The 57,671-nt window shown below is 39.7% G+C and carries 47 protein-coding genes, 1 pseudogene, 2 riboswitches and 3 other annotated features (1 of these 53 running past the window's edge); of the genes and pseudogenes, 5 read left to right on the forward strand and 43 right to left on the reverse strand.

The features are described 5' to 3' along the window. Positions 1-108: 108 nt before the first annotated feature. The 6 genes from metG to BANVL01_RS18130 form a co-directional block, all read right to left on the reverse strand. A complete protein-coding gene (metG, locus tag BANVL01_RS18110) occupies positions 109-1,746 on the reverse strand; it encodes a methionine--tRNA ligase (protein ID WP_066095086.1) in 1,638 nt (545 codons plus the stop codon). Positions 1,747-1,793: 47 nt separating this feature from the next. Continuing rightward, positions 1,794-2,048, reverse strand: a binding site (T-box leader). A 114-nt stretch (positions 2,049-2,162) separates the two neighbouring features. After that, complete coding sequence (locus tag BANVL01_RS18115) at positions 2,163-2,549, reverse strand: FxsA family protein (RefSeq protein ID WP_066095082.1); 387 nt, start codon at positions 2,547-2,549, stop codon at positions 2,163-2,165. A gap of 114 nt (positions 2,550-2,663) precedes the next feature. Continuing rightward, positions 2,664-2,837 carry a DUF4017 family protein gene (locus BANVL01_RS27415; RefSeq protein WP_156482357.1) on the reverse strand — a complete coding sequence of 58 codons (174 nt, stop codon included), beginning with the start codon at positions 2,835-2,837 and terminating at the stop codon, positions 2,664-2,666. After that, positions 2,830-3,534 carry an ABC transporter ATP-binding protein gene (locus BANVL01_RS18120; protein WP_066148029.1) on the reverse strand — a complete coding sequence of 235 codons (705 nt, stop codon included), beginning with the start codon at positions 3,532-3,534 and terminating at the stop codon, positions 2,830-2,832. Before BANVL01_RS18120 ends, BANVL01_RS27415 begins: the two co-directional genes overlap by 8 nt. Before the next feature lie 9 nt (positions 3,535-3,543). Beyond that, a complete protein-coding gene (locus BANVL01_RS18125) occupies positions 3,544-3,906 on the reverse strand; it encodes a GntR family transcriptional regulator (RefSeq protein WP_066095077.1) in 363 nt (120 codons plus the stop codon). After that, complete coding sequence (locus BANVL01_RS18130) at positions 3,907-4,650, reverse strand: hypothetical protein (RefSeq protein ID WP_066095074.1); 744 nt, start codon at positions 4,648-4,650, stop codon at positions 3,907-3,909. Positions 4,651-4,822: 172 nt separating this feature from the next. Between BANVL01_RS18130 and BANVL01_RS18135 the strand changes: the two genes are divergently transcribed. After that, positions 4,823-5,572: a glucose 1-dehydrogenase gene (locus tag BANVL01_RS18135; protein ID WP_066095071.1), complete on the forward strand. Its 750-nt coding sequence runs from the start codon at positions 4,823-4,825 to the stop codon at positions 5,570-5,572. Between the two features lie 109 nt (positions 5,573-5,681). Here the strand turns inward: BANVL01_RS18135 and BANVL01_RS18140 are convergent, their stop codons facing one another. The 4 genes and pseudogenes from BANVL01_RS18140 to BANVL01_RS28315 form a co-directional block, all read right to left on the reverse strand. Beyond that, a complete protein-coding gene (locus tag BANVL01_RS18140) occupies positions 5,682-6,608 on the reverse strand; it encodes a D-alanine--D-alanine ligase (protein ID WP_066095068.1) in 927 nt (308 codons plus the stop codon). 4 nt (positions 6,609-6,612) lie between these two features. Beyond that, a complete protein-coding gene (gene pdxR, locus BANVL01_RS18145; protein WP_066095066.1) occupies positions 6,613-8,061 on the reverse strand; it encodes a MocR-like pyridoxine biosynthesis transcription factor PdxR in 1,449 nt (482 codons plus the stop codon). Between the two features lie 273 nt (positions 8,062-8,334). Continuing rightward, positions 8,335-8,573: a binding site (T-box leader), on the forward strand. A 585-nt stretch (positions 8,574-9,158) separates the two neighbouring features. Beyond that, positions 9,159-9,629 carry a hypothetical protein gene (locus BANVL01_RS18150; protein WP_066095063.1) on the reverse strand — a complete coding sequence of 157 codons (471 nt, stop codon included), beginning with the start codon at positions 9,627-9,629 and terminating at the stop codon, positions 9,159-9,161. 151 nt (positions 9,630-9,780) lie between these two features. Then, positions 9,781-9,897 (reverse strand): annotated as a pseudogene (locus tag BANVL01_RS28315) (glutaminase); the annotation flags it as partial. Positions 9,898-10,000: 103 nt separating this feature from the next. Further along, positions 10,001-10,240, forward strand: a binding site (T-box leader). A gap of 57 nt (positions 10,241-10,297) precedes the next feature. Between BANVL01_RS28315 and ileS the strand changes: the two are divergent. Continuing rightward, the gene (gene ileS / locus BANVL01_RS18160) at positions 10,298-13,393 is read left to right on the forward strand and encodes an isoleucine--tRNA ligase (RefSeq protein ID WP_066095059.1); all 3,096 of its coding nucleotides are present in this window, start codon (positions 10,298-10,300) and stop codon (positions 13,391-13,393) included. A gap of 885 nt (positions 13,394-14,278) precedes the next feature. On the opposite strand, the gene BANVL01_RS18165 is transcribed toward ileS, so the two are convergent. After that, on the reverse strand, positions 14,279-14,758 hold the full coding sequence (locus tag BANVL01_RS18165; protein ID WP_066095056.1) for an SRPBCC family protein: 480 nt from the start codon (positions 14,756-14,758) through the stop codon (positions 14,279-14,281). Between the two features lie 141 nt (positions 14,759-14,899). Beyond that, entirely contained in the window at positions 14,900-16,105 is a 1,206-nt protein-coding gene (locus BANVL01_RS18170; RefSeq protein ID WP_066095053.1) for an ornithine--oxo-acid transaminase, read from the reverse strand. A gap of 255 nt (positions 16,106-16,360) precedes the next feature. On the opposite strand from BANVL01_RS18170, the gene BANVL01_RS18175 reads away from it, so the two are divergent. Then, positions 16,361-17,761 carry a sigma-54 interaction domain-containing protein gene (locus BANVL01_RS18175; RefSeq protein ID WP_066095050.1) on the forward strand — a complete coding sequence of 467 codons (1,401 nt, stop codon included), beginning with the start codon at positions 16,361-16,363 and terminating at the stop codon, positions 17,759-17,761. A gap of 160 nt (positions 17,762-17,921) precedes the next feature. Here BANVL01_RS18175 and BANVL01_RS18180 read toward each other — a convergent pair whose 3' ends face one another. The 9 genes from BANVL01_RS18180 to BANVL01_RS18220 form a co-directional block, all read right to left on the reverse strand. Beyond that, entirely contained in the window at positions 17,922-19,658 is a 1,737-nt protein-coding gene (locus BANVL01_RS18180) for an ABC transporter ATP-binding protein (protein WP_066095047.1), read from the reverse strand. Continuing rightward, positions 19,655-21,397 (reverse strand): ABC transporter ATP-binding protein, encoded by a 1,743-nt coding sequence (locus tag BANVL01_RS18185; protein ID WP_066095044.1) that lies wholly within the window; start codon positions 21,395-21,397, stop codon positions 19,655-19,657. The genes BANVL01_RS18180 and BANVL01_RS18185 overlap by 4 nt, the downstream gene beginning before the upstream one ends. A gap of 485 nt (positions 21,398-21,882) precedes the next feature. Beyond that, positions 21,883-22,557, reverse strand: coding sequence for a GntR family transcriptional regulator (locus tag BANVL01_RS18190; RefSeq protein ID WP_066095041.1), 675 nt, complete (start codon positions 22,555-22,557; stop codon positions 21,883-21,885). A 90-nt stretch (positions 22,558-22,647) separates the two neighbouring features. Beyond that, positions 22,648-23,703: a M42 family metallopeptidase gene (locus tag BANVL01_RS18195; protein WP_066097187.1), complete on the reverse strand. Its 1,056-nt coding sequence runs from the start codon at positions 23,701-23,703 to the stop codon at positions 22,648-22,650. A 66-nt stretch (positions 23,704-23,769) separates the two neighbouring features. Next, positions 23,770-25,422, reverse strand: coding sequence for an ABC transporter substrate-binding protein (locus BANVL01_RS18200; protein WP_066095038.1), 1,653 nt, complete (start codon positions 25,420-25,422; stop codon positions 23,770-23,772). Between the two features lie 102 nt (positions 25,423-25,524). Further along, on the reverse strand, positions 25,525-26,445 hold the full coding sequence (locus tag BANVL01_RS18205) for an ABC transporter permease (RefSeq protein ID WP_066095035.1): 921 nt from the start codon (positions 26,443-26,445) through the stop codon (positions 25,525-25,527). Between the two features lie 24 nt (positions 26,446-26,469). Beyond that, entirely contained in the window at positions 26,470-27,381 is a 912-nt protein-coding gene (locus tag BANVL01_RS18210; protein WP_218010676.1) for an ABC transporter permease, read from the reverse strand. Positions 27,382-27,412: 31 nt separating this feature from the next. Continuing rightward, the gene (locus BANVL01_RS18215; RefSeq protein WP_066095032.1) at positions 27,413-28,378 is read right to left on the reverse strand and encodes an ABC transporter ATP-binding protein; all 966 of its coding nucleotides are present in this window, start codon (positions 28,376-28,378) and stop codon (positions 27,413-27,415) included. After that, entirely contained in the window at positions 28,353-29,348 is a 996-nt protein-coding gene (locus tag BANVL01_RS18220; RefSeq protein WP_066095029.1) for an ABC transporter ATP-binding protein, read from the reverse strand. Before BANVL01_RS18220 ends, BANVL01_RS18215 begins: the two co-directional genes overlap by 26 nt. Positions 29,349-29,650: 302 nt before the next feature. On the opposite strand from BANVL01_RS18220, the gene BANVL01_RS18225 reads away from it, so the two are divergent. After that, positions 29,651-30,403, forward strand: coding sequence for a CPBP family intramembrane glutamic endopeptidase (locus tag BANVL01_RS18225; protein ID WP_066095027.1), 753 nt, complete (start codon positions 29,651-29,653; stop codon positions 30,401-30,403). A gap of 114 nt (positions 30,404-30,517) precedes the next feature. Here the strand turns inward: BANVL01_RS18225 and BANVL01_RS18230 are convergent, their stop codons facing one another. From BANVL01_RS18230 to BANVL01_RS18255, 6 genes are all read right to left on the reverse strand, one after another. After that, complete coding sequence (locus tag BANVL01_RS18230; RefSeq protein WP_066095024.1) at positions 30,518-31,084, reverse strand: NADPH-dependent FMN reductase; 567 nt, start codon at positions 31,082-31,084, stop codon at positions 30,518-30,520. 12 nt (positions 31,085-31,096) lie between these two features. Further along, positions 31,097-32,155, reverse strand: a complete 1,059-nt coding sequence (locus BANVL01_RS18235) for an LLM class flavin-dependent oxidoreductase (protein WP_066095021.1) — start codon at positions 32,153-32,155, stop codon at positions 31,097-31,099. A gap of 15 nt (positions 32,156-32,170) precedes the next feature. Then, entirely contained in the window at positions 32,171-33,112 is a 942-nt protein-coding gene (locus BANVL01_RS18240; protein WP_066095019.1) for a ring-cleaving dioxygenase, read from the reverse strand. A 52-nt stretch (positions 33,113-33,164) separates the two neighbouring features. Then, entirely contained in the window at positions 33,165-33,608 is a 444-nt protein-coding gene (locus tag BANVL01_RS18245; protein WP_066095013.1) for a MarR family winged helix-turn-helix transcriptional regulator, read from the reverse strand. Positions 33,609-33,786: 178 nt separating this feature from the next. After that, positions 33,787-34,662, reverse strand: a complete 876-nt coding sequence (locus BANVL01_RS18250) for an alkaline phosphatase family protein (protein WP_066095010.1) — start codon at positions 34,660-34,662, stop codon at positions 33,787-33,789. Between the two features lie 54 nt (positions 34,663-34,716). Further along, the gene (locus BANVL01_RS18255; protein ID WP_066095008.1) at positions 34,717-35,727 is read right to left on the reverse strand and encodes a serine hydrolase domain-containing protein; all 1,011 of its coding nucleotides are present in this window, start codon (positions 35,725-35,727) and stop codon (positions 34,717-34,719) included. A gap of 261 nt (positions 35,728-35,988) precedes the next feature. Here BANVL01_RS18255 and BANVL01_RS18260 point away from each other — a divergent pair, with 261 nt between their 5' ends. Next, positions 35,989-36,870 (forward strand): pentapeptide repeat-containing protein, encoded by an 882-nt coding sequence (locus tag BANVL01_RS18260; RefSeq protein WP_066095006.1) that lies wholly within the window; start codon positions 35,989-35,991, stop codon positions 36,868-36,870. Between the two features lie 109 nt (positions 36,871-36,979). Here the strand turns inward: BANVL01_RS18260 and ribH are convergent, their stop codons facing one another. The 16 genes from ribH to tkt form a co-directional block, all read right to left on the reverse strand. Next, positions 36,980-37,444, reverse strand: coding sequence for a 6,7-dimethyl-8-ribityllumazine synthase (gene ribH, locus BANVL01_RS18265; RefSeq protein ID WP_066095003.1), 465 nt, complete (start codon positions 37,442-37,444; stop codon positions 36,980-36,982). A 12-nt stretch (positions 37,445-37,456) separates the two neighbouring features. Next, on the reverse strand, positions 37,457-38,647 hold the full coding sequence (locus BANVL01_RS18270; protein WP_066095000.1) for a bifunctional 3,4-dihydroxy-2-butanone-4-phosphate synthase/GTP cyclohydrolase II: 1,191 nt from the start codon (positions 38,645-38,647) through the stop codon (positions 37,457-37,459). A 20-nt stretch (positions 38,648-38,667) separates the two neighbouring features. Next, positions 38,668-39,306 carry a riboflavin synthase gene (ribE, locus tag BANVL01_RS18275; RefSeq protein WP_066094997.1) on the reverse strand — a complete coding sequence of 213 codons (639 nt, stop codon included), beginning with the start codon at positions 39,304-39,306 and terminating at the stop codon, positions 38,668-38,670. A 10-nt stretch (positions 39,307-39,316) separates the two neighbouring features. Next, positions 39,317-40,399, reverse strand: coding sequence for a bifunctional diaminohydroxyphosphoribosylaminopyrimidine deaminase/5-amino-6-(5-phosphoribosylamino)uracil reductase RibD (gene ribD, locus BANVL01_RS18280; RefSeq protein ID WP_066094994.1), 1,083 nt, complete (start codon positions 40,397-40,399; stop codon positions 39,317-39,319). Positions 40,400-40,549: 150 nt separating this feature from the next. After that, positions 40,550-40,683: riboswitch (FMN riboswitch) on the reverse strand. Positions 40,684-40,829: 146 nt separating this feature from the next. Beyond that, a riboswitch (FMN riboswitch) is annotated at positions 40,830-40,961 on the reverse strand. Positions 40,962-41,623: 662 nt separating this feature from the next. Further along, complete coding sequence (locus BANVL01_RS18285) at positions 41,624-41,869, reverse strand: LapA family protein (protein ID WP_066094991.1); 246 nt, start codon at positions 41,867-41,869, stop codon at positions 41,624-41,626. Positions 41,870-42,063: 194 nt separating this feature from the next. Beyond that, on the reverse strand, positions 42,064-43,209 hold the full coding sequence (locus tag BANVL01_RS18290; RefSeq protein WP_066094988.1) for a mannitol-1-phosphate 5-dehydrogenase: 1,146 nt from the start codon (positions 43,207-43,209) through the stop codon (positions 42,064-42,066). A 1-nt stretch (position 43,210) separates the two neighbouring features. Further along, complete coding sequence (locus BANVL01_RS18295) at positions 43,211-43,648, reverse strand: PTS mannitol transporter subunit IIA (RefSeq protein WP_066094985.1); 438 nt, start codon at positions 43,646-43,648, stop codon at positions 43,211-43,213. Beyond that, the gene (locus BANVL01_RS18300) at positions 43,645-45,774 is read right to left on the reverse strand and encodes a BglG family transcription antiterminator (protein ID WP_066094982.1); all 2,130 of its coding nucleotides are present in this window, start codon (positions 45,772-45,774) and stop codon (positions 43,645-43,647) included. Before BANVL01_RS18300 ends, BANVL01_RS18295 begins: the two co-directional genes overlap by 4 nt. A gap of 198 nt (positions 45,775-45,972) precedes the next feature. Further along, positions 45,973-47,403 carry a PTS mannitol transporter subunit IIBC gene (locus BANVL01_RS18305; RefSeq protein WP_066094980.1) on the reverse strand — a complete coding sequence of 477 codons (1,431 nt, stop codon included), beginning with the start codon at positions 47,401-47,403 and terminating at the stop codon, positions 45,973-45,975. A 208-nt stretch (positions 47,404-47,611) separates the two neighbouring features. Then, complete coding sequence (locus BANVL01_RS18310; protein WP_066094977.1) at positions 47,612-48,754, reverse strand: mannitol-1-phosphate 5-dehydrogenase; 1,143 nt, start codon at positions 48,752-48,754, stop codon at positions 47,612-47,614. A gap of 5 nt (positions 48,755-48,759) precedes the next feature. Next, entirely contained in the window at positions 48,760-50,850 is a 2,091-nt protein-coding gene (locus BANVL01_RS18315) for a BglG family transcription antiterminator (protein ID WP_066094974.1), read from the reverse strand. An 85-nt stretch (positions 50,851-50,935) separates the two neighbouring features. Beyond that, complete coding sequence (locus tag BANVL01_RS18320) at positions 50,936-52,840, reverse strand: PTS mannitol transporter subunit IICBA (RefSeq protein WP_066094971.1); 1,905 nt, start codon at positions 52,838-52,840, stop codon at positions 50,936-50,938. Between the two features lie 668 nt (positions 52,841-53,508). Then, positions 53,509-54,846 (reverse strand): glucose-6-phosphate isomerase, encoded by a 1,338-nt coding sequence (locus BANVL01_RS18325; RefSeq protein WP_066094969.1) that lies wholly within the window; start codon positions 54,844-54,846, stop codon positions 53,509-53,511. A 75-nt stretch (positions 54,847-54,921) separates the two neighbouring features. Next, positions 54,922-55,590, reverse strand: coding sequence for a fructose-6-phosphate aldolase (fsa, locus tag BANVL01_RS18330; RefSeq protein ID WP_066094965.1), 669 nt, complete (start codon positions 55,588-55,590; stop codon positions 54,922-54,924). A 30-nt stretch (positions 55,591-55,620) separates the two neighbouring features. Beyond that, a complete protein-coding gene (gene gnd / locus BANVL01_RS18335; RefSeq protein WP_066094962.1) occupies positions 55,621-56,514 on the reverse strand; it encodes a phosphogluconate dehydrogenase (NAD(+)-dependent, decarboxylating) in 894 nt (297 codons plus the stop codon). Positions 56,515-56,543: 29 nt separating this feature from the next. Beyond that, positions 56,544-57,671 carry the 3' portion of a transketolase gene (tkt, locus tag BANVL01_RS18340; protein WP_066094959.1) on the reverse strand. Its footprint extends 867 nt past the window's final position, so only the last 1,128 of its 1,995 coding nucleotides appear in the window; the start codon falls outside the window, past its right edge; its stop codon occupies positions 56,544-56,546.

A 57,671-nucleotide genomic window follows, 5' to 3' on the forward strand; every position in this document is an offset into this window, starting at 1 on the left:
TAACGACCGTCTGGACTGAAAACCGCAGGGCTCGGGCTTTATGAACCGGTTATAACGACCGTCTGGACTGAAAGTTGGTTGAATTGGTCAAAAAGAATCGTTTAGCTTTTATCGCGTAGATGATTGAACCAAATAATTATATTCTTCTTCAATTAACTGAATATCTAAGCGTCCGAACAATGGTAATACAGATTCTACTTTACATGGCAGTTGTGATTGTTCATGCCATTCAACTGTTGAGACACCTAACATTTTTCGAATTTTTTCTGAAGAAAAAGGCAAAAACGGCTGCAGTAATTGAGCTAAATTCGCAATGATATACGTACAGGTTGCTAACGTAATATCGCCTTTAATAGGATTATCCTTTACTTGAATCCATGGCTGTTGTTCATCAAAATAACGGTTCGCACCACGAATATATTGAAAAATCCCCTCTAGCGCTTGTTTAAAATGACCTTCTTCAATTAACGTACCAGTAGTGTTGAAAAGTTCAATCGTATTTTTCTTAATCTCCGTTTCAACTTCAACTTGCGGTATGTTGCCCCCAAACGATTTTTCAATAAACTTTAACGTCCGATTAACAAAATTCCCAAAGGCTCCAAGCAATTCGCCGTTGTGGCTATAGATGAATTCACGCCATGAGAAATCGGTATCGCGATTTTCCGGAGCATTGATCGTTAAGAAGTAGCGGATGGAATCGGGATCATATTTGTTTAAAATGTACGGAACCCAAACCGCCCAATTTTGGCTCGTTGATAACTTTCTTTTCTCCAATGTCAAATATTCATTCGAAATAATATGTGTCGGCAATGCTTTGCTCTTAACCCCCATTAGGATAGCAGGCCAAATAACCGTATGGAATGGAATATTATCCTTCCCATGGACGTAATAAGAAATTGTGTCTTCGTTCCATATTTGCTCAATACTTTCTCCATTTTGTTTAGCCCATTCTATACTGGCCGTTAAATATCCCGCAACGGCTTCAATCCAGACATATATTTTCTTCCCTTCAAATCCTGCGACGGGAACATCCACACCATTAGGTAAGTCTCGCGTAACAGCTCTATCTGGAACGCCTTCTTGCAAGTATCTTTTCGTTAACGCCAGAGCATTTTCCCGCCAGCGGTGATCCGCGTCTGCTTTGCCGACGAAGTCCTCTAACTCTTGTTGAAATTGACTAAAGGCAAAATAAAAATGCTCCGTTTCTTTAATAACTGGCTCATTCCCGCAAATTTTACAGCGCTTTTCAAGTAAATCCAGTGGATCGAGAATTTTTGAACAATTATCACATTGATCACCTCTCGCCTTGGCCCCACAATTAGGACAAATCCCCTCGACAAAACGATCGGGTAAAAACTGCTTGTCATGCTCACAATACGCTTGTTCTATCTTTTTTGTATATAAATAGCCATTTTCCAACAGATTTAAAAATATCCTTTGAACGGATTCATGGTGATGTTTTGCATCTGTTCTTGTGTAAAGATCATAGGTAAAACCTAGTTTCTTAAAACACTCATCAAACTCTTCATGATATCGGTTAGCAATTACATCTGTTGTCGTATGTTCTTGATTAGCCCGAATCGAGATTGGTGTGCCATTACAATCACTTCCTGAAACGTAAACGACTTTTTCTCCTTTTTGCCTGTAATACCTTGCTAAAATATCTCCTGGCAATAATGCCGCAATATGGCCTAGATGTAACGATCCATTCGCATATGGCCATGCTCCTCCAATTACAATTGTCATTTACAATTCCTCCTAAAAAAAGATAAAAAAAACGCCCTAATCATTACGATTAGGACGAGTTTACCCGTGTTACCACCTACATTTACAAATAGCTCACACTATTTGCCTCCATCAGTACGTCTTTTAAAAGAGATACTGCCGCTGTAATAACGAGTGCCATTCCCGTCGCAGCCTACTAGCTCATAAGCGTTCGGTGCGAAGCTCAAAGGTCATTTTCAAAAGGGTTCATTTGCTTCATTTCCACCATCAGAAGCTCTCTATCAAATACTGCCCTATTTACTTTTCCTTCTCAAAGCCTTTAGTTTCCAGAATATATGAATAATTATATTATTTTTTACAAAAAAAGCAATTGAATATCAGAAAAAAAACTGGTTCAATTTTTCTACAAACTCCTGAATATAGAAAATCGACGTTAGTTATCTGATTATTTTTATATTCCCTCTTTGAATCTTTTTCCGTAGGGAATTAATCATTAGGAATTTAAAGACGCGCCTTGTTGGCGGGAAAAGCATTAAAAAGCCGCTAATGTCTGTAATGAAGCCCGGTAATAGCAGAAGTATTCCGCCTGCTAATATACAAATTCCATCTAATACCGCCTCACCTGGCATTTGACCGAATCGCAGCTGCTCCTGGGCTTTCCGAATCGTTTGCAAACCTTCTCTTTTTGCTAAATACGCACCAATTACGCTGGTCAACATAATGAGAAGCAATGTTGGCCATACACCAATTGTTTTTCCGGCAAAGAGGAGTAACCCTATTTCAGCTGCAGGAATCGCAATGATTAAGATAAACAAATAACGCATTTTAAGGGTCTCCTTCCAAACGATTTGATTCTATTATACAGGAATGACTTTTTAATTGAAAATTCCCGGATTATTTGTTTGGAGAGGATATCTGGGACAAGGAACAGTCCCTGTTTATCTGCTTCTAAAGTGGAGCGTTGTAAATACGATTAACGTAATTGGGATGGCAAATACTTGCCCGATAAACAGCTTCCAGCTCCAGACATCATATCCTTCACTTGACTTGCTTAATACCGCAATTACGCACACAATTACATAGACAGCCAATGAAATTGTCCATTTATTCATCCTCGGTTCTCCCCTTACTTTTATAAAATGATCTAAACCATTCCTTTGCTTCCATTCCATGAACACTGCGAACATCATCTACATTTTCATGAGCGATGATCTTTCCGTCCTTCAAAACCATGATTTCGTCTATGATTCTTGATACATCGTCAATTTCATGCGTACTCATCAGTATTGTCGCCTTTTCTAAATCAACAAATTGAATCAAGCTTTTTACTACATCCTCGCGAACGAGTGGATCGAGTCCTGAAAACGGCTCATCAAGCAGATAGTAGCTCGCATCTCTTCCAAAGGTGGCTGCGAGTTTTAAGCGGCTTATGTTCCCCTTACTCATCTTCGAAATTTTTTTTGTTAAATCAATCCGCAAGTAATTGGCCATTTCCCGTGCTTTTGCCTTCTGAAAATCATGAAATTGTGTTTCAAAAAAGGTAAACAGCTGATCCCCGGTAAGATACGGATAAAAGCGTTGATCATCAGACATAAACGCTATCGTTGCTAGTGATCCCCTTGTCGTTTCTGAACCGTTCAGTAAGATTTGGCCGCTTGATGGCTGTAACAAGTTTGCCAGCAGCTTTAGAAATGTTGATTTTCCACTGCCGTTTTCGCCGACAAGGGCAATGATTTTCCCTAGTTCAATTTGAACATTGACGTTTTGAAGCACAGGTTGCTTATGATAGTGGAATTGGAGATTTTTCATCTCTAGCACTCATCTTTCACTCCTTTCTTTTATCGTCTGCAGTACTTCATCCTGGGTAAATCCCATCATTTCCACATTGTTCAAAAAACGGTCAACCAGCTGCTCCTTTAACTCTTCCCGCATGGAGCTTATTTTTGAAGAATCAGGTGTAATAAAAGTGCCCTGACCTCGCTTCGTTTCCGTTAACTCCATTTGTTCAAGCTGCTTGTAGACATTTTGCACCGTATTCGTATTGACGCCAACTTCCAGCGCGAATTCACGGACGGATGGCAGTTTATCCCCCGGCTTCCGGGCGCCGCTCACAAGCTCGCCACAAATTCTTTCTACCAATTGCAGATAAATTGGCCGGTCTTTTTCAAAATCGATGCCCATTTAATCACCGACCTTCTTTTTTAAAAGACTGGCGGGCAGGAATAAACTTAGGGCAATGATGAACACCCCTGCAAACATTTCACCCATGTAAATGTCCTCTAACAAATATAATGACAGCGAATTACTTTGCATGATGATGCCACTAATGTGAAGAGGCACTGCTCCCACTTGAAGTAAATCAAAAAAATCCGAATAGACGACGATCATCGTGAGCACATACATGACCGGGTTAACAAATAGCGCTAAGAATTGCGAATAAACTGTAACCGCTTGAGAAAGACTCCAAATGAGTAAAAATAAAAGCTGCATAACGACTACTTTAAAAAGTGCGGTGATGCTGAGCATGACATACGGCAGTAGCATCGATTGAAGGCTCGCGTTTTGAACGATTAATTCACAACTCACTCCAACCATACTCAGGAAAACAATGAATACCGTACAGACAAGAACAAGAAACAGTACTTTTACATGTAAGAGCTGCCGAAGCGAAGCTTGTGTGTAAAGCCAATTATGCCGATCTTTCAAGTCCTTCTCTAGCATGATAAACAGTGGAAGGACAACTAGAACTGGCAATACATTGAGCCAAAAATAAATATATATCCTAACAAAATCACTAACGGACCTAACCTCTGCCACAAAGCTAACCACAGATAGCCCGATTCCAAACAATACAAAGATGAAAAAGGTTGTAAAGATTCTTCTGCGGTGTTTCAGCCATTCCAGATACAATTGTCCTTTGATCAAAATATCCTCCTCCTTTATTATTAGTGTATTACCTTGATGGTACACTGGTACAAATAAAAATGCAACTATTTTTTTCCATAAATATTCTTATCCCTTCCCCTCCCGTTCCTCTTTTGTGTTATTTTTATAAATAGGAAGATGTAATGTATTTTATAAAGGATGTGTAAATACAATGGATTTTTCTAATAAAACAGTAATCATAACAGGTGCTGGAAATGGAATTGGAAGAGGAATTGCTTTTCTTTATGCAGAAAAAGGGGCTAATGTCGTTTTAGCAGATATAGATGAAAAAGCAGGTACTCAAACAGTAGGGATGATAAAAGAACAGGGTGGCGAAGCACTTTTTATACAAACAGATGTAAAACTGGAAACAGATATTGAGCGATTAATGGAAGTAACCAATCAAACATACGGTCAAATAGATATTTTAATCAATAATGCAGGGAAAGGGTTATTCAAGTCTCCCTATGAAGTATCAATTGATGAATGGGATGACGTCATTAACACAAACTTAAGAAGTGTGTTCCTGGGGTCACGTGAAGCAGCAAAATATATGCGACATAACAAGGAAGGCGGTTCGATTGTTAATATTGCCTCCACAAGAGCCATCATGTCTGAGCCTAATTCAGAATCTTATGCTGCTACAAAAGGCGGAATCGTGGCCATTACACATGCCCTTGCCTCCTCGTTTAGCAAAGATCGGATTACAGTTAACGCCATTTCTCCAGGTTGGATTGAAACAGGTGATTATACAAAATTAAGCCAACTGGATCATGAACAGCATCTATCAAAGCGTGTTGGAAAACCTGATGATATCGCGCGGGCCTGTCTTTATTTAACTGCCAAAGAAAATGATTTTGTTACCGGGATTAACCTTGTCGTAGACGGCGGAATGACGAGGAAGATGATTTATGAGGAATAGGAAGGAATCTTTTCAATTAATAAAAGAAGGACAAAATACTTGAACCTAAACAATAGACTCCAGCCCCATGCTGGAGTCTAAATGCGCCTTTTCATTAGTCTCGCATTCTTTATAATCTATTGTTCATCCCTTCAATTGCTCTCACTTTTAGGGAGTTTTCTATAATCAATTCAAGTAATTCACTATAAGGGATACCAGCTGATGCAGCACTTTTTGGCAGCAGGCTATTCTTCGTCATCCCAGGTAATGAATTAACCTCTATGACATAAGGGTTACCGTTTTGAATCATCATATCAATGCGGGCATAAACGCTGCATTTCAATGCTTTATAGGAGGTTAATGCAGCATAAGCAACTTTTTCATATGTTTCAGACGAAAGTTCGACCACCTCTTCAATTGTCGCGGCATCATCATATTTGGAAGTATAATCAAAAAACTCCGCTTTATGACGAATAGAAACAATAGGCAAGAGCTCTCCATCTAGCATAGAACAAGTGATTTCTTCCCCTTTTACATACTTTTCAATGATCACTTCAGCATCCTCTTCGAATACTTCAGCAATTGAAGACTTAATCGTGTCTGGATCATAAACAATTTTTACTCCTACACTCGAACCGCCCGAATTAGGTTTCACCACTACTGGGTACCCCATCTTGTCTAATTCATCCAAATTAAGTTCTTCTCTATTCGTAAGGTGAATCCAATCCGGAGTCTGCACGCCTTCATAACGGATGATTTTTTTGGAGATATTCTTATCCATACATAAGCTGCTGGACAGTACTCCGCTCCCTGTATAAGGAATACCAAGGGTTTCAAGAGTACCTTGAACGGTGCCATCTTCACCGTACTTCCCATGAAGTGCAAGTAATGCAACATCGAGATTTTTGACCTTATCTGTCAACTCTTCCTTGTTATCTATTTGGATTGGGACAATTTCATATTTACTTTTATTTAGATTCGCAATCATCTCTTCGCCCGTCATGAGCGAAACCTGTCTTTCGGAGGAAACGCCTCCCATAATTACGCCAACTTTCATTTTCTTAGCCTCCAAAATCAATTCTTAATGTGTCACCTATAATGTTAATTCCCTGAGTAATCTCTTTTTCCGTCAGCCTTGAAAATCCTAACCGTAATGTGTCCTTTCCACTATCGTCCGTGTAAAAGACATCACCTGGCAAAAAAACAACACCCTTTTTATAGCATTTTTCTAAAAGACTTCGTGAATTGATATTATTTTCTAATTCTAAAAAAAGATGGAGTCCGCCGTCCCCAGTCATTCGTTTATAAGGAATGGCTTGTTGGCAAGAATTAACAGATAATTCATATTTTTTCTTATAAACTGATTTAGCTTTTTTTAGATATTTCTCAAAGCAGCCGTCATTTAAATATTGGAATAACACTGCTTGATCTAAGGTAGACGTATGAATAGTACGAGCTCTTTTCATACTTTCCAAGTAATAAATCAAATCCTTGTCTGCTAAAATCCACCCAACTCGTAAGCCTGGAAAAAGAATCTTAGAGAAGCTGCTAATATAAATGACATTGTTACCGGCTCCTGCAAAGGCAGCCAACGGCGCCAGATGTGATCCTGAATACCTTAATTCTTCGTTAAATCCATCTTCAATGATAGGTAGTTGATAGGCAGAAAAAAGCTCCATAATCTCCTTTCTTTTCTCTGAGGACGTAACGATTCCAGTTGGATTATGATAAGACGGGATTAAGTAGGCAAAATCGTATTCCTTTTTTGATAAAAACGATTCAAGCTTTGAAACATCGATACCATCATCATCCATATCAATACCCTCGATCTCAAAGCCATGTAATCGAAACAGTTTTAGAGCCGTATGATGGGTTGGATTTTCACAAAGAATACGTCCGTTCTTTTTATGAAGGGAGGATAATAGGAGATCTAAGCCTTCTGTGAATCCATTGGTAATCAAAATATCTTTATCCCTAATGCGAATACCTTTAATTTCCATATAATGAAGCAAGTAGTCGATCAGTGGTTTATAGCCTTTGGCATAACCATAATTAAGAACGATGTTTCCTTCAATGGCCATCCGATTTAAGAAAGCTCTTTTAAAATTTTCTACATCAAAAAGCTTTTCATCGGGGGCGATACTATTAAAGGAGATCATATCATGATTCCAGTGTACTTCATGCTTCATTAGGTCCAATTCATCTGCCAAATACGTCTGCTCATTGATTTTATCTTTCCAATTCAATTGGATCGACGGGGCGTTGAAGGTCTCCACTTGACTAACAAAGTTTCCTTTTCCTTTTACCGCATAGATAAGACCTTCTCGTTCCAAATCGGCATAAGCTGTTAAAACGGTATTTCGGCTTACTGATAGTAATGAGCTAAGTTCCCGAGTGGATGGAAGCTTTTGGTTCTCAAGTAAGTGTCCGTTAGTAATCATTCTTTTCAAATATTCTTTCAGTTGAATATAGACAGGACGGCCTTCTATAACCTTAAAATCGTTAAACACTACTGTTACCCCTCTCTTACATTTTTACACGTTTGGAACGATTCCAAAAGGTCCACACAATATGTAATTTTACGGTCTTGTGGTATGGTGCCGCAAACAATGATATTCTTTGAATAATGGAAAATTAAAAATATTAATATTGATTGAAAGATAAATTTATAAAGAAGTAGTGGTCCTATTTTATTTTACGCAGCTGGGTCCAATGACACTAATTCTTTAATAATACTTTGACATCATTTATATGTTTGTTACATTAAATCCCAATAAAAGCATACAAATTCGTTGATGAGAAAACGTAGCTTCCCGCCTTGATCCACAGAGAGATGACATTTTGGTGCAAGTCAGTGTTTGAGTGTTACCTGAAAATCCTCTCTGAGAAGTTAGGCTGAAACCTATAGTAAGTTTAACCGGGCGTCTACCGTTAAAAGGAACACGTATGATTGTACGTTGCTAAGTGCAATTGAGCGGATCAATAGAATTAGGGTCGTATCGCGGTTAACCCCGTCCCTTTCATGGGACGGGGTTATTTGTATGTTTTTTTACCATTTTTGAAAAGGAGCGATATCGATGAAGGCAAATGAAAGGAAGGAATCTGTCGTCCAGCGTGAGGAGAATATCCTTCATTATTGGACAGGAGGAAATACTTTTAAGCAATGATGCTTATTTCCTTCATCATCTATTCCTTCATAAAACTCCAGAGATTTAATCAATCGTTTGATTAGTTACGGAATACTAGAAATACCAACGTTTTCAGCAATTTAATTAAACGTTTGATTGGTTATTTGGAGTGGTTCAACCAATGGGAGAGTTCCTCTTTTACCAATGCTTAGTACATTTCTGTCTATTCTTTTTACGCTAATCCCATACTATTTAATCCTTTTTAACTTCGTTATTCCAAATACTATTGGAATTCCTGTACCAATAATCGTTATCGGTAAAAACCATATACCAACACTGTACCCCCGGCTAAAGCTATGGAAATAGATTCAAATAAGAAGAGTGCAAAGATTATTATGTAGTTTAGTCCTCACCCAAGAATTTGACATACTAACACTTCCTTTAAAGATTTTACAAACTAATCACTAGCTGAGGATTTTTTAAAACATTCCCGCTTCAGTGGTTAAGCCCTCCACCGTAACTGTGATTTTTCCCAATTTGTATTTCTTTAAAGCCTTCTCATCATACGGTAATACCACTGTTTTCCAAAATGAATCGTTTTTTGATAACCGTATCCACTCATCTTGAATGCAAGTATGATCAGGGTCCTCCACTTTCTTTTCTCCGTAATACTGGGAAAATTGCAATATTGGCTTACACTTTTTTGAACTCAAATCAATATCTTGGTTTGATTTATTTGTAACTGTTGCTTTCACCTGAACAACTTTTCCTTTGAATGTTTGGATTGGAGTTGAAACAAACAGGGTTACATTCAGCTTATCATTTTCATTAGAAGAAGTTGCGCCGCTTGGTCCTGAAGTGGGGTGAAATTTTCCATATTCTTTATTTGCTAATATCCCTACGCCAATGCCTATTAAAAAAGATATAAAAATAAAGATTGCCTTTTTCATATTTACCTCCTTTTTACTTTTTCGATAAACTCTCATTTTGTAATGATACCTCTTTTTCAAAAAAGAAGAATTATATCCATTCTAGCATAATATTCCATTTGTCTTTGTGAAAAATTACTAAATATTTCCAAAAATCGATAATCATTATTGATGCAAGGACTAAGCCGATTAATGCAATATCTTCGGTATTTACTTCGATTGAACAATGCTTCAAATACACCTCTAATGCTAGTTCAACATCCCCTTCTAACAAACCTATCTCTTTCAAATTCATTTTAGCTACCAAAGACCGTTCATTTCATTACTTATTTTCCCAAAAATATTTTGACAACCATTTTTATATCTGTTACAATATAACCCAATAAAAGCATACAAATTCGTTGATGAGAAAAAGTAGCGTTTCGTCTTGATCCACAGAGAGCCGACATTTTGGTGCAAGTCGGTGTTCGAGTGTTACGTGAAAATCCTCTCTGAGAAGTTAGGCTGAAACTTGTAGTAAGTCTAATCGGGCGTCTACCGTTACAAGGAACACGTATGATTGTACGTTGCTAAGTGCTATTGGATCGGTTCAATAGAATTAGGGTGGTATCGCGGTTAACCCCGTCCCTTTACATGGGACGGGGTTTTTTGTATGTTTTTTTAATCATTTTAGAATAGGGGCGATATCGATGAATGTGAATGAAGGGAAGGAAACTGTTGTACAGCGTGAGGAGAATATCCGTCATTTTTGGGCTGAGAAAAATACGTTTAAGCAATCTGTTCAATTACGAAAGGAAAAAACACCTTTTGTTTTCTATGAAGGACCGCCAACTGCCAATGGTCTCCCCCATGTAGGTCATGCCTTTGGAAGAACGATCAAAGATGTGGTCGCACGTTATAAAACCATGCAAGGATTTCATGTCGAACGGAAGGCCGGCTGGGATACACATGGTCTGCCAGTCGAACTGGGTGTTGAAAAACAGCTTGGAATCTCAGGGAAACAAGAGATCGAACGTTATGGTGTCGAGCCTTTTATCAATAAATGCAAAGAAAGTGTATTCACATATGAGAAGAAATGGCGCTCCTTTACAGAAGAGCTAGGTTATTGGGTAGATATGGACAGTCCTTATATGACGTTAAGCAATGAGTATATCGAAAGCGTATGGAACATATTAAGCAAAGTTCATCAAGATGGTTTGTTGTATAAGGGCCATCGTGTATCACCGTACTGCCCGAGCTGCCAAACCTCTTTAAGTTCCCACGAGGTGGCACAAGGCTATAAAGATGTGAAGGATTTATCGGCTACTGTAAAATTTAAACGGCTTGATGCGGAAGATGAATATTTCTTAGGCTGGACAACAACACCTTGGACATTGCCGGCAAACGTTGCCCTTGCGATGAATCCAACCTTAACCTATGTCCGTGCCCAAAAAGACAATGTAGTATATATTGTTGCCAAATCATTAGTCGAAAAAGTCCTTGGTGAACAGTTCATGGTGTTAAGTGAACATAGCGGCAGCGACTTCGCAGGAATACGGTATGCTCCACCATTCGATTATGTGGCTATCGAAAAAGGACATCATGTCGTTTTAGCCGATTACGTTACTGAAGCAAGTGGAACAGGAATTGTCCACATTGCTCCCGCTTACGGTGAAGATGATTATAAAACCGTTCAGCAACAAGGGTTATCGTTTATTAATGTCGTCGATCAACAAGGACGTTACACAGCTGATGTTGTCGAGCTTGCGGGAAGATTCGTGAAGGACTGTGACGTGGATATTATTAAAATGCTTTCGGAAAAAGGCACCCTTTTTCATAAAGAAAAGTATGAGCACAGCTACCCGCATTGCTGGAGATGTGACTCTCCATTACTTTACTACGCAACAGATAGCTGGTTTATCAGGATGTCGGCATTAAAGGAGAAAATGCTTGCGAACAATGCGACCGTTACGTGGTATCCTGACCACATTAAAGACGGACGCTTTGGGAATTTTCTTGAAAACCTCGTTGATTGGAATATTAGTAGAAATCGTTACTGGGGTACACCGTTAAATGTTTGGGTATGTTCTGATTGCCAGTTTGAAGTGTCACCTGGCAGTATTGAGGAACTTCAAAAACTAGCAACCACTCCAGTACCAAATAATATCGAACTGCATAAGCCCTATATCGATGAGGTCACATGTACCTGTCCAAAATGTAATGGAGTCATGGAGCGTACGTCTGAAGTCATTGATGTATGGTTTGATAGCGGCTCGATGCCATTTGCACAGCACCACTATCCGTTTGGAAATAAAGAAAAATTCCAATCACAATTCCCCGCCGATGTCGTTATCGAAGGAATTGACCAGACAAGAGGATTCTTTTACAGTCTACTTGCTGTTTCCACCCTATTCACAGGAAAAGCATCGTACAAAAACGTCTTGTCACTTGGGCACGTACTTGATGAACACGGTCAAAAAATGTCTAAGAGCAAAGGTAATGCATTAGATCCTGTTGAACTCATTAGGGATTACGGTGCGGATGCCCTGCGCTGGGCCTTCTTAGTCGATAGCTCGCCTTGGAATCCAAAACGTTTTTCGAGTAAGATTGTCCAGGACGCAAAATCAAAATTGGTGGATACGCTGGATAATACGTACAAGTTTTATGCCATGTACGCAAAAATAGATGGTTTTGTCTACGACCCAAGGCAGACAGGTACGAAAACAATCCTAGATGAGTGGATTCTCTCACGCCTAAATAGTACAGTTAAACTCGTTGTGAGTTATATGGATCGCTATCAATTTACGCAAGCAACACGCGAGATTGCCGGATTGGTCGATGAATTGAGCAATTGGTATGTTCGACGCTCAAGAAATCGCTTTTGGGCTTCCGGATTTTCAGAAGATAAACGAGCTGCTTATTCAACACTATTTGAAACTCTTACAACCATCAGTCGTTTGTTGGCTCCATTTGTACCATATGTGGCAGAAGATATCCATTTGAAGCTGCATCAAGATAGTGTTCATTTACAAGACTATCCGAAAGCTAATGATTCCATGATTCATCCTAATTTAGAGGCTGACATGCAAACAATCCTAAAAATAGTGGAGTTCGGCCGCAGTATTCGCAATGCGACAAACATGAAGGTGAAGCAGCCTTTACAGCAATTGATTGTATGGCAGCAAGAAGGCAGCCGTCTTTTACACGCCTACGAAAATGTCATTAAAGATGAGTTAAATGTTAAAGAGGTTGTTTTTACAGAAGATTTATCTCAATATGAATCGCTTGTTTTTAAATTAAATTTTAAAACAGCGGGTTCGGCTTTCGGTAAACTGGTAAACGCGGTCAAGGGTTACGTCGAACAAATGCCAGATCATGAGAAAAAATCATTATTAGAAAATGGTCAACTTGAAATCGATGTTAACGGACAAACGGTAACATTACTGAACGAACATATTACTGTCGAATATTTGGTTTCATCTGGATTTGAGATGGCAGGCGATCAGCAGTTAAAGGTATTGTTAGATGTTAAACTCACACCTCAATTAGTGAACGAAGGCCAAGTGAGAGAACTAATCAGAGCCATTCAAGATAAACGAAAAAAATTAGATTTACCTGTGGAAATGTATATATCGCTCGATATTTCAGCAACGGAGAATGGTAAAAACATCATTCAACACTTTGAGGGACTGATAACGGAGAATGTCCTTGTCCACCAGATAAGCTTTGATAGGGTAAATGAATGCGAACAGGCTATTGAAGTGAAATTTGGCGATGAGATAGTAAAGGTCTCATTGAGATCTTAGATTATCGTATCAAAAAGACGGCGCGTTTGTCGTCTTTTCTTTGTTAAACGGCATAGTTGAAGTCTCAGAGTGCCTGTTATTGGCTTTTTCCCATGGTCACGGGCACTGTGGGCCTTTCAGAGTGCCCATTCTTGGCTTTTTCCCATGGTCATGGGCACTGTGAACCTTTCAGAGTGCCCATTCTTGGCTTTTTCCCATGGTCATGGGCACTGTGGACCTCTCAGAGTGCCCATTCTTGGCTTTTTTCTGTGGTCATGGGCACTGTGGACCTCTTAGAGTGCCCGTTCCTGACTTTTTCCCATGTTCATGGGCACTGTGGACCTCTTAGAGTGCCCGTTCTTGGCTTTTCCCCATGTTCACGGGCACTCTGGACCTCTTAGAGTGCCCTTATTCGGTTTTTTGTCTTTCGGGCGCATTGACGGGGATCCTTTTTTCGATTACACCTGCATAATTAATTTTTTGTGACCGTTAGAACCCCTTTTTTCGCTTTCTCGGGCACAATTAATTTTTTTTATGACCATTAGCACCCCTTTTTTCGGATCTCGGGCACAATTAATTTTTTTGAAATAGAAGGTCGCTAAGAAAATACAAGGTGCTAGAGATGACAAGTCTTAAAGTCCAAATTTTATACATTCTGTTCTTTTAATCAAATCGAGTAAAACTGAGTACATGATTAGGTACATCTTCATTGGCACTAGAAAGTTAATCAATCATTTGATTAACTCTAGCAAGGCAGATACACCAACACTTCCAGCTTTTCAATCAATCGTTTAATTAGTTTTTTCAAATCGATGCTTCATTGGCTCAAGAAAGTTAAACAAACGTTTGATTAACTCTGAAACGCCAGACATACCAACGCTTCTAGCAATTCAATCAATCGTTTGATTATCTTTGAATCACTTCTCCAATAACCTGTTTATATTCTTCAAACCATTTTTTCCATTCTTCCATCCTGGCGATGGTTCTGCCGTCCATTAGGGCCACAATCACATCGAGACATACGTGCCAGCCTGCAAGGTCCTTTGGAGTATGATCTGTTATTTTCTCGATCCGTTCAATTAGGACTAATTTACAGCCGTTTGATTCTGGGGCCAACTCAAAACGGACACTGTCTGCCCACCAGGAGAATTCAAATACTGCATGCCTTTTGAGCTCAGTAATTTCTAATTCTTCAACTGTTCCATCCGGCATATTAAACTTCATGAACCCGCCTTCACGAAGCTCGCCGACTCGAAGTTCGTTAAACCATTTTGCTAACTTTTCGTTTTCAGTCAACCATGACAAAACCGCTTCCACGGAATGCTCTAAGTGGCGTTCGAAACGAGCGATGCAACCACTATCCTTTTTTTCAATTTTTGCTATCACGATTTTCCCCTGCCTTTCGAGAATTTATATACTAACAGCCTACTAGTTTGGTGTTAAATTCGCAATAATAAAAACAAAGGGAACGGCACTTACACTTCCATTTTGGAAGCATAATAACCGTCCCTCTGCTATACTTCGTGTTTATTTTGATAAGACGTTTTGGATTTTCTCAAACGCCCAATCAATTTCTTCTTTTGTAATAATTAACGGTGGTGCAAAGCGAATGACCGTATCATGTGTTTCTTTGCATAATAAGCCTGCTTCTTTAAATTGTTCACAATAAGGTCTTGCGGCTTCGGTTAGTTCAACCCCGATAAACAAACCCCTGCCTCGGATATCTTTAATCATTGGATTATTAATGGTTTTTAACTGTTCAAGGAAGTACTTTCCTAATTCAAGCGACCGTTCCGCTAACTTTTCTTCCTCGATCACATCTAAAGAAGCAAGAGAAACGGCACAGGCAAGCGGGTTTCCTCCAAACGTGGAGCCATGTGAGCCTGGATTAAAGACGCCAAGAACATCAGAATTTGCAACAACACAGGAAATTGGGAATACTCCGCCGCCAAGGGCCTTTCCTAAGATTAACATATCAGGTTCTACTTCTTCCCAGTCACAGGCAAACATTTTTCCAGTCCGGGCTAAACCAACCTGAATTTCATCGGCAACAAACAGAACATTTTGTTCTTTACAAAGTTCGGACGCCTTCTTTAAGAATCCTTCAGGAGGTAAAATAATCCCCGCTTCGCCCTGAATTGGTTCTATTAAGAATGCCGCCGTATTCGGTGTAATTGCCGCCTTTAATGCTTCCAAATCACCATAAGGAATTAATTTAATGCCCGGCAGCATCGGGCCAAAACCGCGTTTGTATTCCGGATCAGAGGATAACGATACCGCTCCCATTGTCCGACCATGGAAGTTCCCTGTGCATGCGATGATTTCTGCCTGATTTTCAGTAATTCCTTTGACATCATAACCCCAGCGGCGGGCAGCTTTTAGAGCGGTTTCCACTGCTTCTGCTCCTGTATTCATCGGCAACGCCATGTTTTTATTTGTTACCCGACAGATCTTTTCGTACCAAGGCCCGAGCTGGTCATTATGAAATGCACGTGATGTTAGGGTGACTTTGTCTGCTTGGTCCTTTAATGCTTGAATGATTTTTGGATGACGGTGCCCTTGGTTGACAGCGGAATAGGCACTTAGCATATCCATGTAGCGATCTCCCTCTGGACTTTCCACCCATACGCCTTCTGCTTTGGCGATTACGATTGGCAGCGGATGATAATTATTGGCACCAAATTTTGTTGTTTGTTCTATAATTTCTGTTGTTTTCGTGATTAATTCTGTCATTAAAATTTCCTCCTTTATTTGTGGAGCTTCCCCGTTGTTCACCTTATTTTTGTTCGATTAGCAGGATTACCATTATTTATTGCAAGTTTCATGCCAATAATTTTTTTGCCGTTTTATTAAGGTTTTCCGAAATTTAGTGCCACAAAATTTTGCAGGAAACCTTCCCTTTTAAAAAGTAGTGCCAATATATTTTGCATTATTACGTTTTTTTTGATTAAATAGGGGCATAAGTGAAAAATAAGGGAATGAGCCGTTATGATAAAATCACAAACTGATTTGTACTATTTGACACGGATGTATGAACGGATTTTGGACGAAGTAGACGTTGGAATTCATGCGGTGGACGAAACGGGCAAAACGATTATTTATAATAAAAAAATGATGCAAATGGAGTCGATGGACATCCATGATGTTATTGATAAAAATCTTCTAGATGTGTTTATGTTTAAAGACGACCAATCTAGTACCCTTGTAAAGGCATTGCAGGAAGGGAAAATAACGACGAACGTTAAGCAAACCTATTTTAATAATAAGGGGCACGAAATTACAACAATCAACAATACCATCCCTATCTATACAGATGAAAAACTCGAGGGTGCTGTTGAAATTGCCAATGACGTCACAAAACTTGAACGGCTCATAAAAGGCAATATGAACAAGGGGGCCACGAAATATACCTTTGATAAAATAATTGGGGTGAGCCCTGCTATTAAAGAAGTGATTGAAGCGGCTAAACGGGCAACGCGAACCTCTTCCTACGTGTTGATCGTCGGCGATACAGGGACTGGGAAGGAGCTGTTTGCCCAAAGCATCCACAACGGGAGCGCGCGTTTATCCGCTCCATTTATCTCGCAAAATTGTGCGGCATTGCCTGATAATTTAATTGAGAGTCTTCTATTTGGCACGAAGCGCGGTGCCTTCACGGGCGCCGTTGATACCCCGGGATTATTTGAACAGGCAAACGGCGGCACCTTGCTGCTTGATGAAATTAACTCATTGAATCTAAATCTTCAGGCAAAATTGCTCCGCGTCCTTCAGGAAAAAACAATCAGACGCATTGGTGATACGAAAGATACGCCAGTTGATGTAAGGGTCATTGCCAATATGAATGAGGATCCTATTGATGCCATTGCCCATCAGCGGCTGCGCAAAGATTTATATTACCGGCTTGGAGTCGTAACGATCTTTGTTCCACCACTAAAGGACCGCAAAGAAGACATACCATTATTGGTTGAAAATTTTATTGAAAAATACAATGAGCGTTTTCAAATGAATGTAAAAGGGTTGTCGGAGGAGGTCAAATCGTCTTTCCTTGAGTATGATTGGCATGGGAATGTCCGTGAACTTGAGCATATTATTGAAGCAGCCATGAACATCATGATGGATGAGGAATATATTATGTATTCCCACTTACCTTATCAATATCGAAGCAAAATGCAATTGAAGGAGAGATTGATGCCTCTCTCCACGGTAGACACCTTCATGAAAGGCAATTCAGATATTACGGTGCCACTAAAGAACCAAATGGAGTTATTTGAAAAAACCTATATCGAACACGTTTTATCGAAACATGATTTCAATATTTCAAGAGCAGCTAGATCACTCGGCCTAAGCCGCCAAAGCCTGCAGTACCGGATGAAGAAATTAGGCATATAGGGACATGGGGACAGTAAACCCCACCCTGTCCCAAATTTCATTGAATTTTGTATGGTGGCGAATATCCTAAACCACATCAAAAAGAACCACCAAGGGCATCGGTGGTTCTTCCTTTTGGCACTTCATTCCTTACACTGCGCAAAGGAAACTAGTGCTCTCTTTATACTTGAAGTGATTTTGCCTGCATTTGATACATTTGCTCATAGATGCCGCCTTGGGCCAGTAATTCATCGTGAGTGCCTTGTTCTTTAATCACGCCTCGTTCTAATACAAGAATACGATCAGCATTTTTGATGGTCGAAAGACGGTGAGCAATAATAAAAGTTGTCCGTCCCTTCTTAAGAACATCCATCGCATGCTGAATCATTTCTTCCGTCTCTGTATCAATATTGGAGGTTGCTTCGTCCAAAATTAATATTGCAGGGTCAAAAGCGAGCGCTCTTGCGAATGAAATAAGTTGTCGCTGGCCTGAAGAAAGTGTGCTGCCTTTTTCAATGACGGGTTCATCAATCCCTTTTTCCAGATTCCTGAAGACACTTTCTGCCCCAACCGCTTTCAAGGCTGCTTCTACCTTTTCTCGTGAGATGCTTGGGTCATTCAAACTCACATTCGAGGCAATCGTTCCGGTAAATAAATAAGGATCTTGTAACACAATGCCCATATGTTTGCGCATTGTCTGCCTTGGCACAGAAGTAACGTCAATCCCATCAATATAAATCTTCCCCTTAGATGGATCGTAGAAACGGAAGAGCAAGTTCATAATCGAACTCTTCCCAGAACCCGTATGACCAACAAGCGCCACAGTCTCGCCGCGATTCGCTTCAAAGGATAAATTCTTCAACACATAATCATTGTTTTTGTAAGCAAATGACACATCTTCAAATAGGACATGCCCATCGTATCTAGGCATCATTTCTTGTGATACATTTTCACCAGTGGTATCTAACACTTCAAACACTCGTTTCCCGGCAACGAGTGAGCGTTCCAGCTGTGAAAACTGATTGACCACATTCGTAATTGGATTGAATAATCTCGTTAAGTAATCAACAAACGCATAGAGTGTACCCGAAGAGACCATTTGTGTTGTCGTTAACGATTGTGTCCCAAAATAAACAATGAAAATGGTAAACAGGATGAGACGTAACGAATTCACTAAATTAAATGACGTTGCCGAATCTAAAAACAATAGCTTGCGCTGATAGGCATAATGTTCTTCATTCATCTCATCAAATTCCTTCGTCATTTGCTTCTCACGACGAAAGGCTTGAATAATCGTCATGCCTTGAATTGATTCATTAATCATCGCGTTAATATCGGCAATTTTTGTGCGAATCACATCATTGTATTGCGCCGCATACTTTCGATATAAAATCATCCAAAGATAGACGATTGGCATCATGATTAAGGCAATCAGCGCCATTTTCCAATTTAAAATAAACAGGGCGATATAGACACCCGCTATCGAGATGAAACTTGTGGCAAAGTTAGAAAGTACTTGCACATATAAATTTCTTAATGCTTCGGTATCATTTGTGACCCGTGCGACAATTTTTCCTGCCGGCAATTGATCAAAATACTGAATCGGCAATCTTTGAATATGTCCAAATACGTCTTGCCTTAATCTTTGGACCACACGATTTGCTCCCATTTGCAAATAAATATACATAAAGTAACGTAAAATGGCGGTTGCCACCGCTAAGATAAAATATAAACAAAGGAGCCAGGTAATCGGCTCAATATTAATTTTTCCAATGGTCATATGTTCATCGATAATATTTTTTGCAATAAATGGACCTGCAAGTTCCGTAAATACAGCAGCCGTTAAGAATAATAGCCCAAGAAAAATCGTCCGCTTAAAATACATCGCATATTTCGTTAATCGTTTACCCGTACTCATGACCCGCCCCCTTCCAGCTGTTGACGGTCAAATTGTTCTTTATACCAGCCGTTTTGTCCAATAAGTTCTTCATGTGTTCCTTGCTCGGTAATTTGCCCCTCATCGAGCACGATAATTTGATCGGCATGCTGTACACCAGATAAACGATGGGTAGTAATAATCGTTGTCTTACCACTTCGCTCATTCTGAATGTTTCGGAGTATTCTAGACTCCGTTTTTGCATCGACTGCTGATAATGAGTCATCAAGGATTAATATTTCCGGATTTTTAATAAGCGCCCGTGCAATCGATACCCGCTGCTTTTGTCCGCCTGATAAAGAAACTCCTTTTTCCCCGACAAGTGTTTCGAGCCCCATCGGTAAGTTTTCTAAATCCTTTTTAAAGTAGGCAAGGTGAATGGCTTCCTGTAAATCCGCTTCTGTTGCATCTTCTTTACCAAATAAAATATTTTCAGCTATCGTACGTGAAAATAATACATGATCCTGTGGTACATACCCGATCCAATCCAGAATCTGTTCTTTTGTTTGCGCGGCGATATCGACTCCGGCAATTGTTAACTGTCCCTCATCAAGTGGATATTCACGCAATAATTGTCTTAGGAAAGTTGTTTTTCCTGCACCCGTTTTTCCAACAATCCCAAGCGTCTCTCCCCTTTTTAGCGACAAGGAAATTTGCTGTAAATTTTTCACCTGACTCGTTGGATATTGAAACATCAAGTCATCAAATCCAATGGCACTCGGTGTCGTGAGTGCAACCGGATTTTTCGTGTTTTGAACGTCTGCTACACTGTTAAGGGTTTCTTGTACCCGATCAAGCGAGGCATTCCCTTGCTGCATGACATTTATTAACTCGCCAATAGCGAAAATAGGCCACACCGCAATCCCTAAATAGACATTAAAGGTGACAAGCTGACCGACTGACATTTCACCATTTGATACAAGGTAGGCACCGTAGCCAAGTGCGACCACATAGCTGATACCGGTTCCGACTTTTGTTATCGGTCCGAACAAGGCATTTATTTTTGCCGTATACATATTTTTTGCGTATACTTCTTCACTCATATCAGCAAAATTCTTTTCATCCTTTTTCTCCTGCACGTAGGCACGAATCACCCTCACACCGGCGACAGATTCTAAAACACTATCATTCAGTTCTCCAAACGCATCCTGCGCCTTCATATATCGCTCATGCACCAGTTTGCCAAGATACTGAATTAACACAGCCATAATCGGCACTGGCAGCATCGCAAAAAACGTTAATTTCCAAGAAATCATAAACCCCATCGCACAGATAATGGCACCCATATATAACGTGGAATCAATCAGCGTCATAATCCCAAATCCCGCTGTAATCGAAACGGAATTTAAATCATTGGTTGCACGTGCCATTAAATCACCCGTACGATTCTTTTCATAAAATGTTGGCGTCATTTTTAAAAATTGCCGCATTAATTTCCGGCGCATGATCCTCTCAAGATTAATAGCCCCTTCAAATAAACGATATTGCCAAACAAAATTTAAAAAGTAGCCAAATGTTATTATCGCAACAAATATTAGTACATATTTAACTAATATTTCTTTTGACATTTCACCAGCAGTTAATACATCGATAATGGAGCCAAGTAAATATGGTGGAACCACTTCCAGCACACTGGCAACCATTAATAAGGAAATAGCAATTGTATATTGCTTCCAATACTGTTTAAAAAACCAGCCTAATTTACCTAGTACATCAAACATGCAGCATCCCTACTTTCCTGAACATCTGTGAACCATAGCTACCCAGAATCTAGCAGCTCCTTATTGAAAATCAATCTTCTTTGTTTGTTCCACATCTTCATCTACTCCTTCTTAACAATTCACAAAATATTCCGCAACACAAAAAAGAGAAGCATACCCTAAAAAGAGCATGCATCTCTGGAAAAGGTATCGAAGCCGTGCCGATACCTTTCATCATGTTAGGAATTCACCAATTTACAGATTACAGGTATGGACAATATATGAAATTAGCAGTTAAGTAGTGTACATGAAGATCTCGCATTGTCCATTCCTCCTTTGTAAAAAAATGTTTAGTGTCCTTGAAGATTATCATTCTTTTCGTACAATTGTCAACAGTCAGATGATTAGGACTAGGGACAGGCTCCTTGTCCCAAAAAAGGAAAACCTCTTTCGTTAGGTAATAATCACTCAAAATAGCACCCTAATATAAAATCAATCCATCATACTTACCTTTTCAGTTTTTTGTTGGTTGATTTACTTTGGAGTAAGTCACTTAATGCCTGGGTATAATGGTTCGAGAATTCATGTTTAACTCTTTCTTTATCTTTGGATCTAAGTACATCCACAAGTAATTGATGATTTTTAACAACAGAATTGACCCTAATCGGCACACTATTCGCCATTGTAAAAAACATAGCCCCTAATTGGATGTCTAGTTGCTGGTGCATGTGTTGTAAGCGCTTATGTTTTGAGGCGGCAACAATAATTTGATGAAAATCCCGATCGGTATTTTCCATAGACTCTATATCTTTCTGGATAATTGCTTGATGAAAGTTTTCTATTAATCTTTCCAGTTGATGGAGTTCCTTTTCCGAAATATGATCAATTGATAGCTGAGCTGCTTCACCTTCCAGTAAAGCCCTTAGCGTATAAATCTCCCAAGCGTCTTTTGTGGATAACGTTGAAACGAACGTTCCTTTATTTGTTTCATGTTTAACAAGTCCTTCATTTTGCAGCATACGCAATCCTTCCCTTAAAGGACCTCTTGAAATATTCATTTGTTCTGCAATCCTAACTTCGTTAATTCGTTCCCCCGGTTGGAGAGTACCATTTAGAATCATTTTCCGAACTTCCTTCGCCACACGATCTGATAACGTGGTATGGTTTAAGGGTATGTTCACGTTCATGCATCTCCTTTCCGATGAGATTTGGACAATTTGGAAGATTAATAGATCGCCTCTAGTAGAATAAAAGGCAATCCATTATTATTCTTATAACTTGTTGCTTAAACCTTCAATAAATTTAACAATTAAATTTACCGAATGCTCTACATCATCTAAATGTACACACCCAACTCCTGAATGGATATAACGGGATGGTACGGAAACGGTTCCTGTTAGAACACCATGTCCACTTAGGCTAATTGCTTTTCCGTCCGTCGCACCTTTAAGGAGAACATCTCTTTGATATGGAATATTATGTTCTTCAGCGACCTTCTCTAAATGTTTAGCTAACTTTTTTGGAACTGCTAAACCACCATCATAGAAAGTAATGGACGTTCCCTTACCCATTTTTACTGGAATGGCTTTATCTTCGATTCCAGGAGTACCCCCTGAAAGCGTTACATCAATAGCGAGTGCTACATCAGGTTGTACAGTGAAGCCCGCTGGTCCGGCACCTCGAATGCCAACCTCTTCCTGTACGGTTGCAACTCCATAAACGGTTGGGATAATATCCTTATCTGCTAAGCGTTTCATTACTTCCACAAGCACCGCACAGCCAGCACGGTCATCAACAGCCTTTCCTGTAAATACCTTACCACCATTCAGATATTGACCTTTTCGATCAAAGGTTACAAAGTCACCCACTCTTACTCCTAAGGATTCGGTTTCCTCTTTGTTACTCGTTCCGATATCCACATGCATATCCGCAATTGGAATCGCTTTCTTTTCTTCCTCTGCTGAGACGATATGAGCAGGCTTACTGCCAGTTACTCCCTTTACGGTACCTTTGTCTGTATGGATTTCAAGAATCTGGCTGATCACCATTCGGCAATCATGATATCCTACAGGGCCAATATATACAAATCCTTTTTCATCAATGTGGGTAACAACAAAACCAATTTCATCCATATGTGCTGCAAGCATTACTTTTAAATCTGAGTTGCTCCCTTTTTTAATAAAGAACTGATTTCCAAGTGCATCTTCAGAATGCTCATCCACATTGCCAGATAACTGTTCCTTAATATAATTGGCAACAAGTACTTCATCACCAGAAACACCGATTAATTGATCAAGTTCTACTAACAGATCTTTTAATTTTGTCATTTCAACATTCATCCCTTCTTTTTATATGTATAGAAAGGTAGAGAGAAACTCTCTACCCTTAAACAATTAATGCTTTGTTACTGAAATATTTTGAAGTGGGTCCATCCAAACTGGGTGTTGATAGAAACCTTTCAACCATGGTTGAACAATTGCATAGCGAACAGGGGTATACAATGGAACCCATGGAGCATCTTTTAAAACCTCTAATTGAATTTCTGAAAAGGCAGCCCATCGTTCTTGTCCAGGTGATAGTGTGGAAGCTTTCTTCAACATATCGTTGACGACCGGATTGTTATATGCAGCCCAGTTATTAGCTGGAACCTCACTGCCATTTAATAAGACATCAAGAAAGTTAGATGGATCCGGATAATCCTGGAACCAAGCAGTACTTACCATCCCATATTTTAATGACCGGGCTCCATCACTGTAGGATGAGCCAGATAACGGACGAATCTCAACATCAATTCCAATTTCCTTAAGATCAGACTGAATGGATTGTGCTTCCTTCGTTGCTTGGTCACTGCTAGTTGTTAGCATCGTTGTTTTAAACCCATCCGCGAAGCCGGCCTCTTTAAGAAGTTCCTTTGCCTTTTCTTTGTTAAACTTGTAATCAACCTCTGCTGGAAGGTCCTTTTGATAGCCAGGCATATCAGGTGGCAGGATTTGATTTGTAGCAGTGGCACGTCCGTTGTTTAACTTAACTAATTTCTCCTTATCAATCGCCATGTTAACCGCCTGACGAACAAGCTTATTATCAAATGGTTTTACCTGATTGTTAAGTGCTAAATAGTAGGTTGACACTAGTGTTTGACTTTGCAATAGATCCTTGTATTTTGAATCCTGTTGGAACTGGATAAAGTCTGATGATCCAATCAATTGGTTCCAACCAATAAACGCTGTATCCCCTTGCTTAAATTTAAGTGCGGATGACTGGGCATTCTTTTCAAATGTGATAGTTATTTCATCAAGTTTTGGGAAGCCTGCCACAAAATAATCGGCATTCTTTTCTAAAACCATGTCCTTACCAGTGTTATACGATTTCAGCTTCCAAGGCCCGGTACCCATTGGCTTATGATCAAATTCTTTATTACCAATAGAGTCCACATACTGTTTATCAATCGCTGGGAAGAAAGGCATTGCTAATACGTTTAAAAAGGTTCCTTGCGGTTCTGTAATTTTAATGACAAGTGTATAAGGGTCTGGTGCTGTGATTCCGGAGATTTCTTTAGCTTTACCTTCTGAAAAATCTGTGGATCCAATTACTAAAGGATCAATAAATCCTTTCCCTGGCGAACCAACCTCGGGGTCCAAGATGCGTTTAAATTCATCAATGAAGCTTTGAGCCGTCATTTCAGTTCCATTATGGAATTTAACACCCTTCTTAAGTTTAAAGGTATAGGTTAATCCATCATCTGAGATGTTAAACTCTTCTGCTGCACTACCAACTAATTTTGTTGAATCAGGCTCATATGTTACGAGCATATTGTAAAATTGTGTAACTACCTCATAGCATCCAAAATCGTAACACATAGCAGGATCCAGATGTGAGAAATCTGCACTCATATCAATATTAATCTTTCCGCCTTTTACAGCTTCACCATCATTTCCCTTTGTAGTCCCTTTACTATCTGTGCCCGTTGAATTCGATGAGCAGGCAGATAGTATAAGGAGTAAAATTAAAACCAACATGCCCATTTTTGTTGTTTTTTTCTTTGCCATTTAAATAAACCTCCCCTTTTACCTTTACCTATTTTGTAACATGGTCTTGAAGACCCCTGAAGAGAAACTTCTCACCGCCTTTCAAGGATTCTACTTTTTAACCTAAGAAATACTAATTCTTGGATCAATTAGAAAATACAATATATCTACAATGAAATTCATCACGACGACACAAATGGCTGAAAGAAGGACAGTTGCCATAATGACTGGAACATCTAAATGTTGAATCGATTGCATGGCTAGTTGCCCAATTCCTGGGTAGTTAAATACCGTTTCGGTTATCACAACGCCTCCCATAAGGAAAGCAATATCCATTCCAGCATATGTAACAGCAGGAATGACTCCATTACGGAACCCGTGACGGAAGGTAACTCTTAATGAGGAAGCTCCATTCGCATGTGCAGTTCTTATGTAATCTTGGGAGAATACTTCCAGCATGGATGTCTTGACTAATCTTTGGTAGTACGCTGCACCTACAATTCCAAGTGTAAGGGATGGTAATATTAAATTTTTTATATCACCCGAACCGCCAATTGGCAGGATTCCCATTTTATAAGAAATATTATAAATAAACCACATTCCTAGCCAGAATGTCGGAAGTGATATCCCAATAATCGCCAGTGAAGACAGGATATAGTCAGTAATTTTTCGATTATATACAGCCGTGAGTAATCCAAGTGGTATACCTATGATGATTTCTACAGCCCACCCTGAAAGCGCCAACACTGCTGTTGCACCAAATCTTTCAGAAATTAGATGCGTCACTGGTTGATTATTATAATAGGAAAATCCTAAATCACCATGTGCTAGTCGATTCAAATAAGAAAAATATTGAACATACACTGGTCGATCAAGTCCCATTGTATGTCTAACCTGTTCAACTACTTCCGGTGATGCCTTTTCACCAACTACGGTTCGAACGGGGTCTCCCGGTACTGCATAGGCAATGATAAACGTAATAATTGAGATACCTATTAGGACAATGAATGCCCCTAGTATGCGGCGAACGAGATATGCTGCCATTCCTAATCCTCCTCTCCTTATAAATTAATTCCCCACAGTTGGATCTAACCAATCTCTTAAACCATCTCCCAGCAAATTGAAACCTAGTGTTGCCCATAGAAGGGCAAATCCAGGTAAATAAATCAGCCATGGAGCAATTTGATAGGTATTCATTCCATCTTGGAGCATATTTCCCCAACTAGCTGTTGGTGGTTGAATCCCAATGCCTAAAAAGCTTAAGGCAGCCTCCAACATGATGTTTTGTCCAACTAATAATGTTCCCATAACGATGACAGGAGCTACGACGTTTGGTAAAATCTCTTTGAAAATAATGACAAAGTTAGAAGCTCCTAGTGCTTTTGCCGATTGAACATATTCTAGCTCTTTTACCTTCAATACTTCCCCCCGGACAATACGGGTCATCATCGCCCATCCAAGGACTCCAATCGCGATAAACACATTGGTAATACTTGGTTTTAGCACAGCTACTAAAGCAATAACAAATAGTAAAAAAGGAAAGGCAAGCATTGTATCTGTAATTCTCATAATCACCATATCTACCCATTTTCCGAAGTAACCGGACACAACCCCTAATGTAACCCCAATGAATAGACTAATAAGACTTGCAAAAATACCAACCTCTAACGATACTCTTGTTCCATAGATAACCCGGGAAAATACATCTCTTCCTATTGAATCAGCACCAAAAATAAATTCTGAGTTCGGGCCTTTCGGTGCACCAATATCTGATATTCCTGTCGGGTATTGTGTAATTGGATTATGGGTTGCGATTAAGGGGGCAAATATAGCAATTAGCAGTAAGGTAAACACCATCAATCCACCAACTAGAATCATGGGATAGGTCCTTAAAACTTTAAAAACCTTATTTCTACTTTTAAGCCCTGTCCTATTGTTAACTGTTGACACATTTGTAGTTTGAATTTGGCTTGTATCCAAGATGTTTCATCTCCTTTCACAGATTTTGAATTTAGTAAAGGTGGCAAGCTACAAAATGACCATCCTTTGCTTGTTTCCAATCAGGTTTCACTTGCTTACAGATGTCCATGGCGCTTGGGCATCTAGTGTGAAAAACACATCCACCAGGGGGATTAGAAGGGCTTGGCAGATCGCCTTTTAATACGATTCGTTCCCTTTTTTCTGTTGGATTATGAACAGGAATGGCTGAAAGCAATGCCCTTGTATATGGGTGCAGTGGTTCCTTAAATAAAGCCATTGTTTCAGACATTTCAAACATTTGCCCTAAATACATGACTAGAATACGATCACTAATATGCCGGACAACACTTAAATCATGTGAAATAAATAAATAGGTTAAGTCCATTTCATCCTGTAGATCTTCTAGCAGATTGATAATTTGTGATTGAATCGAGACATCTAATGCCGAAACAGGTTCATCAAGAATTAAAAGATTAGGATTTAATGTTAACGCTCGGGCAATTCCAATTCTTTGTCTCTGCCCGCCTGAAAATTCATGGGGAAACTTGTTCACGGCGCTTGGGTCCATTCCACATTTTTGTAAAATCTCAGCTACTTTTTGTTTCCGTTCTTTTTTGGTATACAAATTATGAATTTCCATTGGACGTTCAAGGATCCTTCCAATCCGATACCTAGGGTTCAATGACGAGAAGGGATCTTGAAAAACTATTTGCATTTCTTTTCGATATTCTTTAAGCTTGGATGCTGAAAGACTAGCTAAATTTTCATTCTTATAAATAATTTCACCATCTGTTGGTTCAAGAAGTCTAAGAATGGTTTTTCCTGTCGTGGATTTTCCACAACCCGACTCTCCGACAATCCCGATTGTCTCTCCCTTATTAACGGTAAAACTCACATTGTCAACGGCTTTCACATGCCCTACGGTTTGTTGAAGGATTCCTTTTTTAATAGGGAAATATTTTTTTAGATTTTTAACTTGTAGCAGTGCTTCTGTCATCATTATTCCCCCTTTCTAACCAGCAGCCGACGCTTGTTTTTTTATTAATTGCCATATAACTAGGTTCCTGGTGAATGCACTGTTCCATCGCAAACTCGCATCTCGGTGCAAACCTACATCCTTGCGGCATATTCGCTAATGATGGTACATTTCCGGGTATCGGCTTTAATCTGTTTCTTTCTCCCTCTAATTTCGGTATGGAGGAAATGAGACCTTTTGTATATGGATGCCGCGGGTCATTAAATAAGGTGTCTACAGTTGACTCCTCGACAATTTTCCCTGCATACATAACGGCAGCCCGCTCGCACATTTCGGACACCACTCCTAGATCATGGGTAATCAACAGTAAAGCCATATTGTTTTCTTTTTGAAGATTTCTTAGAAGATCCAGGATTTGCGCCTGGACTGTCACATCTAACGCTGTTGTAGGTTCATCTGCGATTATTAACTTCGGCTTACAGGCCATCGCCATTGCAATCATAACCCGTTGCCGCATCCCCCCTGATAATTGGTGGATGTATTCCCGATAAATTTCTTCGGGTCTGGCAATACCGACCAAACGAAGCAGTTCCAAAACACGTGTTTTAATCTGCCTTTTTGTTAATTTTTCGTGTAAAAAGAGTGGTTCGCCTATTTGATCACCGATTCGAATAACGGGATTTAAAGCAGACATTGGCTCTTGGAAAATCATCGAAACATCTTGTCCACGAATTTTCCTCATTTCCTTCGTTCCAAGACTTAACAGGTTTTTGCCATTAAAGGAGATTTGACCTTCTACCTTTGCATTTGCCTTTAGCAACCTCATGATAGAAAGTGATGTTACACTTTTTCCACACCCTGATTCCCCAACGAGTGCGACTGATTCTCCCGGATAGATTGAAAGATTGACTCCCGATAGGGCATTAAGGTAAGTCCCATCTGATTTGAAGGATACTTTTAAATTCGAAATATCTAATAAGGGCTTTTCCATTTCCTCCGCCCCTTTCTATTAATTTTAATATTTCTATAATAAAACTATTGTCAACTGTTGACAGTTTTCTATTTTTTTACAGGCACTCATTCTATAAAAGTGCCTGTAAAAAGTTTCTTATGGAATTATTTATTATAATAATTAACCAATTGACAGAAGTCAATGAATTTTCACATTTTTCAAAAATAATTTCAAGAGCATGAGGACAAGCTGACAGTGGGACAGGCTCCTTGTCCCTTTAAAAAGGTTTTACACATAAACCTAAAGATATTTGTGTATTTTTAAATGGGAGGTGCCGCTTTTTGAAAAATGCTTGGTTTGTTTCGTTTATTCGTTTTCCAATGTTGATTATGGTGTTGTTATTGCTTTTTTTATTGCTAAAAATAGTTGGTTTATCCTTTCGGTTTCCCTTTCTTCCGGAATTTTCAAATGTTTATTTTACTGTTGTTAATTTGCTTTGCTTTTATCTGTTACATCGCCTGTTAAAAAAAGAAGGTCGTTCCATTAAAGACGTAATCGATTTTCGTATGGAACGAGTTGTAAAGGATATTTTGTTTGGTATGTTATGGCTTGTGGTCTTGTATGTCCCTTTCGTGGTTACAATTTTGGGAATCATGTTTGTCATGTATGGACCGGATTTATTCGAACACTTTCCGACTGTTTTTGCCGGAAATGAAGATATCTTTTCATTTCCACGACCCGGATGGCTACTGTGGTTAACGGCCAGCATTTCTTGCGTTTTTCCGTTTTTAAATGCACCGATTGAAGAACTAATGTATCGCGGCTATGCACAGCCGGTATTTATCAGCCATTTTAAAAAAGTGTGGGTTGGTATATTCATCCCCTCTGTTGGCTTTGCTTTGCAACACATTATACTGGCTGTAAGTTTACAAGGTGCTATTGTCTATGCTGCGGCTTTTTTCGTATGGGGAATTGGGAGCGGGATCATCTTTCACAAACAAAAAAGATTGTTTCCGCTCATCGTATGTCATTTCTTTGTTAACATCGCATTTGGGGTCTTGCCACTGATTTTTCTCATTTCAGGGCAAACTTAATAGAAAAAAAGGGCCAGTCCACTGCGGCTTTAACACAGCAGGGGGACTGACCCAATGTCTAACGATACATTTTGGACAATTTTGTTGAGGGACAAGGTGTCCCCTTGTCCCTCTTTAAAAATCGTATTCAGCTTCTTTCGCTTTGCGAATAAGTTTATATGTGTCTGTTAGTACTACAGTATCTTCGACCAAACGCTCGATTCTGAATAAGACATCGTCATTTGTAATTTCTTTGCGATGGAAATCCTTTTCTTCTATAAATACATACGTCTGAACGATTTGTGCTTTCATATAAGCCAAAATTGGCTTTAATTGTTGTTCCACCATCAAATAATGCTTCGGAGTACCGGCTGTTACAAGCATACTGATCACTTTATCGCGAAATGCGTTTACCGGCAGTAGATCAAATATATTCTTCAATGTACCTGGGATTGAAGCTTGAAACACGGGAGTGCCAATAATGATCGCATCTGCCGCCATGATGGTTTCCGACACATACTTTGTGTCACCCTCATATTCCCAATAATTCCGTCCATCACTAAACTGAACATCGAATTCAGCTAGATCAATCAGGGTAAGTTCTGCATCTGGGTATTTTTCACTCATTGATTTGAATGTGTAGTTCATCGCTGTTCTCGTCTTAGAACCAACCTTTGAACCGGATAATCCGACTATTTTCATTCTATTTACCTCCTAATTCTTAGTTGTAAATTTTTTTACCGCAGGTAATATTTCTGTTGCAATCAACTCAATATTTTTCGCAATTTTATCAAATGGCACGCCGCCAAAGTCAATTTCAGCCATGAATCTCTGATGACCGTATAATTCATATTGGTAGAGCATTTTCTCAATAATTTGCTGTGGGCTGCCAATCATTAAAGCATCACGATAGTCTATTGCCTGAGCAAATTGCTGCTTTGGATAGCCGCCGCCCCTTAACGCCTGCATCCCTAAATTAAGATGTGGATAATATTCTCGAAGGGCATCCTGTGAATTTTCTGCTGTGTAAAAAAGACTAGTTGTCGCAATTGGCAGTTCCTTAGTGTCAAAACCGCTTCGCTCTAATGCCTCACGATAAGCCTCTACAGATCCTTTAAAATTAATTGCTGGACCGCCAAGTGTTGTCAGCATCATCGGTACTCCTGCAATGCCAGCTTTAATGGCACTTGCCGGAGGGCCACCAACAGCACGCCAAATCGGCAGATGGCCGTTTTGAGGCTGGGGAAGAATAGACGCATTTTCCAGCGGTGCCCGGAATTGACCTTCCCATGTCACCTTTTCTTCAGTATTTAACTTCAGCAGAAGCTCTAATTTTTCCTCAAATAATTCTTCATAATCACGGACATCATACCCGAGCAAGCTATACGCCCCAACGCGTGAGCCACGACCCGCAACAATTTCAGCCCGGCCGTTTGAGATTAAATCAAGTGTTGCAAAATCTTCATATACACGAACAGGGTCTGACGTACTTAACACCGTTGCCGAGCTGGCAATTTTAATCCTTTTTGTCGCTTGGGCAATTGCGCCTAAAATGACCGTATGTGCCTGGGTTGTAAAATACGTTTGATGACTTTCACCGACAGCAAATACATCTAGTCCCGCCTCATCTGCCAACTTACTTGCCTCTATTAATTCATGAATCCGTTGTTCAGCGCTAATTCGACTACCTGTAAATGGATTTAGTGTATGATCACCAATCGAATATAAACCGAATTCCAATCCATTACTTGGATCAATGCGATATTGTTTCATGGCTGCTCTCTCCCCTTAATCAAGTGGTTTTAAATTTGCTTCAATTTCTGCCCGTTTGCCTTCTAAAAATGGTGGTAAATCTAATTTTTTTCCTAACGCTTCAACGGTTGAATCGGCTGTAAAACCTGGTCCATCTGTGGCCAGTTCAAATAAAATTCCATTCGAATCACGGAAATATAAGCTTTGGAAGTAGTAACGATCGACGACGCCTGATGAATGGAAACCACGGTCTTTAACCTGTTCCTCCCAATAGCGCAGCTCATCCATGTTTTTCACACGAATCGCCAAATGATGGATACTGCCTCGACCAGGCTTCTCACTCGGTCCCACTTGCTGCTTTAGCACAATTTCCCCAAATGCTTGACCAGCGATAGACTGAAAAATCGCCTCATTTTCTGAACGGGTCACTTCAACATAGCCCAACATATCCGTTAATGTTTTAGCTGTTCGTTCCAAATAACGGACGGTTATTTCCACCGTTCCCATCCCTAAAATACGATGCTTTTGTTCAACATTGGAATCTTCCCAAGCCGTCCAGTATTCTGGTGTCTCTTCGCCATTATTATTTAACAAAATCATTCGTAAACCCTCTGTATCTTCAAAATGTAAAGCATCGCGGCCTGCATACTTTGTAATTTCTCCGTGCTTAACATCTAATAGCTCAAAGCGCTTTTTCCAATATTCCAGGCTTTCAAATGAGGGTACAAGTAAGCCAATTTGCGTAATGGCATTGGTTCCGCGAACGGTTCTCCCAACGATCGGCATTTCAAAGAAGGTTAGTTCAGTGCCCGCACTTCCTGTTAAATCTCCGTAAAACAAGTGATACATCGAAGGATCATCTTGGTTGACGGTCTTTTTCACGAGCCGCAAACCTAATACCTTTTGATAAAATAGATTGTTCATTTTAGCGTTTTTCGTAATCATCGAAATATGATGGTGCCCGGGAATTTTATACATAGTGGTTCCTCCTTATAATTAACTTGATTAGTCAAGTGATGTCCAAAAAAAATTACTCAGACGGTAACTCTTTTTTCTGGCTATGTTTATGAACACGTGTCATCAACCTGTACAATGTTTTTGTTTCTTCCTCGTTTAAAACATCTTCAAAAAATGACGTTTGAAACGCAAGCTGTGCTGGCATAGCCTCGTCTAAAATCGCCTCACCCTTCTCTGTTAGGCTAATCGTCTTCGTTTTCCAATCTTGTTTCCTAACAATATAGCCTTCTTTCTCAAGCCGGGAAACCATACGAGAAATACCACCTTGCGTGACGGTTACTTTCTCCGCTAACTCCATTTGCGTGAGCGGCTGGTATACATGAATTTGCATAAGTACATCAAATTGTGCAGTCGTTATATTAAATTGTTTTAAAAAGTCGTTGGACAACTGGTTGCTGAGGTTTGTAAAACGCACTAAGCGTAACCAAATTAATGACCCTAGCGTATTATTACGCATTTCGTTTCCTCCTCTTCTGAGCTCACAATCACTTTACCACTCAAGTGAAAGGAAATCAAGAAAAATATCTCGAATTCGAGATTTATGTTCTGCCGCTTTAACACAGGGTGGACCTACCCAATGGCTCACCATACATTTTGTTCAATTTTTTGCGGGACAAGGTGTCCCCTTGTCCCTCTTATTTCCATATACTCATAATAGGTTCGACTGTCTTACTTTCGCCCGCATGTGCTAATCCGTAAAGGCCCTCGATGGTCCTTAAAAGATTATAGTGATTTAACTTTTCATCAAATCGCCCTGTTTTTACCATGGGTCCGACCAAAAAGGTCGCGATTTTGTTTCCTTGTGAATAATCGTCCTCGTCCCATGTCACGATCAATAAACTGTTATGATTTTGCGCCCATTGAACATAAGGGTCAATCTTTTCCTTCAGCCAATCGTCCGCTTCCTTTATCGTTCCATCATGCATGTCATTCCGAAGATTCGGTATGACAAATGAAACTGTCGGCAATTTGGTAAAATCATTTGGAAAGTTTGTCAATGGCTGATTTACTTCTTTCGGTACATTGGTGAAGTTTACCCAAGGATTATGCTTACGGGCATAACCTCCGGGACCAGTCGATGCCCCATTAAAGCCAACGGAAGGCAGGTCTTCGGAATAGCCAATAAATGTAGAATTCTTTGCAATCAATTCACTCGCCAAGTTATCTGTAGAAAATTTCGCTTTTGGGACCTTATCATCTGTCACTCCTTGGTTTGACCCGGAGAACAAGTCCAAATAATTAGGCTGGCTCGGGTGCTCCTTAGCATGAAAGTTCGTCATGTTTGCGCCCTGCTTCATTAGTGAATTGATATAGGGGGCAGACGGATTCCCTTCAATCGCCTTTTGTGAGCGGTTTTCCTCAACAACAATAACGATATGATCAACTTTTGGAAGCTTTCTCGCTACCGGAATAGTCTTTTCCGCTGGAGCCCGATTCTTAGGCTGACTTGGGGCACAAGCACTTAATACAAGGATGACTATTAAGAGGAAAAATCCCCATTTTCTAAACACATCAGCACCTTCTTTCCTTTCGACTTAAAAATGGGACAAGGTCCCTATGTTCCTTTATAAACACCCCATAACAGTATCGCCAAATGATCTAATGTCAGATAAATAATCGTATCCAGGTGTGGAGCCAAAACTATTAAACATGCGAACTGCCACGATATTTTTCTTAGGAATAACCAATACCGCCACACTTGTATATCCCAAGATTTGATAGGAACCTTGAGGCACAAGGTCGCCAACTTCCGTTTTCTTTGCAGGCAAATCCTTCACAAACCATAAAAATCCATTTTGTGGAAGCTCCTTATTTACGAATGGACTCTGAAGGGATGTTGCTAATTTAATGATGTCGTTAGATACCAATTGTTCCCCATCGATCAAACCTTGCTTCAAGTGGACATATCCCCAATAAGCAAGCTCTCTTGTGGATACATACATGTTCTTCTGGCTCCCATCAGTACCCTTACTCGTTGACCAAAATTTATCGTTTTGTTCCTTGATAACTTGCACTAATTTTTCATTTGCTTCAAAATGCCAACCCGTTTCCTTAAATGCTAAAGGATTAAAAACCTGTTCTTTCAGGATTTCGGCAATTGTCCTCCCTGTCGAAGATTTGACAATATCCGTCAACATTTTAATGTTGATATCACGATATGCCCATCCTTTCCCCGGAGCAAATTCTCGAATAATCCTGCCCTCTTGTGTGTTTAAACCATGGGTATGTGTAAGAAGGTGTCTAATCGTTATTTTATTGAAAAGCTCAGTAACAGTACCAGGCAGGTATTTTGTTACTTCATCGTCAATCGATTCTATGTAACCGTGATGTACAGCGTAGGCCACCGCAAAGCCAATATAACTTTTCCGAACAGAAGCTACATGGAACTCTGAGTCTTCCTGGATCGGTCTTGCATCAGGCTCTTTGGAATGGTTTCCCCAATATTCCTCTACAACCATTTTGTCATTATGTATAACCATCACAGCTGCACCAGAACCATCAACCAAATCATATGTATTCTTTACATGAGATACGACAGAGTTAAACATTCCATTTAAACTTCGCTTGATAAACATGAAATTCTACCTCCTACTAAGATAATCTATCAAGCCAATCAACAACAGAAGTAACTATTGCTATTTTTTAGAATATGATTTCTAATAAAAATAAACCTTTCAACTTTGCCATTTCAATGGCAGATACAAATTAAGGGGTCAGTATCACGCCAATCGAAGAATTGGAAGACACTGTTTAACAGAATTTAGGTAACTAGCAAATTAATTCTCCCATAAACCTACTACTATTGTAAATCATGCAAGTATACGAAAACAAAGGAGATGTACGCATTGTCCGAGAACCGTGATAACCCAAATTTAAAAGGGAACCTTAGTCGAGACAGTCTCCGGGCTGACTGCGAGAACTGCTACGGCCTGTGCTGTGTTGCACCAACCTTCGCGGCTTCAACGGATTTTGCCATCGATAAAATTGGTGGCAAACCTTGCCCAAATCTGCAATCGGACTTCCGCTGCAGCATTCATAAAAACCTCAGACAGCAAGGATTTAAAGGGTGTACCGTTTTTGATTGCTTCGGTGCAGGGCAAAAGGTTTCCCAAGTTACTTTCGGTGGAGTCAGCTGGCAAGAACGTCCAGGAATGGCTGAGAAAATGTACAAAGTGTTCCCGATTATGCAACAACTGCACGAGATGCTCGCGTATTTGACGGAAGCACTAGCGTTGAAAGCATCACGACCCATTCACAGAGAGCTTAGCGTCGTACTTGACGAGACGGAACGACTTTCTCACCTTCGTCCCGATTCTCTCATCGACTTAGACGTTCCGTCCCACCGAGCAGAGGTGAACGCTCTTCTATTAAGGACAAGCGAGCTAGTATGGTCGGAGTCATCTCGCTACCCTAAGAATGGTAAACAGAGTAAGAGAATGAACCGCCGAGGAGCAGATCTTATGGGGGCAAATCTTAAAGGTGCGAATCTAAGAGGGGCTAACTTAAGAGGATCCTACCTGATTGCTGCCGACCTTCGAGATGCTGACTTAAGGGAGGCTGACCTTATCGGTGCGGATTTACGCGACGCCGACCTTAGCGGAGCAGATCTCACTGATTGTATCTTTCTCAGTCAAGTCCAAATTAACTCAGCGAAGGGGGATGCACGGACAAAATTACCGCACTTACTTGCACGCCCAACACATTGGGCTGATTTTTAGCAATTAAAAAAGAATCCATTTTGAAAAAAGATTGTTCAAAATGGATTCTTTTTTTAGGATTTGAGTTTCTACAATGGCTGATTAAAACTCACGGAAACCGTCATTACCTTTAAAATAAACGACTCAAATTAGCCATTTCAATGGCGGATACCGCCGCATCGTAGCCTTTATTACCTGATTTTGTTCCAGAGCGTTCAATCGCTTGCTCAATCGTTTCTGTTGTCACAATACCGAACATAACTGGAACTCCTGTTGTTAAGCCCACATTGGCAATCCCTTTAGCTGCTTCATTACATACGTAATCGTAATGAGTAGTTGATCCGCGAATAACGGTTCCTAAACCGATAATCGCATCGTATTTTTTCGTTTCTGCCATCTTCTTCGCGATGAATGGCACCTCGAACGCACCTGGCACCCATGCGACATCAATGTCTTCTTCAGACACACCATGACGTTTCAAGCCATCCATGGCACCGCCCAATAATTTGCTTGTTAAAAACTCATTAAATCTTCCTACCACTATACCAATTTTTAAATCTGTTCCGATTAATTGTGCTTCAAAAACTTGTCCCATTTTTTATCTCTCCTATGCTAAAATATGATTCATTTTTATTTTTTTTGTCATTAAATAATGTTTGTTTTCCGCTACAGCATCAATTTCTAGCGGCACGCGTTCGACCACTTCAATGCCGTATTTCGTTAAGCCTTCCATTTTTTCAGGATTGTTTGTCATCAAGCGCACCTTCGTAATCCCTAGATCTCGCAGCATTTGCGCTGATAAACCATAATCACGCATTTCGGCTGGGAAGCCTAATTTCACATTTGCTTCGACCGTGTCATAGCCCAGCTCTTGCAGCTCATAGGCCTTTAATTTATTTAGCAAACCGATATCTCTGCCTTCCTGTTCCATGTATAGCACAACACCTTGCCCCGCATCTTCAATAATTTCTAATGAAAGATGCAATTGCGGCCCGCAATCACATCGTTTTGAATGAAAAACATCACCTGTCAAACATTCAGAATGGATGCGCACAAGTGGTGCCTCCTCTTTTTGAACATCCCCTTTCACGATTGCTACATGCTCTTTCCCATTTAGCTGATTGGAATAACCAATCATCTGAAATTCGCCAAATGATGTCGGCAGCTTCACCGATGCCTCACGTTTCACTAGCTGCTCATGTTGATAACGATAGCGGATTAAATCGGCAATCGTCACCAGCTTCAACTCATACGTTTCAGCCAATTTCATTAATTCCGGCACCCTTGCCATTTCACCGTTATCACTCATAATTTCGCAGATGACCCCGGCAGGCTGCGCACCACAAAGTTTTGCAAAATCAACCGCTGCTTCCGTATGGCCATTCCGCTCAAGCACACCATTTTCCTTGGCCACAAGCGGGAACACATGACCAGGCCGGCGAAAATCTGAGCTGATTACATTCGGGTCTAACAGCTGTAAAATAGTTTCAGAACGCTCAAATGCACTAATACCAGTCGTTGTATTTTTGTAATCAATACTAACCGTAAAGGCCGTTTGATGGTTATCCGTATTGTGCTGGACCATCGGATGTAAATCGAGACGTTTCGCTAATTCCTTCGTTATGGGCGTACAGATTAAACCGCGCCCATGTGTAGCCATAAAGTTTATATTCTCCGGTGTTGCATAATCCGCCAGCACCAAGAAATCTCCCTCATTTTCACGATTCTCGTCATCCACCACGATAATGATTTTACCTTTTTTCAAATCTTCAATTGCTTCTTCAATGGTATGAAACATAGTCAAAACACCGCCTTTTTCTAAAATCCATTTTGTCTTAAAAAATCTATCGTAATTGGAGAACTTTCTTGCTTGCGATCCAAATGATGAATAACGTACTTTCCAAGCATGTCATTTTCAATATTCACGACATCATGCTCTCTTTTGATTCCTAAGATTGTTTCACTAAACGTTAGTGGAATAAGCGAAACGGTCAGCTTCTTCGGCTGCACATCGAAAATCGTTAAACTAATTCCATCAATTGCAATCGAACCTTTCAGTACGCAATATTTACTCAGTTCTTCGTTGATACCAATATCAACATATATCGCATTTTCAACCTTCCTTTTTCGTAAAATAACGCCCGTTCCATCCACATGCCCCGAAACGAAGTGACCACCAAATCGGCCATTTGCCGGCATTGCCCGTTCCAAGTTGACCACATGGCCCATTTGTAACGACTGGATATTAGTTGCCTTTACCGTTTCCGGCATGACATCAACCGTGAACGTGTTAGTTGAAAAGGAGGTGACGGTTAAGCAGACGCCATTTACCGCGATACTGTCGCCCAAATGAATGTCTTCTACAATTTTTTTGGATTCTAACGTTAACTGCATACTATGGGAGCCACTTTTTATCGCTTTGACCTTACCTAAATCTTCTACAATTCCTGTGAACAAGAATTACACCTCATTTCAGTACCGACGTTATTTTCAGGTCTTCTCCAACCATTTCTACATGTTTAAATTTTATTTCGAAAGCGTCTGTCATTTGCCCGACATCTAAATCAGCAAACATGGGTACTGCCTTATTCCCGCCGACAATTTTCGGGGCAACATAGGTTATCAGTTGGTTTACATACCTTGATTTCAAAAAGCTTGCATTGACCGTTTTTCCGCCTTCTACATATAGCTTCATCACCTGACGTTTTCCTAGCTCCGTTAGCAATTCGGTAACATCGATGTTTGGCTGCGAAAGCTGTATGATTTCTACATGCGGCTGGTTAAAACTAGCCATCTTTTCAGGCGCTGCCTCCGACCCAGTGAAAATCCACGTTGGCGCCTGCCCATCCGTAATGACCTTTTTATCGTACGGCATCGTTAAATGTGTATCTAAAATGATGCGAATCGGTTGTTTTTTCGTCTTGCCAAGACGATTGGTTAGACTCGGATTATCCGTTAAAACGGTCCCAATTCCGACTAAAATCGCATCATATTTCTCGCGATCATTGTGTACATCTTGTTGCACCTCGCTGCCGGTAATTTGTTCACCAAAACCTGTCTGCGCCGCTATCTTGCCATCAAGCGTAATTGCCTGTTTCAATGACACAAAAGGTTTATTTTGTTGAATAAAATGAAAGAACGCCTCATTTAACGCATCAGCCCGCTCTTTCAAAACCCCTGTTTTCACTTCAATCCCGGCGTCTCTCATGAGAGAAATACCCTTGCCTGCGACTAACGGATTGGGGTCCTCCGAGGCAATGACCACACGTTGCACACCGGATTGTATAAGGGCCATCGCACATGGTGGTGTTTTTCCGTAATGACTACAGGGTTCGAGCGTCACATAAACAGTACTTCCTTTAGCCCGCTTTCCTGCCATTTTTAGTGCATGGACTTCAGCATGTGGAGACCCTGCTTTCAAATGAGCGCCGAACCCTAGGATTTCACCATCTTTCACAATTACAGCACCAACAACGGGATTCGGTGTAGTTTGTCCTTCAGCAACTTGCGCCAATTTCAAGGCAAAATCCATATAAAACTCATCGGTCATCTTGATCCCCTCCAATCACGGTTTTTCACAAAAATAAAACCCCTTAGAATAAGTCACTAAGGAGTTTAGGAGGAGAGTATGTAATAATGGCAACACTAAATAAGCCTACTGAAGGTTATTTTTTCTTCAAAAGCTTGATACCATTGCTCATACATCCTTCTCCCATCCAGACTATACTGTCGGCTTTGGATTCACACCAAATCCTGCCTTTATAAAAAGGCTCACGGGCTTAGAATTTCTTCATCACCGTCGATTGGGAATTTCACCCGACCCCGAAGGACATTGCATATGAAATTTTGTTTAGGTTTTATATAAATATAAAACCCCATAGATATTCTCTACGGGGTGGTTAGGAGTTTTCTTGTTGTAAGCATCGCTAAATAAACCTTTTGAAGTGTGTTTTTCTTCATAAGGAAATAAGGCCTGCTCATCCGTCCTTCTCCCATCCAGACTATACTGTCGGCTTTGGATTTACACCAAATCCTGCCTTATAAAAGGCTCACGGGCTTAGAATTTCTTCATCACCGTCGATTGGGACTTTCACCCGACCCCGAAGGACTATTCATATTTATCCTATATTATAGCACTGTTAGAATTAAAATTCACACTAAATGTATCCCCTAGGAATTAGTAAAATTCGTAAAATGATGCTAAACGCCGTACCTTCGGGGGAAAAAGAACACCCAACTGTCCGCCGTGTGCGCACAAATGTCCACGAGCGGTGCCTGACACCCTCTATATGACACCCTTTATATTTCAACAAATCTCTTAGTAGTTTTTTGATGAAAAGCCCATTATTTCAAGGAATACTGCATTTTCAATCAAACGATTGATTGGTTTTATTAAAACTAATCAATCGTTTGATTGAAATCGGAACAAATGCTTATAAATAGAGGGTTTACACCTTAAAAGCAGTAAATATATTGTCGAAAATGGAATTCTTCTTGTTTCTTTTATCCCAAATCCGTGGCGAAAAATAAGGTACTGCCGCTCATACTACACGTTTCGACAGGAATTCCTCTATTTCCGTATTAACTAAACGTTTGATTGAATCATGACTAACTCCTTCTGCCGTTGGCTTTTTCCCGGGAAATTGATAAAGATAATGTCGAAACCCGCTCGACATTTCTCATAGAATAGGGCATCTTATAGAGGTTCTAAATAAATGAAAAAATCAGTCCCCTATTGCTTTAATGCAATGAGGGACTGATTTTGAGTCAGGATTTATTGGTCATCTGTTTTTACTGCAGCCTTTTTCAAAGTCCTTTGAAGTTGATAAATTTTCATCATACCAATTAAACCAGCTAATAATGCTCCCAATAGAACTGATCCAATGATGACGAGAATCAATGGCCAGTCCGCTTTTCCAAATAAGTAATTAACCGTTACAGGTTCAACATTAATAACTGAGAAAACCGCAATAATTAAGACCAAAAGTAGGACAAATATTAGGTTCCATTGCTTTTTCATACTTCACCTCATTGAAAGTTTTTATATGGGACTTAGGGACAGGCTTCTTGTCCCAAATGAGAAAAACCCTTTCGTTAAGTAAAAATCACTCTAAATTTATCCTTAAGTAAACAATTCCATTATACTAATCTTTTCAGTTTTCTCCAATTGCCGATGCATTAAAAAATAAAATAGGGACAAGGTGCCCCTTGTCCCTACAATTGATGGTATTGCTCAATAATTCCTTTGACTAAAGAGGAAGTTCCATCGAGTTGTGTCAACTTCTCTATTGTTGTTTCTAATCCTTGTTCATTGATGGCCGCTTGAACTTGGACTGCTTCTTCATCCCCTTGAAAACCGTACATGAGAGCTGCGGCAATCCCTTTTAATAGATATTCAGGGTTCTTTCCGACGATCTCCTGATATTGTCTTGCAGGACTAACGAGGCGATCGTTTGGTCCAAGCTTGCGGATTGGCGAGCGCGCTACTCTTGTCACTTCGTCAACAATATAAGAATTTGAAAAGCGTCCGATAATCTTTTGAATATATTTGTTATGTTCCTCTTCGTTAAAGCCGTATTTTTCAACTAGAAACGCACCGCTTTCTTTAAGGGCGCCTTCCACTAACTCAAGAATTTGTTTGTTCTCCATCGCATGATTAATCGTATCCATTCCAAAATAATAACCAAAATAGGCCGCTAGGGCATGACCTGTATTGACCGTGAATAGCTTACGTTCAATATAAGGCACTAATTCCTGTACATAGGTGATTCCCTTAACCGGAGGTTTCTCGCCAATGATTTTCGGTTCTTCTACTACCCATTCATAGAATGGCTCCACTTTTACCATCAGCTTATCTACATTGACTTGATTCGGTACAATCCGGTCGACAGCGGAATCAGGAAAGCCGAAACGCCCTTCAAATTGTGATTGTTCATCAGCTGTTAATTTTTCAAAGATCTTCTCTTTTAACAGCGAGCTCCCGCCAATCATATTTTCACAAGCAATAATATTGAGCGGCTTATCTGTTTGTTCGACACGTTTGCGCAGGCCATCTGCAATCAAACCGGCGATAAGCGGAAGAATGTTCGGTCCGATCGCCGTAGTAACTAGATCTGCTTCAGCAATGGCTGCTATCACTTGCTCCGGGTTTGATGCACTATTAATCGCTCTAACATTTTTTATCGTAACTTCTTCTTGAGTTGGCTCAGCAAGTACGACACGATATTCATTCTTTTCATTTAGTAAATTTACAATTTCACTATTTACATCGACAAAGCAAGTTTCATATTTTGAATGATATAATAAATTCCCGATAAACCCACGGCCGATATTTCCAGCTCCAAAGTGAACAGCCAACATCTTAGTTCACCTCTTCAAATATCGCCAAAATTTCATCGGCTGTTTTTGCGGCAACAAGCTTTTCAATATTTTCTTCCTCCGAACAGACAATTGCAATATTGGATAGAATGTCTAAATGTTCGTTGTCTTTACCAGCAATCCCAATGAGCAGTTTTACAATGTTTCCGGAACCAAAGTCTACCCCTTGTGGAACTTGAACGAATGAAATTCCTGATTCCTTAACTAATAACTTTGAATCCTCGGTCCCATGTGGGATAGCGACAAAATTACCCATATAAGTAGAAGTCAACGCTTCTCTTTCTAGCATCTTTCCAATATAGTTTGCGTCTACATACCCTTTGTCGACAAGAATGCTTCCTGTTACGCGAATAGCTTCTTCTTTTGTCCCTACTGCTGTATTTAATAAAATATTTTCTTTAGCCAAAATGGATTTCGTCATAACGAAACACTCCTTAATTCTTTTAATTTCTCGGTAAAAAATTGATCAAATCTGGCTGTTAGTAATCCCATTATCCTACCGTAGTCACCTGATTGAAAAATGGCTATATTTTCATCACTTTCAATTAGCAATGAGCTTATATAACTTAACACTTCTAATGCATTATCTGAGCTGTTCTCAGGCGATAGCAGCAAAATGAAATTAATCATGTTCATATCATTTTCATCCATGCCCACAACCTTAATGGGCGTTTGCAGAACAGAAATGACAAAGCACGGCTGCTGCACATGTGGTGCTCGCGAATGAAATAATGCCATCCTCGTTTCCGGAATCCCTATTCCTCCAAGTTTTTCTCTTTCGAGGACTTTCTTAACGACGGCTTCCACATCGTCAATCTTTTGTTTTTCATATAGACTTTGACAAAGCTGTGTTAAGATTTCTTCTGTTGTCTTCTTTTCGCTTACTTCGTTTAATTCGAAGTCTTCAAGAATGGTAGCAATCACCCTTGTATATTCTTGGATACCACGCATTTCCTCTATTAACCCGGCTGCACTCTTTTTGCTCACATTGGCATTCAACATGACAGGGAGGTTTTTTTCGGAACTATTCACAATCTTATATTCATTGATAAAGGAACGAATCTTCTCGATCTCATCTTTATTTAAAAAGGGATTGACTACTATATAATCCGATTCGTAATCTGGAATAGGGATTGTGGATATTACTAATTGATAATTATCCTTTTTCATCTTTTTAAATTCCATAACTGACACATTCTGAATGTGTTTCAGCTCTGGGAACTCTTTTTGTAATCTCGTGGCCAGCATTTTAGAGGTACCGATTCCACTTGAACAAACCACCAACGTTCTAAAATTTATAAGATCCCTGCTGCCCAATATCGCGGCACCAAAATGCATAACGAGATATCCCGTTTCCTCATCTGGAAGATAAAAATCATCAAAAACCTGCTTTCCTGCCTGTTTGACAATCGAAAACAATTCAGCATAATCTCGTTTAATTTTATCTAACAACGGGTTACTAATCCCCATCTTTTGTTTCATTCGATAAATAGCAGGCTTTAAATGCATGACGAGCCCTTCAAATAAGGATCGATTTGCCACTAAGTCTAATCCAACTAAATCCCCAACCAGCTCAATTAATTTTTTAGTTTTGATTGCAACCTGTAAGCTGGTATCTTCGTTTAAATATTCATGATCATGCCTTAACTTCGCGCCTTTTAAGTGCATCGTGATGTAGGCAACCTCTGCCTCAGGTATATTAATCGTAAAAACCTGCTCCAACTGAGCAACTATTTTTTCTGCAAACTTATATTCCTTTGTTGCTTTTTGATTTTCTAAATACGATGAATTGATGGTAATCCCTTCGCCTTTTTGAATCCGTTCCACCGCTAGGGCTAAATGAATCACTAACCCAATATAGGCGCTGTCTGCCATCGAAAAGGGTAATTCCTGAACAATTGAATTGACAATTTTTTCGACAATAACAAGCTTTTTCTTTTCAACAAGTCCCATAAGTCGTTCAGATATGGTATGAATTTGCTGGGTCGACCTCTTTTGAATATTTTCTCGTGTTAACGAAAGAATTTCGGATTCATCAAGATACACAGAGATAAGACTGCTCATGGCCCTTCGTTTAGCACCTTCATCTCCTTCGATTTCAACACCATAGCCTCTTCTTCGAATGAGTGCTAATCCAAAGGTTTGTAATCTCTCTTCCAGTTTGGTTAGATCAGCACTGACTGTAGCAATTGTGACATTTAAATCGTTAGCAAGACCAAGCAGTTTAACAGGTGCATTTGTTTCTAGCAGCTCACAGAAAATAATCGTTTGTCGTTCTTCAGGCATGTATTCTGTATGTGAGAGATTAAACAAATATAGTTCTAGTTCGCGAATCTTGGTTTGGTCACCTGTGATTTGGACGCCAACCCCTGATTTTTTTTGTAATGACAGGTTATATTCGCCCAAAATATCTTCTACATTTTTTAAATCCCGATGGATCGTCCTTCCACTAACACCAATTTGTTTGGCAAGGTCTTTCACGGTCATTTCATCCGTATTCTTTAATAAGATTTCAAGGATTTGTCTTTCTCTTGCGGAAATATACATATTTCTCACTCCCTAAAGGTTGACCGTCAATCACCAATCATATGATGTTGCCAAAATTAAATTTTTATACTTACACTATCATTTTAATCCCGTAAATCCCTTTATACAACGGAAGCTATTTATATATTAGTCAACTGCATTGTTGACAACATTAAAATAAGAAAGGCCTAGCATATTTTGTCTAGGCCTTTCGTTCAATTACTTTTGCAAATCATTTATTAATTCGTCATATCTAGGACTATTTAAAAAGTTTTCTACCGAAATATGTGTCGCTTTCGGAAGCTTTGCTTTTGCACGGTCTGTTAAATCTTTGTGCGTAACAACAACGTCAGCATCATTTGGTAAGTTGTTAATCGCTGTGTTTATCACAGTAACATCCAAACCTGCCTTTTTTACCTTATTTCTTAAAATGGATGCACCCATGGCACTTGAACCCATACCGGCATCGCAAGCAAATACGATTTTGTTTACATTCTCAGGAATGATTGCATCTTGTGCGTTTGTTAACACTGAAGAAACAGAGCTTTTCTTGCCTTTCATTTCTTCCATTTTTGCTGCTGCAGAAGATAAGTCCTCATCTGTTGCCTTACTAGTTTTTAAGATCAATGAAGCTACTGCAAAGGATGCAGCTGTTGCCACTAATACCCCTGCAAGGACACCAACAGCACCGCCTTTTGACGTCATTGCCATCAAGGCAAAAATACTACCCGGTGATGGAGCTGCTACAAGTCCGGCATTAAAAAGATTAAAGGTAAATACTCCACTTACTCCTCCTGCCATTGCAGCAAAGATAAGCATAGGTCTCATTAAAATATATGGGAAGTAAATTTCATGGATCCCACCTAAGAAGTGAATAACAACTGCTCCAGGTGCTGTTAATTTCGCAGAGCCCTTACCAAACAACCAGTAAGCAAGGAGGATACCTAATCCCGGTCCAGGATTTGTTTCTAATAAGAATAAAATCGATTTTCCAGCTTTTGCTGCTTGTTCAACCCCTAATGGACTTAAAATCCCATGGTTAATCGCGTTATTTAAGAAAAGTACCTTTGCTGGTTCAATAAAGATGTTTGCTAATGGCAAAACATTTATATCAACAACTATATCTACACCTTTTGCTAAAGCTTTACTTAGCGCTTCAACAACTGGACCTACACCCTTATAAGCTAATAGAGTCAAGACACCACCAAGAATACCTGCTGAGAAGTTATTTACAAGCATTTCAAAGCCAGATTTAATTTTGCCATGAATCGCTTGATCGAACTTCTTTATGACAAAGCCTCCAATTGGACCCATAATCATCGCACCTAGGAACATCGGGATATCCGTTCCAACAATTACGCCCATCGTTGCTGTCGCACCAACGACACCACCACGAATATCGTAGACCATTCGACCACCTGTAAAACCAATTAATAATGGCAGTAAATACGTGATCATCGGTCCAACTAATTTAGCCAAATCCTCATTTGGCCACCTTCCAGAAGGGATGAATAATGCTGTTATTATCCCCCAAGCAATAAACGCTCCGATATTCGGCATGACCATACCACTTAAATAACTACCGAATCTCTGTATCTTCACTTTTACGTCTGCTTTTTCTTTTGCTGTTGCCGTTGCTGTTTCAATCATCTCTTTTCCCCCTTAACTTATTTGTAGAACTTTCTATATTTAGATTAAAGCGTTTTCAAAATTCAATCAATAAATACAAAACTTCATTTTGTCTTAATGATTGTTGCCAACATTAATCTACTAAAGTAATCAGGGCGACAGAAAATAATTAAACAAAAAAAGGTCTGTCCCGCCACTTTAAAGCAGCGAAGGACTGACCTCCTTTTTCTTATTTCTTGAGTATATTGTAATGACTTACTACCTCGTTTGTGATTTCACTGTTTTCATCCAACCCGCTTACTTCTTTGAGCGCAGCAGGAAGCCCCTTTTCTTTAATCATCGCTTGCAGCTTTACTGCTTCGTCATCTTCTTGGTATTCAAAAAGCAGGGCCGAGGCAATTGCCCTTGCAAGATTTGTGTATGAGAGCCCCGCTTTCGCTGCTTCCGTTGCAGGACGCACGAGACGATCGTTTGGACCAAGCTTACGGAGCGGTGAACGGCCAACTCTTGTCACATCATCATTCAAATAGGCATTTTTAAAACGGCTAATAATTTTTTCGATATATTGGCTGTGATCCTCTGGATTTAAGCCATATTGTTTGATTAAATAAGCACCCGTTTCGCCAAGTGTCGCTTGAACTTGTTTCACAATCTTTTCATCTGCTAATGCTTGATCAATCGTAGACTTGTTCTCTAGATAACCAAGGTAGGCAATGACGGCATGACCGGTGTTTACTGTAAACAGCTTTCGCTCGATAAATGGAGCGAGGTCTGAAACAATCTTCATCCCTTCAATCGGAGGAATGCTTTCGCTTGTCTCTACAACCCATTCATAATATGGTTCAACTAGTACATCGAGGGAGCCATGATTGTTTTGAATTGGGACGATCCGGTCAACGGCAGAATTAAAGAAATACACTTTGCCCGCTAAATTTGCTTTCGTCTCATCATCTAAATGTTCGAAAATATAGCCTTTTAACAAATCGGTCGCCGAAATTTGGTTTTCACAGGCAATCACATATAACTTTTCTGTGTTTGTCTTAACCCGTTCGGTTAACCCCTTCGCAATCAACGGGGCAATCCGCGGGAGGATATTCGGGCCAATTGCAGTCGTAAGGTAGGCTGCATCCTTTATTGCTGCGATCACTTCATTTTCTTGTGTCATATTGTTTAATCCTGACACGTTATCTACCGTGACCGTTTCTTGTTTATCTGTAGCCAACTTTACTTGATAATGCTTTTTCTCATTTAACTGGCTAATAATTTGATCGGCAATATCAACAAAGGTCACATGATAACCCGATTGTGAAAAAAGTGCGCCGATAAATCCTCTTCCAATATTCCCTGCTCCAAAATGGATGGCTAGTTTCATTTTTATCATTCCTTTAGTATATTTGTGTGAAGATAATCCAAAAAGACGGATTCCAATTTTGTCCGAATCATCTCTTCATTGGCTGATGAAAAAATCAGAATGGCGGCATGATTTTCAATTAAACTTGTGCTAATCAAGCTTACGATTTCCTGCTCTCTGATACTTAATTCCTCGGGTGCCAGCATTAACAGTACATTCTTCATGTACATATTCTTTCCATCCATACCTTTTACAAGTATAGGCTGCTCCAAATGAGAAGCCTGGAATATGAGTTCATGAACGTTCTTATTTCTACAGTGAAATAGTGCCAACCCGGTATTTGGAATACCGAGCCCGCCTTTTCGTTCCCGAGCTTCTATCGCTTCCAGCACATCACTTGAATCTATTAACAGCCCATTCTTTTCAGCCAGTTTTACCATTTCTTCTAAAATCAGATTATGGCCTTTTAGATGCGGCATCCGATAAACGCAGAAGTTATTTAAAACAGACTGAATACTTTGATATACATCCTTTATCTCCTGTAATAATTCCCCTAAAGTGACACTTGTAAAACTGGCTGCTTGAGCCTTTTTGGGAGCTGGCTTTAGATAATTCTTATTTTCTGTTATAGTCTCGATGTTATCCCTGATGAAATTCCTGATGGTTACGATATTTTCTTCACTTAAGAGTGGCGAAACAAGGATATAGTCTAGATTTGTAAATGGGAGTTTAACGGTAGAGATAATCAGATCATAGCTGCTAAAATTATTTTGCTGCTGCATTTCTTTCATCGATTTGATCTCGATAGACCCAATTCCTACGATTTTCTTCTTAATTCGGCTGGCCAGTATCTTAGACGTGCCAATGCCTGTTGGGCATACAACCAGCGCCTTTATCGACAGATCTTCTTCCTGCATCACTAAAGCCGAACCAAAATGGAGAACGATGAAGGCTATTTCATCATCAGGAAAGTCTGGAATATCGATAAAATACTTTTCAATGCTATTCTTAACAGCTAAAAACAGAAACGGATATTTTCGTTTAATTTCCTCTTTTAACGGGTTAAACAATCCCATTTCTTGTTTAATTCGATATAGTGCAGGCTCCATATGGGCAAGCAGTCCCTGATACAAAGAAAAATCCTTAGTTAAATCCACATGAAGTTGTGAAGATACATGTTCGATTACGTTTTTTATCCTTTTGCTAAGGACAACACTATCATATGGAACAATATCGACGGCTTGAAGTTTAGAACCTTTAAGGATTGCCGCCAAAAAGTGTACATCATCTTTCGTAAACTCGACTGAAAATGACGATTCAATTCGCTGACAAATTTCCCTGATAAGGTTATATTCATTCGTCTGCTCATTGAGAAAATCTGCATCTTCCTCTAATAGAAAAGAGCCTTCCGTCCTTTGCATGGTAATACAAATATGTACGATTAGACCGATATAATCGCTATATGCAAGACGATGCTGCAAATGATTAAAAGTAGTATTTACTTCTCGATATATCGCAAAAAGGTAGTCTGGACGAAAATAAAACAAAATGACTTCTTGAAAGCTCTTTTCATTTTCCAACAAAAACAAACTTTCCATTAGTTCTTCATTAAAATGAAGCAATATATAACTTGCCAGGGCTCTCCGTTTGTTTGATTCCGAGCCGTTTAGATCGACTCCGACTCCCCTTTTTCTAGTAATCTGCACATTAAAATGACGAAGCCACTCTGTCATTTCATCCAAATAGATGGTTAGGGTTGTAATGCTAACACCAAGGTCATTGGCTAACGTCTGAATTTTAAAGGACTCCTCTTGCACCAGAGAGATAAGGAGCAGCAGTTTTTTTTCCTGTGGTGTTTGATCAATTGGGTCAATGTTCATTAAATACTGAATCAGGCGAAATATTTGCTCATTCTTCCCCTCAATCATGAGCCCTTTATTGATATTACGGACTAAATGAAGCGCAAATGAGTCAAGAATTTTTTCTACCGCTTTTAAATCCCGTTGGATCGTTCGTCCACTCACATTTAAGTATGCAGCAATCGACGCAGCAGTATGATTACCTGATGTTTTAACGATTAATTCAATGATTGCTTTTTCCCTTGAAGTTATATACATGCAACCAACTCGTTTCTGGTAAAAAGTACACGAGGAAAAGTGAATAGAAAAGCTGCAAATGCGGCTTTTCTATTCGGTAAATAAATTATTTATCATTTAAAATGTCCATGATTTCTCTTGCTGATTTTGCTTCAACTAGTTTTTCTATATTGGCCATATCAGAACAAGTAACGGCAATTCCAGATAAGATTTCAAGATGTGTTCCATCTTTTCCGGCAATACCGAAAATCAATCGTACCTTCTGACCGTCAAAGTCTACACCATTCGGTACTTGTAAAACCGTAAAACCAGAATTCAGGACATCCTTTTTCGCTTCTTCAGTACCATGTGGAATCGCGACATCGTTGCCCATATAGGTGGATGTCATTTCGTCACGTGCGATCATCGCATCAATATAGCTTTCCCTTACATACCCTGCTTTGACCAGCACATTGCCAGCGAAACGAATCGCCTCTTCTTTTGATGCAAATTCTTGGTTAAGGAAGATATTTTCTTCACGCAGTAAAGCATCATCAGTGTGCGGGTCACCGCTTGGAACAGCCGCTTCTGCGTCTTCCACGATTTCCTGAAGTTCAGCCGTTTCAGGATTTTTTATCCGATTAATTAACTTATCGTATTCAGGGCTTGATAGGAAGTTATCAACCGAAATATGATAGGCATTTGGCACTTGTTTCTGGGCTCTTGGTGTCAACTCTTCCTGCGTAATAACAATTTGTGCATCTGAAGGCAGGTTACTAATCGCCGTATTGGTAACTGCAATGTTCATTCCTGCTTCTTTTACCTTTTTTCGAAGAAGGGACGCGCCCATTGCACTTGATCCCATTCCAGCATCACAGGCAAAAATAATTTTGTTGACGTTTTCTGGCATCGTACTAGGATTAGTAGCAAAGACATTAGAAACAGAGCTTTTCTTGCCTTTCATTTCTTGCATTTTTCTTGCTGCTTCTTCAATGTCTTCATCCTTTTGCTTACCCGTTTTTAGAATGAAAGATGAAAGCACAAAGGATACGATTCCAGCTACTAAGACGCCGGCAATGTTTGCTAGATAAGCACTCGCTTGCGGCGGGGTAACGGCCATAATGGCAATAATACTACCCGGTGACGCGGGAGAAGCTAATCCCCCACCTAAAAGCATCAATGTAAAGATACCGCTCATTCCGCCTAGAATGACTGCAAAAAACAACATCGGACGCATTAAAATATATGGGAAGTAAATTTCATGAATTCCGCCAAAGAACTGAATAATCGCTGCGCCTGGTGCTGACCTTTTGGCAGTCCCTTTTCCAAAAATACTGAAAGCCAGCAGGACACCGATACCAGGTCCTGGGTTTGCTTCAAGTAGAAATAGAATGGATTTCCCTGTTGTTTTCGCTTGCTCTAACCCAATTGGCGACAACACCCCATGGTTAATCGCATTATTTAAGAACAATACTTTTGCAGGCTCGATAATGATACTTGTCAATGGCAGCAATCCTGTTGCCAATAACCAATCAACACCGGTAATAAGCCAGCCTGTAAATGTGGTAACGGCAGGACCAATGGCTAAAAAGGCTAAAATCGCCAAAAATCCACCAAGGATCCCTGCTGAGAAATTGTTCACAAGCATTTCAAAGCCTGCTTTAACTTTTCCTTCAATCAGCTGATCAAATTTTTTAATAATATATCCGCCAAGCGGTCCCATAATCATCGCCCCGAGAAACATCGGGATATCTGCTCCGACAATGACACCCATTGTCACAATCGCCCCGACGACACCACCTCGTTGATCGTGTACGAGCTTACCGCCTGTATATCCGATTAAAAGCGGAAGCAAGTAAGTGACCATTGGATCAACCAATTTGGCAAGGCTTTCATTTGGGCGGATACCAGTAGGAATAAATAGTGCAGTAATTAACCCCCATGCAATGAAAGCAGAAATATTCGGCATTACCATCGAACTTAGGAAGTTACCGAACTTTTGGACAGCTACTTTTATATTAGATTGAGCCATGTGCTCTCATCCTTTCATTATTGTATTACCTTATACATGGTAAAGTACGAACCCCCTTCATTCAATAAAGAGGAAGGCTAACTTTGTCATACTAAAGGCGACAAAATTAGTGTTTCTCAAAGAACAAGCGGTTATGCCTCCCCATCATTGCACTAATATCTCAAATTTCTTAGCAGTTCTTTGATGATAATCCCCTTGTTTCAAGGAATACTACGTTTTCAATCAAACGTTTGGTTAGTTTTTAAAATACTAATCAAATGTTTGATTAATATCGGATCAATGGCTTATAAATAAAGGGTTTTATCCTTGAAATCGGATAAAATACTGTCGAAAATAAGACTCTTCTTTATATCTTTATGCACAAACCGTGACGAAAAATAGGTCTTTTCCGCTCATATTACACGCTTCTACAGGTATACCCATATTCTCTTATTAACTAAACGTTTAATTGAATTTGGACTTAGTCCTTCTCCCGTTTGGTTTTTTCCCGGGAAATTGATTAAAATGATGTCGATAACACGCTCGACTTTCTTTTCATAAAATACCCTTTCCTAAAAGAGACAGAGACTACCAGGTGTTGAACCTGATGATAAATAATAGAATACCCTTATAAGGAGCTGTCATTAACTAAGCTCACAAATAAGGGTATTTTTATACTTTATATATCGTTATTTATTTAACCGTTTTAGCAAAACTTCTTTTTCCGCTTCATAACCTGGCTTACCTAGTAACGCAAACATATTTTTCTTATATGCCTCTACACCAGGTTGGTCAAACGGGTTTACACCTAGCAAATGTCCACTTATAGCAGTAGCTTTTTCAAAGAAGTATATCATTTCACCGAATGTAAATTCATTTAATTGATCCAATTCGACGACTAAATTTGGAACACCGCCGTCTACATGAGCCAACACGGTACCTTGGAAAGCCTTTTTATTGACTTCATCCATTGTTTTTCCAGCTAAAAAGTTCAAACCATCTATGTTATCTGGGTCTGCTTGAATGGTTAGCTCGATTTGTGGCTTTTTAACTTGAAGGACCGTTTCGAACAAATCACGTCGTCCCTCTTGCACATATTGTCCCATCGAGTGTAAGTCAGTTGAAAAATCAACAGAAGCAGGAAATAGTCCTTTTTGATCTTTCCCTTCACTCTCACCATTTAATTGTTTCCACCATTCAGAAACGTAATGAAGCGATGGTTCATAGTTTACTAAAAGTTCAATTGTTTTTCCTTTACGATATAGGGCATTACGCACGGCTGCGTATTGGTAACTTTCATTTGTGGAAAGCTCAGGGTTATTGTATTTTTTAGCAGCTGCCTTTGCTCCTTCCATCATTTTATCGATATCCAGACCAGCTGTCGCGATTGGTAAAAGACCTACTGCAGTTAAAATGGAATATCTTCCACCAACATCATCAGGAATCACAAATGTTTCATACCCTTCTGCATCAGCTAATTGTTTTAGTGCCCCTTTTGCTTTGTCAGTGGTCGCATAAATACGTTTTTTTGCTTCTTCTTTGCCGTATTTTTTCTCTAAATAGTCGCGGAAAATGCGGAAAGCTACAGCAGGTTCGGTTGTTGTACCAGATTTAGAGATAACATTTACAGATATATCTTTACCCTCAAGCAACTCTAGCAAATGGGTAATATATGTAGAGCTAATGTTTTGACCTGCAAAATATACTTGAGTTTTACCGTTCATTTGATTATGGAATGTATGGGAAAGCGCCTCAATGGCTGCTCTTGCCCCTAAATAAGATCCTCCGATTCCGATGACAATTAAAGCATCTGAATTGCTGCGAATTCTTTCTGCAGCCTTTTTAATTCTTGAAAACTCTTCTTTATCATAATTATTCGGTAAATCTACCCAACCAAGAAAATCAGATCCTGGCCCCTTTTTGTCGTGTAATCTATTGTGAGCAACTTTCACAAATTCATCTAAATAATCAACTTCGTTCTGATTCATAAATGATAAGGCGTTAGAGTAATCGAAAGAAATAGTCATGTAAAATCCTCCCAAATTAGATGTAAAAATAGGAGCAATCAGCGATTTCACTGATTGCTATATGTCTAAAAAACCCTAGTTTTTTGTCGTTTTAGCCCAATCAGCAGCAAATTTCTCAATCCCTTGATCAGTTAATGGATGTTTAGTAAGCTGCTCAATAACACTGTAAGGAATCGTAGCGATATGAGCACCTGCCATCGCTACACGTGTTACATGGTCTGGGTGGCGAACGGATGCAGCAATGATTTGCGCATCTAAGTTATGAATGCGGAATAATTCTGCGATTTTACTTACTAATAGGACACCATCTTCAGAAATATCATCTAATCGGCCTAAGAATGGTGATACATATGCTGCACCTGCGCGAGCAGCTAATAGCGCTTGGTTCACCGTGAAGATAAGTGTCACATTGACCTTAACACCTTTTTTAGCAAGATAACGTGTAGTCTCTAATCCCGCAACATTCATAGGAACTTTAATAGTGATGTTTTTATCTCCGCCGTTAATTTTAATCAGCTCGTCAGCTTCTGCAATCATTTCTTCAGCTGTTACTGCGTTTGGAGTTACTTCTGCAGAAACAGATTCAACTTCTGGTACAGCTTGTAAAATTTCTGCGATACGATCTTCGAATTTAACGCCTTCTTTAGCAACTAATGATGGGTTGGTTGTTACACCAGATAAAACGCCCATTTTATAGGCCTTTTGAATATCCTTTAGGTTAGCAGTGTCGATAAAAAATTTCATGAAAATATTCCTCCATTTTAATAAGAGTTTTTAGTTTTTTTCTACGGCATGTCCACCAAACTCGTTGCGAAGAGCGGCGACAACTTTTCCTGTAAATGTATCATTTTCTAGTGAACGGTTGCGCATCAACAAGGACATGGTGATAATTGGAGCGGCAACTTGGAGATCAAGTGCGGTTTCAACCGTCCATTTCCCTTCACCGGAAGAATGCATAATACCTTTGATTTGATCCAGCTTCGCATCTTTAGAAAAGGCATGTTCAGTTAATTCCATTAACCATGAGCGAATGACTGAACCGTTATTCCATACTCTTGCGACTTTTTCATAGTCGTAATCAAATTCGCTTTTTTCTAATACCTCAAATCCTTCACCAATTGCAGCCATCATGCCATACTCAATTCCATTATGAACCATTTTAAGGAAATGGCCGCCTCCTGCTTTACCTGTAAAAATATAGCCATTTTCTACAGCAGTATCACGGAAAATAGGTTCTACAACCGCCCAAGCTTCCGGATCTCCTCCTACCATATAGTTTGCTCCATTACGAGCACCTTCCATACCGCCAGATGTTCCTGCGTCCATATAGCTAACGCCAATTTCCTTTAGTTGATTATAACGGCGGATGGATTCTTTATAATGGGAGTTCCCAGCTTCAATTACGATATCGCCTTTTTCCAACAGCGGTGTCATTTCACTAAGAACCGAATCCACAACTGGATGTGGTACCATAATCCAAAGTACTCTCGGTTTGTCTAACGATAAGAAAAGTTCACTTAGATTAGTTGTTCCTTTCGCCCCATATTGTTGTATATCTACTACAGCATTAGGATTTAAGTCATATGCTGTAACTTGATGTTGATGATCAATTAAGTTTTTTCCAAGATTTAACCCCATTTTACCTAAACCAATTAAGCCGACTTCCATGTTTTTCACCCCTAATGTTATGTCTAGATTTAAGAATTTAATAAACTTTTAGTTGTTTGAACAATGTTTGCTGTTGTAAATCCAAATAACTCCATTACAGCTGCTCCAGTTCCCGAAGCACCATATGTCTCGATAGATACAATTTTCCCTTCATGTCCTACATAACGATCCCATCCAAGAGAGATTCCCATTTCAATTGCCACTCGTTTTGTGATGGAAGAAGGTAGTACGAATTCTTTATATTGCTCTGATTGACGATTGAATAGTTCCCAACTTGGCATAGCCACAACACGTACTGAGATATTGTCTTTCTCAAGTTCTGTTTTAGCGTCGACAGCTAAAGAAACCTCGGAACCTGTGGCCAGAAGAATAACATTTGGTTCTCCATTTGTTTGAGTTAACACATATGCACCTTTTGAAAGATTATCAATATTTGCTTTTGTTTCATCAAACACCGGTAAGTTTTGCCGGCTTAAAACTAATGCAACAGGACCTTCCGTTTGATTTAAAGCGTAGCCCCACGCACTTGCTGTTTCATTTGCATCGGTTGGACGAATGACTGTAAGTCCCGGAATGGCACGAAGAGCTGCAAGATGTTCAACTGGTTCATGGGTCGGACCGTCTTCACCTACCGCGATTGAATCATGTGTAAATACATAAGTGATAGGAAGCTTTTGTAATGCAGCTAAACGAATAGATGGGCGTAAGTAATCATTGAAAACAAAGAATGTACTTACAAATGGTTTCACACCACCATGGAGAGCCATTCCATTACCAGCTGCCCCCATTGCATGTTCACGAACGCCAAAGTAGATGTTTCTGCCTGCATATGATTCAACCGCGAAAGGAGCTTCCCCTTTTATATCAGTCATCGTGGACCCAGAAAGGTCTGCACTTCCTCCAAAGATTGAAGGAACTTTTTTAACAAAATGATTGATTGCCATGCCACTAGCTACACGTGTGGAAACGGCCTTTTCAGTTGAAAAAGTTAATATATCTTTGACATCAAGCAGCACTTTTCCATCGATTGCATCTTCAAGTTCGCTTCCTAGTTGTGGATAGGCAGCTTTATAGGCTTTAAACAATTCATCCCATTTATTTTCAACTTGTACTCCATTTTGTTTCAATGCTTCAAAGTGAGCTTTTACTTCTTCCGG

This window comes from Neobacillus novalis NBRC 102450 (genome assembly GCF_001591805.1).
Taxonomy (GTDB): domain Bacteria; phylum Bacillota; class Bacilli; order Bacillales; family Cytobacillaceae; genus Neobacillus; species Neobacillus novalis.

What these genes read in the sequence shown, in the direction of transcription:
- BANVL01_RS18290 (WP_066094988.1), bottom strand. Translation starts at nt 43,209, where the DNA reads ATGTTGGCTGTTCACTTTGGAGCTGGAAATATCGGCCGTGGGTTTATC.
- BANVL01_RS18125 (WP_066095077.1), bottom strand. Translation starts at nt 3,906, where the DNA reads ATGGGCATCGATTTTGAAAAAGACCGGCCAATTTATCTGCAATTGGTA.
- fsa (WP_066094965.1), bottom strand. Translation starts at nt 55,590, where the DNA reads ATGAAATTTTTTATCGACACTGCTAACCTAAAGGATATTCAAAAGGCC.
- BANVL01_RS18310 (WP_066094977.1), bottom strand. Translation starts at nt 48,754, where the DNA reads ATGAAACTAGCCATCCATTTTGGAGCAGGGAATATTGGAAGAGGATTT.
- ribD (WP_066094994.1), bottom strand. Translation starts at nt 40,399, where the DNA reads ATGACCGATGAGTTTTATATGGATTTTGCCTTGAAATTGGCGCAAGTT.
- BANVL01_RS18255 (WP_066095008.1), bottom strand. Translation starts at nt 35,727, where the DNA reads ATGTTTATCAAGCGAAGTTTAAATGGAATGTTTAACTCTGTCGTATCT.
- BANVL01_RS18185 (WP_066095044.1), bottom strand. Translation starts at nt 21,397, where the DNA reads ATGTTTGATGTACTAGGTAAATTAGGCTGGTTTTTTAAACAGTATTGG.
- BANVL01_RS18320 (WP_066094971.1), bottom strand. Translation starts at nt 52,840, where the DNA reads ATGGCTCAATCTAATATAAAAGTAGCTGTCCAAAAGTTCGGTAACTTC.
- BANVL01_RS18325 (WP_066094969.1), bottom strand. Translation starts at nt 54,846, where the DNA reads ATGACTATTTCTTTCGATTACTCTAACGCCTTATCATTTATGAATCAG.
- BANVL01_RS18175 (WP_066095050.1), top strand. Translation starts at nt 16,361, where the DNA reads ATGATAAAATCACAAACTGATTTGTACTATTTGACACGGATGTATGAA.
- BANVL01_RS18135 (WP_066095071.1), top strand. Translation starts at nt 4,823, where the DNA reads ATGGATTTTTCTAATAAAACAGTAATCATAACAGGTGCTGGAAATGGA.
- metG (WP_066095086.1), bottom strand. Translation starts at nt 1,746, where the DNA reads ATGACAATTGTAATTGGAGGAGCATGGCCATATGCGAATGGATCGTTA.
- BANVL01_RS18305 (WP_066094980.1), bottom strand. Translation starts at nt 47,403, where the DNA reads ATGATTGAAACAGCAACGGCAACAGCAAAAGAAAAAGCAGACGTAAAA.
- BANVL01_RS18140 (WP_066095068.1), bottom strand. Translation starts at nt 6,608, where the DNA reads ATGAAAGTTGGCGTAATTATGGGAGGCGTTTCCTCCGAAAGACAGGTT.
- BANVL01_RS18315 (WP_066094974.1), bottom strand. Translation starts at nt 50,850, where the DNA reads ATGTATATAACTTCAAGGGAAAAAGCAATCATTGAATTAATCGTTAAA.
- gnd (WP_066094962.1), bottom strand. Translation starts at nt 56,514, where the DNA reads ATGGAAGTCGGCTTAATTGGTTTAGGTAAAATGGGGTTAAATCTTGGA.
- ileS (WP_066095059.1), top strand. Translation starts at nt 10,298, where the DNA reads ATGAATGTGAATGAAGGGAAGGAAACTGTTGTACAGCGTGAGGAGAAT.
- BANVL01_RS18245 (WP_066095013.1), bottom strand. Translation starts at nt 33,608, where the DNA reads ATGCGTAATAATACGCTAGGGTCATTAATTTGGTTACGCTTAGTGCGT.
- BANVL01_RS18115 (WP_066095082.1), bottom strand. Translation starts at nt 2,549, where the DNA reads ATGCGTTATTTGTTTATCTTAATCATTGCGATTCCTGCAGCTGAAATA.
- BANVL01_RS18270 (WP_066095000.1), bottom strand. Translation starts at nt 38,647, where the DNA reads ATGTTTCATACCATTGAAGAAGCAATTGAAGATTTGAAAAAAGGTAAA.
- BANVL01_RS18120 (WP_066148029.1), bottom strand. Translation starts at nt 3,534, where the DNA reads ATGAAAAATCTCCAATTCCACTATCATAAGCAACCTGTGCTTCAAAAC.
- BANVL01_RS18235 (WP_066095021.1), bottom strand. Translation starts at nt 32,155, where the DNA reads ATGAAACAATATCGCATTGATCCAAGTAATGGATTGGAATTCGGTTTA.
- BANVL01_RS18170 (WP_066095053.1), bottom strand. Translation starts at nt 16,105, where the DNA reads ATGACAGAATTAATCACGAAAACAACAGAAATTATAGAACAAACAACA.
- ribH (WP_066095003.1), bottom strand. Translation starts at nt 37,444, where the DNA reads ATGGGACAAGTTTTTGAAGCACAATTAATCGGAACAGATTTAAAAATT.
- BANVL01_RS18300 (WP_066094982.1), bottom strand. Translation starts at nt 45,774, where the DNA reads ATGTATATTTCCGCAAGAGAAAGACAAATCCTTGAAATCTTATTAAAG.
- BANVL01_RS18240 (WP_066095019.1), bottom strand. Translation starts at nt 33,112, where the DNA reads ATGTATAAAATTCCCGGGCACCATCATATTTCGATGATTACGAAAAAC.
- BANVL01_RS18215 (WP_066095032.1), bottom strand. Translation starts at nt 28,378, where the DNA reads ATGACAGAAGCACTGCTACAAGTTAAAAATCTAAAAAAATATTTCCCT.
- BANVL01_RS18205 (WP_066095035.1), bottom strand. Translation starts at nt 26,445, where the DNA reads ATGGCAGCATATCTCGTTCGCCGCATACTAGGGGCATTCATTGTCCTA.
- BANVL01_RS18150 (WP_066095063.1), bottom strand. Translation starts at nt 9,629, where the DNA reads ATGAAAAAGGCAATCTTTATTTTTATATCTTTTTTAATAGGCATTGGC.
- BANVL01_RS18230 (WP_066095024.1), bottom strand. Translation starts at nt 31,084, where the DNA reads ATGAAAATAGTCGGATTATCCGGTTCAAAGGTTGGTTCTAAGACGAGA.
- BANVL01_RS18220 (WP_066095029.1), bottom strand. Translation starts at nt 29,348, where the DNA reads ATGGAAAAGCCCTTATTAGATATTTCGAATTTAAAAGTATCCTTCAAA.
- BANVL01_RS18200 (WP_066095038.1), bottom strand. Translation starts at nt 25,422, where the DNA reads ATGGCAAAGAAAAAAACAACAAAAATGGGCATGTTGGTTTTAATTTTA.
- BANVL01_RS18260 (WP_066095006.1), top strand. Translation starts at nt 35,989, where the DNA reads ATGTACGCATTGTCCGAGAACCGTGATAACCCAAATTTAAAAGGGAAC.
- BANVL01_RS27415 (WP_156482357.1), bottom strand. Translation starts at nt 2,837, where the DNA reads ATGAATAAATGGACAATTTCATTGGCTGTCTATGTAATTGTGTGCGTA.
- BANVL01_RS18180 (WP_066095047.1), bottom strand. Translation starts at nt 19,658, where the DNA reads ATGAGTACGGGTAAACGATTAACGAAATATGCGATGTATTTTAAGCGG.
- BANVL01_RS18285 (WP_066094991.1), bottom strand. Translation starts at nt 41,869, where the DNA reads ATGAAAAAGCAATGGAACCTAATATTTGTCCTACTTTTGGTCTTAATT.
- BANVL01_RS18195 (WP_066097187.1), bottom strand. Translation starts at nt 23,703, where the DNA reads ATGACAAAATTAAAAGATCTGTTAGTAGAACTTGATCAATTAATCGGT.
- BANVL01_RS18295 (WP_066094985.1), bottom strand. Translation starts at nt 43,648, where the DNA reads ATGACGAAATCCATTTTGGCTAAAGAAAATATTTTATTAAATACAGCA.